At 71.5% G+C, this 57,671-nt stretch carries 50 protein-coding genes and 2 tRNA genes (2 of these 52 cut by a window edge); 22 read left to right on the top strand and 30 right to left on the bottom strand.

Going from position 1 to position 57,671, the window contains the following annotated elements:
• On the top strand, positions 1-570 hold the 3' end of the coding sequence (pknB, locus tag Sfr03f_RS25585; protein WP_108956514.1) for a Stk1 family PASTA domain-containing Ser/Thr kinase. Its footprint begins 1,377 nt before the window's first position; only the last 570 of its 1,947 coding nucleotides appear in the window; the start codon falls outside the window, past its left edge; the stop codon is at positions 568-570.
• A 74-nt stretch (positions 571-644) separates the two neighbouring features.
• Here the strand turns inward: pknB and Sfr03f_RS25580 are convergent, their stop codons facing one another.
• From Sfr03f_RS25580 to Sfr03f_RS25570, 3 genes are all read right to left on the bottom strand, one after another.
• Positions 645-1,859, bottom strand: coding sequence for an MATE family efflux transporter (locus Sfr03f_RS25580; RefSeq protein WP_108956655.1), 1,215 nt, complete (start codon positions 1,857-1,859; stop codon positions 645-647).
• 152 nt (positions 1,860-2,011) lie between these two features.
• Positions 2,012-3,730, bottom strand: a complete 1,719-nt coding sequence (locus Sfr03f_RS25575) for a P-loop NTPase family protein (RefSeq protein ID WP_108956512.1) — start codon at positions 3,728-3,730, stop codon at positions 2,012-2,014.
• Positions 3,727-5,022 (bottom strand): glycosyltransferase family 4 protein, encoded by a 1,296-nt coding sequence (locus Sfr03f_RS25570; RefSeq protein WP_245967751.1) that lies wholly within the window; start codon positions 5,020-5,022, stop codon positions 3,727-3,729. The genes Sfr03f_RS25575 and Sfr03f_RS25570 overlap by 4 nt, the downstream gene beginning before the upstream one ends.
• A 140-nt stretch (positions 5,023-5,162) precedes the next feature.
• Between Sfr03f_RS25570 and Sfr03f_RS25565 the strand changes: the two genes are divergently transcribed.
• Entirely contained in the window at positions 5,163-5,630 is a 468-nt protein-coding gene (locus Sfr03f_RS25565) for an FAD synthase family protein (protein WP_108956511.1), read from the top strand.
• Here Sfr03f_RS25565 and Sfr03f_RS25560 read toward each other — a convergent pair.
• From Sfr03f_RS25560 to Sfr03f_RS25550, 3 genes are all read right to left on the bottom strand, one after another.
• Positions 5,617-6,369, bottom strand: coding sequence for a CDP-alcohol phosphatidyltransferase family protein (locus tag Sfr03f_RS25560; protein ID WP_108956509.1), 753 nt, complete (start codon positions 6,367-6,369; stop codon positions 5,617-5,619). The genes Sfr03f_RS25565 and Sfr03f_RS25560 overlap by 14 nt on opposite strands.
• A 13-nt stretch (positions 6,370-6,382) precedes the next feature.
• On the bottom strand, positions 6,383-7,486 hold the full coding sequence (locus Sfr03f_RS25555; RefSeq protein WP_108956507.1) for an LCP family protein: 1,104 nt from the start codon (positions 7,484-7,486) through the stop codon (positions 6,383-6,385).
• A gap of 232 nt (positions 7,487-7,718) precedes the next feature.
• The gene (locus Sfr03f_RS25550; RefSeq protein WP_108956506.1) at positions 7,719-8,456 is read right to left on the bottom strand and encodes a DUF5324 family protein; all 738 of its coding nucleotides are present in this window, start codon (positions 8,454-8,456) and stop codon (positions 7,719-7,721) included.
• A gap of 270 nt (positions 8,457-8,726) precedes the next feature.
• On the opposite strand from Sfr03f_RS25550, the gene Sfr03f_RS25545 reads away from it, so the two are divergent.
• Complete coding sequence (locus Sfr03f_RS25545; protein WP_108956504.1) at positions 8,727-9,254, top strand: peptidylprolyl isomerase; 528 nt, start codon at positions 8,727-8,729, stop codon at positions 9,252-9,254.
• 163 nt (positions 9,255-9,417) lie between these two features.
• Positions 9,418-10,266 carry a rhomboid family intramembrane serine protease gene (locus Sfr03f_RS25540; RefSeq protein ID WP_170145154.1) on the top strand — a complete coding sequence of 283 codons (849 nt, stop codon included), beginning with the start codon at positions 9,418-9,420 and terminating at the stop codon, positions 10,264-10,266.
• Positions 10,267-10,521: 255 nt separating this feature from the next.
• Here Sfr03f_RS25540 and crgA read toward each other — a convergent pair whose 3' ends face one another.
• Positions 10,522-10,779 carry a cell division protein CrgA gene (crgA, locus tag Sfr03f_RS25535; RefSeq protein ID WP_108956502.1) on the bottom strand — a complete coding sequence of 86 codons (258 nt, stop codon included), beginning with the start codon at positions 10,777-10,779 and terminating at the stop codon, positions 10,522-10,524.
• Between the two features lie 163 nt (positions 10,780-10,942).
• Here crgA and Sfr03f_RS25530 point away from each other — a divergent pair, with 163 nt between their 5' ends.
• The 5 genes from Sfr03f_RS25530 (at position 10,943) to Sfr03f_RS25510 (ending at position 14,597) form a co-directional block, all read left to right on the top strand.
• Positions 10,943-11,737, top strand: coding sequence for a DUF881 domain-containing protein (locus tag Sfr03f_RS25530; protein WP_108956500.1), 795 nt, complete (start codon positions 10,943-10,945; stop codon positions 11,735-11,737).
• Positions 11,738-11,821: 84 nt separating this feature from the next.
• Positions 11,822-11,983, top strand: coding sequence for a hypothetical protein (locus tag Sfr03f_RS25525; RefSeq protein ID WP_108956498.1), 162 nt, complete (start codon positions 11,822-11,824; stop codon positions 11,981-11,983).
• Complete coding sequence (locus Sfr03f_RS25520) at positions 11,980-12,618, top strand: aminodeoxychorismate/anthranilate synthase component II (protein WP_108956496.1); 639 nt, start codon at positions 11,980-11,982, stop codon at positions 12,616-12,618. The genes Sfr03f_RS25525 and Sfr03f_RS25520 overlap by 4 nt, the downstream gene beginning before the upstream one ends.
• The gene (locus Sfr03f_RS25515; RefSeq protein ID WP_245967750.1) at positions 12,615-13,796 is read left to right on the top strand and encodes a class E sortase; all 1,182 of its coding nucleotides are present in this window, start codon (positions 12,615-12,617) and stop codon (positions 13,794-13,796) included. The genes Sfr03f_RS25520 and Sfr03f_RS25515 overlap by 4 nt, the downstream gene beginning before the upstream one ends.
• Before the next feature lie 36 nt (positions 13,797-13,832).
• On the top strand, positions 13,833-14,597 hold the full coding sequence (locus tag Sfr03f_RS25510) for a class E sortase (RefSeq protein ID WP_372514200.1): 765 nt from the start codon (positions 13,833-13,835) through the stop codon (positions 14,595-14,597).
• A gap of 85 nt (positions 14,598-14,682) precedes the next feature.
• Here the strand turns inward: Sfr03f_RS25510 and Sfr03f_RS25500 are convergent, their stop codons facing one another.
• Positions 14,683-16,347 (bottom strand): hypothetical protein, encoded by a 1,665-nt coding sequence (locus Sfr03f_RS25500; protein WP_372514199.1) that lies wholly within the window; start codon positions 16,345-16,347, stop codon positions 14,683-14,685.
• A 217-nt stretch (positions 16,348-16,564) separates the two neighbouring features.
• Between Sfr03f_RS25500 and Sfr03f_RS25495 the strand changes: the two genes are divergently transcribed.
• Together Sfr03f_RS25495 and Sfr03f_RS25490 are read left to right on the top strand one after the other, a co-directional pair.
• A complete protein-coding gene (locus Sfr03f_RS25495) occupies positions 16,565-17,104 on the top strand; it encodes a WcaF family extracellular polysaccharide biosynthesis acetyltransferase (RefSeq protein WP_108956494.1) in 540 nt (179 codons plus the stop codon).
• A gap of 17 nt (positions 17,105-17,121) precedes the next feature.
• Positions 17,122-18,258, top strand: coding sequence for a glycosyltransferase (locus tag Sfr03f_RS25490; protein WP_108956649.1), 1,137 nt, complete (start codon positions 17,122-17,124; stop codon positions 18,256-18,258).
• Here Sfr03f_RS25490 and Sfr03f_RS25485 read toward each other — a convergent pair.
• The 3 genes from Sfr03f_RS25485 to gmd form a co-directional block, all read right to left on the bottom strand.
• The gene (locus tag Sfr03f_RS25485) at positions 18,237-18,917 is read right to left on the bottom strand and encodes a hypothetical protein (protein WP_108956492.1); all 681 of its coding nucleotides are present in this window, start codon (positions 18,915-18,917) and stop codon (positions 18,237-18,239) included. The genes Sfr03f_RS25490 and Sfr03f_RS25485 overlap by 22 nt on opposite strands.
• A gap of 134 nt (positions 18,918-19,051) precedes the next feature.
• The gene (locus tag Sfr03f_RS25480; protein WP_108956490.1) at positions 19,052-21,775 is read right to left on the bottom strand and encodes a DNRLRE domain-containing protein; all 2,724 of its coding nucleotides are present in this window, start codon (positions 21,773-21,775) and stop codon (positions 19,052-19,054) included.
• 159 nt (positions 21,776-21,934) lie between these two features.
• On the bottom strand, positions 21,935-22,948 hold the full coding sequence (gene gmd, locus Sfr03f_RS25475) for a GDP-mannose 4,6-dehydratase (protein WP_108956488.1): 1,014 nt from the start codon (positions 22,946-22,948) through the stop codon (positions 21,935-21,937).
• Positions 22,949-23,085: 137 nt separating this feature from the next.
• Here gmd and Sfr03f_RS25470 point away from each other — a divergent pair, with 137 nt between their 5' ends.
• Positions 23,086-24,036, top strand: coding sequence for a GDP-L-fucose synthase family protein (locus Sfr03f_RS25470; RefSeq protein ID WP_245967749.1), 951 nt, complete (start codon positions 23,086-23,088; stop codon positions 24,034-24,036).
• Positions 24,037-24,068: 32 nt separating this feature from the next.
• Here the strand turns inward: Sfr03f_RS25470 and Sfr03f_RS25465 are convergent, their stop codons facing one another.
• Entirely contained in the window at positions 24,069-25,562 is a 1,494-nt protein-coding gene (locus Sfr03f_RS25465) for a sugar transferase (RefSeq protein WP_108956648.1), read from the bottom strand.
• A 360-nt stretch (positions 25,563-25,922) separates the two neighbouring features.
• A tRNA-Ala gene (locus Sfr03f_RS25460) sits at positions 25,923-25,995 on the bottom strand.
• A gap of 197 nt (positions 25,996-26,192) precedes the next feature.
• Between Sfr03f_RS25460 and Sfr03f_RS25455 the strand changes: the two genes are divergently transcribed.
• Positions 26,193-26,747, top strand: a complete 555-nt coding sequence (locus Sfr03f_RS25455; RefSeq protein ID WP_108956485.1) for a helix-turn-helix domain-containing protein — start codon at positions 26,193-26,195, stop codon at positions 26,745-26,747.
• A gap of 93 nt (positions 26,748-26,840) precedes the next feature.
• Here the strand turns inward: Sfr03f_RS25455 and Sfr03f_RS30960 are convergent, their stop codons facing one another.
• The 10 genes from Sfr03f_RS30960 to dnaA all read right to left on the bottom strand — a co-directional run bounded on the left by Sfr03f_RS30960 (position 26,841) and on the right by dnaA (position 42,181).
• A complete protein-coding gene (locus Sfr03f_RS30960; protein ID WP_007824483.1) occupies positions 26,841-26,969 on the bottom strand; it encodes a DLW-39 family protein in 129 nt (42 codons plus the stop codon).
• Positions 26,970-28,562: 1,593 nt separating this feature from the next.
• Positions 28,563-28,639, bottom strand: a tRNA-Ile gene (locus Sfr03f_RS25440).
• Between the two features lie 111 nt (positions 28,640-28,750).
• Positions 28,751-29,485, bottom strand: coding sequence for a DUF3566 domain-containing protein (locus tag Sfr03f_RS25435; RefSeq protein ID WP_108956481.1), 735 nt, complete (start codon positions 29,483-29,485; stop codon positions 28,751-28,753).
• Between the two features lie 20 nt (positions 29,486-29,505).
• Complete coding sequence (gene gyrA / locus Sfr03f_RS25430; RefSeq protein ID WP_108956479.1) at positions 29,506-32,190, bottom strand: DNA gyrase subunit A; 2,685 nt, start codon at positions 32,188-32,190, stop codon at positions 29,506-29,508.
• 66 nt (positions 32,191-32,256) lie between these two features.
• Positions 32,257-34,320 carry a DNA topoisomerase (ATP-hydrolyzing) subunit B gene (gene gyrB / locus Sfr03f_RS25425; protein WP_108956478.1) on the bottom strand — a complete coding sequence of 688 codons (2,064 nt, stop codon included), beginning with the start codon at positions 34,318-34,320 and terminating at the stop codon, positions 32,257-32,259.
• A 643-nt stretch (positions 34,321-34,963) separates the two neighbouring features.
• Positions 34,964-35,452, bottom strand: coding sequence for a DciA family protein (locus Sfr03f_RS25420; RefSeq protein ID WP_245967766.1), 489 nt, complete (start codon positions 35,450-35,452; stop codon positions 34,964-34,966).
• Positions 35,453-35,556: 104 nt separating this feature from the next.
• Entirely contained in the window at positions 35,557-36,678 is a 1,122-nt protein-coding gene (recF, locus tag Sfr03f_RS25415; protein WP_108956474.1) for a DNA replication/repair protein RecF, read from the bottom strand.
• A gap of 99 nt (positions 36,679-36,777) precedes the next feature.
• Entirely contained in the window at positions 36,778-37,731 is a 954-nt protein-coding gene (gene gnd, locus Sfr03f_RS25410) for a phosphogluconate dehydrogenase (NAD(+)-dependent, decarboxylating) (RefSeq protein WP_108956647.1), read from the bottom strand.
• Between the two features lie 163 nt (positions 37,732-37,894).
• Positions 37,895-39,025 (bottom strand): DNA polymerase III subunit beta, encoded by a 1,131-nt coding sequence (dnaN, locus tag Sfr03f_RS25405; protein WP_108956472.1) that lies wholly within the window; start codon positions 39,023-39,025, stop codon positions 37,895-37,897.
• 1,038 nt (positions 39,026-40,063) lie between these two features.
• Positions 40,064-42,181, bottom strand: coding sequence for a chromosomal replication initiator protein DnaA (gene dnaA / locus Sfr03f_RS25395; protein ID WP_108956468.1), 2,118 nt, complete (start codon positions 42,179-42,181; stop codon positions 40,064-40,066).
• Between the two features lie 509 nt (positions 42,182-42,690).
• Between dnaA and rpmH the strand changes: the two genes are divergently transcribed.
• From rpmH to Sfr03f_RS25350, 9 genes are all read left to right on the top strand, one after another.
• Positions 42,691-42,828, top strand: a complete 138-nt coding sequence (gene rpmH, locus Sfr03f_RS25390; protein ID WP_003975051.1) for a 50S ribosomal protein L34 — start codon at positions 42,691-42,693, stop codon at positions 42,826-42,828.
• 21 nt (positions 42,829-42,849) lie between these two features.
• Positions 42,850-43,221, top strand: coding sequence for a ribonuclease P protein component (gene rnpA / locus Sfr03f_RS25385; protein ID WP_108956466.1), 372 nt, complete (start codon positions 42,850-42,852; stop codon positions 43,219-43,221).
• On the top strand, positions 43,218-43,592 hold the full coding sequence (gene yidD / locus Sfr03f_RS25380) for a membrane protein insertion efficiency factor YidD (protein ID WP_108956464.1): 375 nt from the start codon (positions 43,218-43,220) through the stop codon (positions 43,590-43,592). The genes rnpA and yidD overlap by 4 nt, the downstream gene beginning before the upstream one ends.
• Positions 43,593-43,595: 3 nt before the next feature.
• The gene (yidC, locus tag Sfr03f_RS25375) at positions 43,596-44,894 is read left to right on the top strand and encodes a membrane protein insertase YidC (protein ID WP_108956463.1); all 1,299 of its coding nucleotides are present in this window, start codon (positions 43,596-43,598) and stop codon (positions 44,892-44,894) included.
• Positions 44,895-44,913: 19 nt separating this feature from the next.
• The gene (locus Sfr03f_RS25370) at positions 44,914-45,426 is read left to right on the top strand and encodes a Jag family protein (RefSeq protein WP_108956461.1); all 513 of its coding nucleotides are present in this window, start codon (positions 44,914-44,916) and stop codon (positions 45,424-45,426) included.
• A 121-nt stretch (positions 45,427-45,547) separates the two neighbouring features.
• Entirely contained in the window at positions 45,548-46,267 is a 720-nt protein-coding gene (gene rsmG, locus Sfr03f_RS25365; protein WP_108956459.1) for a 16S rRNA (guanine(527)-N(7))-methyltransferase RsmG, read from the top strand.
• A gap of 451 nt (positions 46,268-46,718) precedes the next feature.
• On the top strand, positions 46,719-47,855 hold the full coding sequence (locus Sfr03f_RS25360) for a ParA family protein (RefSeq protein ID WP_245967764.1): 1,137 nt from the start codon (positions 46,719-46,721) through the stop codon (positions 47,853-47,855).
• Positions 47,852-48,982 (top strand): ParB/RepB/Spo0J family partition protein, encoded by a 1,131-nt coding sequence (locus Sfr03f_RS25355; RefSeq protein ID WP_108956457.1) that lies wholly within the window; start codon positions 47,852-47,854, stop codon positions 48,980-48,982. The genes Sfr03f_RS25360 and Sfr03f_RS25355 overlap by 4 nt, the downstream gene beginning before the upstream one ends.
• Before the next feature lie 138 nt (positions 48,983-49,120).
• Positions 49,121-49,738 carry a GNAT family N-acetyltransferase gene (locus Sfr03f_RS25350; RefSeq protein WP_108956455.1) on the top strand — a complete coding sequence of 206 codons (618 nt, stop codon included), beginning with the start codon at positions 49,121-49,123 and terminating at the stop codon, positions 49,736-49,738.
• Positions 49,739-49,850: 112 nt separating this feature from the next.
• Here Sfr03f_RS25350 and trxA read toward each other — a convergent pair whose 3' ends face one another.
• The 7 genes from trxA to Sfr03f_RS25315 all read right to left on the bottom strand — a co-directional run.
• On the bottom strand, positions 49,851-50,183 hold the full coding sequence (gene trxA / locus Sfr03f_RS25345; RefSeq protein ID WP_108956453.1) for a thioredoxin: 333 nt from the start codon (positions 50,181-50,183) through the stop codon (positions 49,851-49,853).
• Between the two features lie 35 nt (positions 50,184-50,218).
• Complete coding sequence (gene trxB, locus Sfr03f_RS25340; protein ID WP_108956451.1) at positions 50,219-51,190, bottom strand: thioredoxin-disulfide reductase; 972 nt, start codon at positions 51,188-51,190, stop codon at positions 50,219-50,221.
• Between the two features lie 161 nt (positions 51,191-51,351).
• Positions 51,352-51,780, bottom strand: a complete 429-nt coding sequence (locus Sfr03f_RS31740; RefSeq protein ID WP_308216728.1) for an RsmA family anti-sigma factor — start codon at positions 51,778-51,780, stop codon at positions 51,352-51,354.
• Between the two features lie 473 nt (positions 51,781-52,253).
• The gene (sigM, locus tag Sfr03f_RS25330; protein ID WP_108956448.1) at positions 52,254-52,967 is read right to left on the bottom strand and encodes an RNA polymerase sigma factor SigM; all 714 of its coding nucleotides are present in this window, start codon (positions 52,965-52,967) and stop codon (positions 52,254-52,256) included.
• 81 nt (positions 52,968-53,048) lie between these two features.
• Positions 53,049-54,725 carry a protein kinase family protein gene (locus Sfr03f_RS25325; protein ID WP_108956446.1) on the bottom strand — a complete coding sequence of 559 codons (1,677 nt, stop codon included), beginning with the start codon at positions 54,723-54,725 and terminating at the stop codon, positions 53,049-53,051.
• Between the two features lie 117 nt (positions 54,726-54,842).
• A complete protein-coding gene (gene murJ, locus Sfr03f_RS25320; RefSeq protein WP_108956444.1) occupies positions 54,843-57,107 on the bottom strand; it encodes a murein biosynthesis integral membrane protein MurJ in 2,265 nt (754 codons plus the stop codon).
• A 47-nt stretch (positions 57,108-57,154) separates the two neighbouring features.
• On the bottom strand, positions 57,155-57,671 hold the end of the coding sequence (locus Sfr03f_RS25315) for a DUF6049 family protein (protein WP_108956443.1). 1,826 nt of this gene lie beyond the right edge of the window; only the last 517 of its 2,343 coding nucleotides appear in the window; its start codon lies beyond the right edge, outside the window; its stop codon occupies positions 57,155-57,157.

Here is a 57,671-nt window from a genome sequence, read left to right as displayed (position 1 = left end):
GAGGACGCGACGGACGCGCTGGAGAAGGCGGGCTTCGAGGTCACCGTCGAGCCCAAGGTCAACGCCCAGGAGAAGGAGGGCACGGTCCTCGACCAGGATCCGGGCGACGGCGCCAAGCGCGAGCGGGGCACCGAGGTGACCATCACGGTCGCCAGGCCCCCGCAGCAGGTGAACGTTCCGGCGGTCATCGGCAGGACCTGCGACGAGGCCCGGGTGAAGCTGCAGGAGGACGGCCTGATCGGCCAGTGCGACAGCCAGACCGTCGAGGTCACGGACCCGAACCAGGACGGCAAGGTCGTGCAGGCGCTCCCCGTCGGCCCGGGCGAGAAGGCCGACGTGGGCTCCACCATCACCCTGAAGATCGGCAAGCTCAAGGAAGGCCCGAAGGCCGTCCCGGACGTGACCGGCCAGTCCCGGAAGGACGCCGAGAAGGCGCTCAAGGAAGCCGGCTACAACAACGTCAAGTCGGAGGGCAATCCCGACCCGAACGGGAAGGTGCTCTTCCAGAACCCTCCCGGCGGCCAGCCGCTGGCTGACCCCAACCAGCAGATCACCCTGATCGTCGGCTGACCGGCCGGCCGATCGACACGCGGAAGGGCCCGCTCACCTCGGGGTGAGCGGGCCCTTCCGCGTGTCCATGGAACCTACGCCGCGCGCCGCACCCGCACCACCCGCAGCCAGGACGCCGCCGCCTTGAGCGCCGACCCCGCAGCCAGCCCCCAGGCCGCGCCCGCCGCGCCGGCGAGGGCGAAGCCGGTGAAGAGCAGGGCCACCGAGAGCAGCGAGAAGACGACCTGCACCGGCAGCGTCTCGCGAGGGCTCAGGACCCGCAGGGTGAGCAGGGCGCTGACGCCGAACCCCATGAGCAGGTACTGCGTCCCGGTGGCCGGCAGCAGCGCGGCGACCGCCGGCCAGGTGGCGCCGAGGACCTGGCGGCCCCAGTCGGCGGGGAGCAGCAGCCACAGGCCCGCCCACGTGCCGCCGGTGGCGGCGAGGGCGACGCCGAGCAGCAGGGTGGCGCGGGCGACCGCGCGTCCGCCGCCGCCGAGGCGGGCCAGCAGCGGGGGACCGAAGGCGTTGGCGGCCCCGAAGAACACGTTGAGCGGGCCGAACAGCGCCGACGCGCCGCGCAGCGCGCCCACCGCCAGGGGGGTGCCGACGACTCCGAGCGCGAGCACCGCCAGCTGGCTGGAGCCGTTGCCGACGGCGTACTCGACCACGAACCGCCGGCCGAGGTGCCCGCGGCGCAGGTACGCGCCGAGCCCGGGACCGCCCGCCCCCGCGGCTGCCTCCGCGGCCGCCCGCAGCGGCCTGGCGAGGAGCGCGCCGGCGACGGCCAGGGAGGGCAGCGCGGCGCATCCCCAGGCGAGGACCAGGCGGGCGGAGCCGGCACCGTCGGGCTGGACGGCGAGGAGGCCCACGGTGGCCAGCAGCCGCAGCCCGTCCGAGGCCAGCGCGTGGTGGGGGCGCTGGAGGAGGGAGAAGCAGTACCGGGCGCCGTCCTGGAGCAGCACCACGGGGAGCACGGCGCCCAGTGCCGCGAGCGCCCGGCCCGTGCCGCCGCCGACGGCCCATCCGGTCGCCGCCAGCAGGGCCGCGCAGACCAGGGAGGCGAGCGTGGTGAAGGCGAGCGCCGGCCGGCAGGCGGCCTCGCGGCCCTCCCGCACCAGGACCAGCGCCTGGCCGACGTAGCTCATGAAGAGTCCGAGGGCCACGGTGAAGACCAGGTAGACCATGGAGAACTCGGCGAACCCGGCCGCCGTGGAGACCCTCGCGGCCAGGATCAGCACCAGGATGTTGGTCAGCCCGGAGGCGGCCTGGTCGAGGATCGACGCGACGACGGCCGCCGGACCGCGCAGTCCCTTCCCGTCGCCGGGGGACGCGGGCGCCGCCCCGTCCTCCACGCCGGCTCCGGACCCGGTCCCCGAACCGGCTCCGGACCCCGGCCCGCCTCCGCTCCCGGACCCCGGCCCGCCCCCCGCCGTCCCGGACCCGGTGACGGGTGACCCCGTCACTGGCGGTCCGGAGGGAGGGACACCGTCTGCAGGCCGAGCGTCGGCTGGTCGTCGTGCTCGTGGCGGATGTAGGTGGGCTCCTCCCGCCGACGGGGCGCGGGCTCGGCGGCCCGGGGCTCCTGACGGGCGCCCTTCTTCTGCTTGCGGCCCCGGCCGCGGTTGTCCCGCACCGGCATGGCGTCCTGCCCGCGGTGCATCACCGCGCCCAGCACGGTGCCGCCCGCGCCGACGATCAGGTCCCGCAGCCGGGCCAGCTGCGCGCGGTGCACGCCGCGCGGGTCGCAGACCACCAGCACGCCGTCGACGCGGTCCACCAGGGCGAGCGCGTCGGCGTAGGCGAACACCGGGGGAGTCAGGACGATCACCGTGGCGTGCACGTCGTCCGCCTCGGCGACCAGGCGTGAGGTCTCCGGGGAGGTCAGCGAGCGGGCCACGTTGCGCACCCGGGCGCCGGGGACCAGCTCGAAGCCTCCGGACTCGCCCGCGTCGACCAGCAGGCGACGGCGGCCCGGCCACTCCTCGTCGGCCGCACCGCCCGGGTTCTCGTCCGTCCACGACGGGCGGGACAGTTCGCGGGCGTCCAGCTCCTGGGTGAGGAACGGGCGGCGCAGGTCCGCCTCGACGACCAGGACGCGCTTGCCGGTCTCCGAGAAGGTCGCCGCCAGGTTGACCGCCACGGCGGCCGCCGTCCGGCTGGAGCCGCGGGGCGCCGCCACCAGCAGCCGCCGGCGGTCGGCGAACCGCCGGTCGTAGGCGAGCCGGTAGGCGATCGACCGGTACTCCTCGGCCAGCGGCGAGTCGTCGCGGTCGTCCGCCAGCAGCGGGTCGTCGGGGTCGGTGCGCGGGAGCGAGCCGAGGACCGGGGCGCGCAGCGCGCGGGCCACGTCGCCCTCGGACCGGGCAGCCGGGTCGAAGACCAGCCGGACCCAGGCGAAGAGCAGGCCCAGCGCGAGGCCGCCGGTGCCGCCGAGGATCAGCGAGAGCGTCCAGCCGGGGCCGTCGGAGGCGGTCGGCGGGGTCGCCTTGCGGATCACCTTGCCCGGCGTCATGTCGAGCGAGTCCAGCTTGCTGATCCGGTCGTTCAGCTCGGTGATCTTGTTGAGCAGGTTGGCCTTGACGCTGAAGTCCGACTCCGGACTGGTGCTGGTGAGGGTCTTGGCCAGTTCCTCGTGCTGCTTGGCGATCGGGTTCAGCTGGTTCTTCAGGCCCTTGATCATCGAGTCCCGGGTGGCCTCGGTGTCCTGGCGGCGTACCGCCAGGTAGGCGGCGACCGCCGCGTTGGCGCGGCGCGCCGCGTCCTGCGGGTCGGCCGCGGTGTAGCTGAACCGGAGCACCTGCGACTGCGGCGGGTTGGTGACCTGCAGGCCCGACAGGAAGGCCTCCTCCTGGCCGCCGATGCCCAGCTTCTCCGCCGCGCGCTCGGCCGTGCGGCGGCTGCCCGCGTCCTGCCGCTCGGTGTTCATGTCGAGCTTGGAGGCCGACTGGGTGGCGCTGAACGGGTCGTCGGTGGCGACCCGCAGCCGCACGTCGCTGGTGGCCACGTAGGTGTCGGCCGTGCTCAGCCCCAGCCAGGCGCCGCCCAGCAGGCCCAGCAGGACGCCGCCCGCGATCAGCCGCGGATAGCGCATCAGTTGCAGGAACTGGTCCCGCAGCAGATCGGGCTCGTCCTCCGGCACCGGCACCAGTCCGGCCGGTGTGCCGTTGGCCTCGGTCATGCTCCCGCCCCTCTCACGTTCTCCTGCTCCCCCGCCGCCGTACCGGCCCGGCCCACCAGGACCTCGTCCAGCAGGGCGTCGTAGCGGGCCAGGCCGGCCTCCCGGCCCAGGTGCGCCGCCACGTGACGCGGACCTCGCGCGCCCAACGCGTCGGCCGCGGCCCGGTCGGCGTCCAGTTTCCGTACCGCCGCCAGCAGCGCGGCCGGGTCCTCCGGCGGCACCAGCACGCCCGCGCCGGAGCGCCGCACCTCCTCGGCGGTGCCGCCGCCGTCCGCGACCGAGGCCACCACCGGCCGTCCGGCCGCGAAGTAGGAGGTCAGCTTGGAGGGCACGCTCATGTCCAGCACGGACGCCCGCTGGGTCACCGCCAGCACGTCCGCGGCCGCCAGCACGTCGGGGAACTCGTCGTTGCCCACCGACGGCAGGAACTCCACGTTGGGCACCCCCGCGGCCAGCTCCCGCAGCGCGGCGCGCTGGTTGCCGTCGCCCATCAGCACCCAGCGGACCCCCGGGTCGAGGCGGGCGGCGCCCACCAGGACCTCCAGGCCCTGCTTGAGGCCCATGTTCCCGGAGTGCAGCACCACCGGGGCGGCGCCCCAGCCCAGGCGGGCCCGGGTCTTCCCGCGGTCGCCCGACGGGGCCGCGACGTGCGACCAGTTGGGCACCACGCGGATCCTGCCGCGCTCCACGCCCAGCGCCTCGACCCGCTCGACGAAGGTCTCGTGGATGACGCCGACCAGCGTGGCGCCGCGCAGCACCCGCCCCTCCACCGCGGCCGCGGCGCTCGCCGCCCGGTCGCCGCCGGAGATGCCGCTCTGCTCGGCCGCCGCCCCCATCAGGTCCTGCACCACGGGAACGAAGGGGACCTTCCAGCGGGCGGCCAGCCGGGACGCCACGACGCCGCCGGCCAGGCTCGGCAGCTGGGCGAGGACGGCGTCCGGACGCCCCATGCGGGGCGGGGCGACCAGCTGGTGGCCCAGCACGGTCGCCTCGAACAGGGCACGCCGCACGGCGGTCTGCCGGGACGGCACCAGGTGGCGCCGCCGGTGCACGCTCACCCCGCCGCGCTCCTCGGTCATCCGCCACAGACCCTGGTAGTCGGGGTCCACCGACCACGACGGGTAGTGCGGCATGCCCGCGAGGACGTGCGTCTCGTGCCCCCGTGCCGCCCAGTGCTCGGCGATCTGGGTCGCGTACGGACCGATGCCGGTGTGTTCCGGCGCGTAGTTGGTGGAGACGAGCAGCAGACGACGCCGGGGTATTCGGTCCTCCCCGATCTGATGCTCAGTCACGTTGCGCGTCACAGGCCCCCCTTGCGGCGAACGAACTGTTTGTCACCCTAATCGTTCACCTGTCCCACCCGAAGGGTGCACGGTACTGTCAATTCAGACGCAGGGGGGTAGAACGCGTTCTCATAGGGGGGAAACGCAAGGTGTCGAATCGCAGACCGTACCGCGTGGGGTACGCGCCTGGTGCCTACGACCTTTTTCACATAGGGCACTTGAACATCCTTCGGCATGCCCGGCAGCAGTGCGACTACCTGGTCGCCGGGGTGGTGTCGGACGAGATGGCCGAGCGGGCCAAGGGGCGCCGGCCGGTCATCCCGCTCATCGAGCGGCTGGAGATCGTGCGGAACATCAAGTACGTGGACGCCGCCTTCGTGGAGACCGTCGCGGACAAGGTGGAGACCTGGAAGCAGGTCCGCTTCGACGTGCTCTTCAAGGGCGACGACTGGCGGGGGACCCCCAAGGGGGACAAGCTCGAGCAGGACTTCGCGGCCGTGGGGGTGGACGTCGTCTACTTCCCGTACACCGTCCACACGTCCAGCACCCAGCTCCGCCGGGCGCTGGACGCGCTCGCACCGCCGCTCCCGGAGGCGGGGGAGCTCAGCCGCGGCTGAGCTCCCTGAACCACTTCACCAGGAACATCGGCAGGTACAGCGCCGCGGCCGCGCCCAGCAGGGCGTAGCCCCACAGGAAGACCTGACCGGCCCCGAGCAGCAGGAAGACCAGGCAGAACACGCCGTGGTCGACCGGCAGCAGCGCCACCGCCCGCACCAGGGACGGCGGCGCGGCGGGGCCGGCCGGTCCGCCGGACCCGGCCTTCCGCTTGAGCTGCTCGGTGAGCAGCCCGCCGAAGAAGGTCACGATCGCCGCGAACAGGAAGCCCAGCGGCAGCAGCAGCCAGGCGTCCCACCGCGTCCCGAACTCCTCGGGGCGCAGGAAGAAGGCCAGCAGCACCGCCGTGTGCAGCGCCGTGGTCTTGGCGCAGTCCACGACGTGGTCCAGCCATTCGCCCGCCGGGCTGCCGCCACCGCGCAGGCGCGCCAGCTGGCCGTCGGCCGAGTCGAAGGCGAAGCCGGTCGCCAGCGCGAGCCAGACCACCGGTCCGGTCCACCAGGCCGGGTCGGCCAGGGCGGTCACGGCGATGCCGCCGAAGCTGAACAGCGCGCTGACGAGGGTGACCTGGTTGGGGGTGAGCCCGGCGCGGTAGGACCCGGCCGCCAGCACGCGGCCCACCGGGCGGTTGACGTACCGGGAGTAGAGGGAGACGCCCTTGGCGCTCTTCTGCGCCCCGGACAGCCGCTCCAGCGCCTCCCGGAAGGTGAGACGCCCCGAGGCGGCCTCTGCGGTGGTCATCCGCGGCCCCCGCTCAGTTGCCGCCGCCGGCCGGGGACCTCCGGGCCGACTCGGGTATCGGACGGTCGGTGCGCAGCGCCTCCCAGACCTTGTCGGCCAGGGGCTGCGCGGGCACCACACGGTTGGGGTCGGCGACGTCGTACTTCACCGGCAGCATGACGGTGTCCATGGCCGCCGGGTCGATGCCCTGCAGCGACTGCCCGAAGTCGGCCAGCGAGGTCAGCGAGGCCAGGTCGGAGTCGGTGGTCAGGGCGCCGGTGAGCGAGTCGGCGATCTTGTAGGTCTTCACCGGGTCGCCCAGCAGGTCCTGCCGCTTGACCTCGCCCATCAGCGCCACCAGGAACTGCTGCTGCAGGCCGATGCGCCCCAGGTCGCTGCCGTCCCGGTAGCCGTAACGGGTGCGGACGAACTTCAGCGACTCGGTGCCGTCCAGGCGGTGCTGCCCCGGCTCCAGGGTGAAGCCCCCCTTGGTGTCGCGGATGGGCTCCTTGACGTCGACCGTCACCCCGCCCAGTTCGTCCACCAGCGACTTGAAGCCCGCGAAGTCGATCTCCATCAGGTGGTCGATCCGGACCCCGGACATGGCCTCGACGGTCTTCAGGGTGCAGGCGGAACCCACCTGCGAGTAGACCGAGTTGAACATCACCCGCTTCGCCGGGCCCACCTCGTCGCCGTTGGCGCGGGTGCAGGCCGGACGGTCGACGAGGGTGTCGCGCGGGATGGAGACGGCCACCGCCTCGGTGCGGCCCTCCGCGACGTGCACCACCAGGGCGGTGTCGGAGCGGGCTCCGCCCACGTGTCCCTTGTCCAGCGCGGCGTTGGCGCCGGCCCGGGAGTCGGAGCCCAGCACCAGGATGTTCAGCGCCTCACCGGCGGCCGGTTCCTTGGTGGGCCTGTCGTCCCCCAGCGCCTCGTCGAGGTCGACGGCCTTGATGTTGCCGTCCAGGTCGTCGTAGAGCCACCAGGCCGTGCCGCCCGCGGCCAGCGCCAGCACGGCGCAGCCGATCATCACCTTGCGCAGGATCCTGCGGCGTGGCCGGCGGCGGTCGCGGCGGCCTTCACCGGCGTTCGGGCCGTCGTCGGACCGCGCGGGTCCCTCGTTCACGGCGTGTGTCATCGCCGAGCCCCTCCCCTGTTCCCCTACCCCCTGGCCGAGCGCGCGGCAGCGAGGTGCATAGGAGGCGGCGCTCGGCGAAATGCTCCGGCCGGAGCCGTCTTCGAACTATAGAGGCAAGTTCGTTCGAGTAGGGAGTGACACCGGGCCCCGGCCGCCTCAGGGGAACGAGGCGGCCGGGGCCCGGTGTTCGGGGGATGTTCCACGTGAAACATCACCCGGCGCGACGCTTGGATCAGCGACGCTCTTCGTCCTCCGACGAGGCCGGCGTGTTCTGTTCACCGACCGTTGAGGGGCCGGTGTTCTCGTCGGTACGGGCGTTCTCCGGGGTGGGGGCGACCGGAGGAGCACTGTCCTCCGGGGTCAGGCTGCTCGCGTCGTCGGGGACCTCGGTGGCCTCCGGCGGTTCGACCAGCCAGTCCGGGTTGGCCTGCTTGTCCCACCACTGCCAGGCGGCGTAGGCGGCGGCGCCCAGCAGGCTGAGCATCACCGTCTTCTTGGCGAACCCGCCGACGGCGGACCGCCGACGACGCTTCTTCACCAGGCGCTGGATGTCCTTGGGGGACACCTGCCCCTTCAGTGCCGCCAGGGCGGCCGCACTGCGTGCGGCGGCCTCGTCCTTCACCGGGCCGGCGTTGGCCTTGGCCTGCTCGATCACCGGCCGGGAGTAGTCGACGGCCTGCTGGGCCGCCAGTCGGGTCTTCAACGCCGCCTCACGGGCGGCGGAGTCGACCTTGGCCGGCACGTAGGCGGACGCCTGGGCCAGGCGCGGTGCCACATGGGCGCCGTACTGGGCACGGGCCTGCCCTGCGGCCTGAGTCACCACGGGCGCGAGCCGTACGCGCGCCTCGTTCGCGTACTGCGCGGCCCGGACCCTGGCCGTGTCGGCGTAGGGCGCCAGCGCCTGACCGGCGTGCAACACGCTGTCCTTCGCCGAACCGGACCGGGCGCGCGCGCGATTCTTGCGGGTCACGGGTTCCTCCTCCTCGGTGGCGTACGGTTTCCATCGGCTTTCCACCCTTTGTCGGATCATGCCTCCGGAAGCGGTATCGGGCATGCCGCAGCGGGCATCCGGGTCACGATCCAGGTCCATGGACGGCCGAAAGAGACCGCTCGGTAAACGAGTCGGTCGAGGACGCGCAACCGAAACCACTCGATCCGCTCCGCACGACGGCCAGTGCCCGACTCCAGGTGCGGGGCGTGCGAGGATCGAGGGGTCACAGACGACAACGGAAGGCAGATCGTGGCCGAGCAGCTCTACGCCACCCTGAAGACCAACCACGGCGACATCGAGGTCCGGCTCTTCCCGGACCACGCGCCCAAGACGGTCAAGAACTTCGTCGAGCTCGCCCAGGGCGAGCGCGAGTGGGTCAACCCCGCCACCGGCCAGAAGACGACCGCCCGGCTTTACGACGGCACCGTCTTCCACCGGGTCATCAGCGGTTTCATGCTCCAGGGCGGTGACCCGCTCGGTAACGGCACCGGCGGTCCCGGCTACCAGTTCGAGGACGAGTTCCACCCGGAGCTCTCCTTCAACAAGCCGTACCTGCTGGCCATGGCCAACGCCGGCCCGGGGACCAACGGCTCGCAGTTCTTCATCACGGTCGCCCCGACGACCTGGCTGAACCGCAAGCACACCATCTTCGGCGAGGTCACCAACGAGGCGGGCCAGAAGGTCGTGGACGCCATCGCGGCGACGCAGACCAACCCGCGCACCGACCGCCCCGTCAACGACGTGGTCATCGAGTCGGTCGTCGTCGAGTCCCGCTGAGGCAGGGACCGCCGAGGGAACCTTTCGCCCCGCCCGCCCGTACGTAGGGCGGGCGGGGCGCATCCTTTCGCGACCACGCCCATGGCGGCTTGATCGCGTCCATGGCCGCCGGAACCGCCGCCGCGGCGGCGCGGGCGACGTCGAGTGAGGGGAACTGCAGGACGTGGCGGACGACCAGGGGAACCAGGAGCAGGCGCACGCCCTGCCCACGTGCTATCGCCACCCGGACCGCGAGACGGGCATACGGTGCACCCGCTGCGAACGGCCCATCTGCACGGACTGCATGATCAGCGCCTCCGTCGGCTTCCAGTGCCCCGGGTGTGTGCGCGGCGGATCCACCGCCGGGTCCTCCCGGCCCCGGACGCTGACCGGGGCGCCCGTGGTCTCCGACACCCGGCTGGTCACCAAGATCCTCATCGGCGTCAACGTCGCCGTCTTCCTCGCCCTCCAGGCCCTGCCCGGCCTCGCGGACGAGCTGGTGCTGTGGCCGGTGGGCGTCGCCTTCCTCGGCGAGTGGTACCGCATGGTCACCTCGGTGTTCAGCCACCTCGAGGTGTGGCACATCGCGTTGAACGCGCTGGCCCTGTGGATGGTCGGAGGGCCGCTGGAGGAGGCGCTGGGGCGCCTGCGCTACCTGGCGCTCTACCTGGTGTCCGGGCTGGCGGGCAGCGCGCTCGGCTACCTCCTGATGGACCCGAACAGCGGTGCCCTGGGCGCCTCGGGCGCGGTCTTCGGAGTCTTCGGCGCCACGCTGGTGCTGCATCGGCGACTCCAGCGCGACCTGCGGCCCATGCTGGTGCTGCTGGCGCTCAACCTGGCGTTGCCCCTGTTGCCCGGTACGAGCATCGGCTGGCAGGCCCACGTGGGCGGCCTGGTCGCCGGCGGCCTGATCGGCTACGCCATGCTGCACGCCCGGGGCTCCCGGCGGACGCTGCTCCAGTACGGCTCCTGTGTGCTGGTACTGGCCGTGGTCGTCGCCCTCACTCTGTTGAGAACTGCTCAGCTCACCTGAGTCATCGCCCAGAGTCACAGCTCTGTCCACAGGTTCGGCACAGATCGGGGCCCACCTGGGGAAACGCCGAACCCCCTGCAACTGACAGCTATTTCCGCAGGTCAGATGCAGGGGGAACAGGTATTCGAGTGGTGAGGGATCGATCACATCCGGACCGCTCCCCAACGGTTATCCACAGATCTTCTTTTCTTTTCCACCTGTGGATAACTGCTGTGGATAACTAGCGGCCGCGGTGGCCCGTGGAGGGCCGGGCCGCTACTTCCACTGGGTGGAGACGGCGAATCCGGCGGCGATGAAACCGAAGCCCACCACGATGTTCCAGTTGCCGAGCGCCTCGAGGGGCAGCGAGCCCTCCGTCACGTAGAAGATGACGATCCAGGCCAGGCCGACCAGGAACAGCGCCAGCATCACCGGAGCCACCCAGGCGCGGTTGGTCAGCTTGATCGCCGCCGGCTGCGTCTTGGCCGCGGGCGGCGTGTAATCGGCCTTCTTGCGGATACGTGACTTCGGCACGAGGGACTCTCCTGTCGATGCGCTGCGTGGCCGCGCTGGAACGGGGCACGCTCCGGGGCAGCTGCAAAGGGATGTTCAGATGTACGGCAAAGGGACGACTGAGCACTCCCCCGGGCGTCCGTTAGCGTAGTGCTTCCGCGGCGCCGAAGGAGACAAGGGTACGTTGAGCAATTCTGCCGACTTCCCCGGGACGGGCACCAGCCCCGGCCGCTCCCGGTTCCGACCCGTGAGGGTCCTCACGCTGGCCGTGTTCGCCCTGGCCGGTCTGCTCTTCGCGACCAGCTTCCACACGGCCAAGGGCACCAACATCCGCACCGACGACTCCCTGCTGCGCCTGTCCGACCTGATCCACGAGCGCAGCCGGGAGAACGCCGGCCTGGAGGAGTCCAACGCCGCCCTGCGCGACGACGTCGAGGAACTGGCCGCCCGCGAGCAGGGCCTAACCGACGCCGAGGACGCCGAGCTCAAGGAGCTCGAGCAGGCGGCGGGCACCGACCCGGTCAAGGGCGAGGCGGTCACCGTCACGCTCAACGACGCCCCGCCGGACGCCACCGCGAAGCTGCCCGGCTACCCCGAGCCGGAGCCCGACTACCTGGTCATCCACCAGCAGGACCTGCAGGCCGTGGTGAACGCGCTCTGGAAGGGCGGCGCCGAGGGGATCCAGGTCATGGACCAGCGGCTGATCTCCACCAGCGCGGTGCGCTGCGTGGGCAACACCCTGATCCTCCAGGGCCGGGTCTACTCCCCTCCCTACAAGGTCACCGCCGTCGGCGACCCGGAGCGGCTGCAGAAGTCGCTCGCCGAGTCCCCGGCCATCCAGAACTACATGGTCTACGTGAACGTCTACGGCCTCGGCTGGAAGGTCGAGGAGGACGGCGTGCGCACCCTGCCCGGCTACACCGGCACGGTGGACCTCCAGTACGCCAGGCCCGCCGGAAACGCCTCGGAGAGGCCCTAGTCTGGTTGCCGTACGCCTCCGTGGTGCACGACGGCGTACGGCGGCATCGCGACCGAAGGTGACGAAGGGGAGGGGTAGGTACCCGTGTACGGCTGGATCTGGCGGCATCTGCCGGGCAACACCTGGGTGAAGGCCCTGCTCTCGCTGCTTCTCGCGCTGGCCGCGGTCTACGTGCTGTTCCAGTACGTGTTCCCGTGGGCCGAGCCGCTTCTTCCCTTCGGCGATGCGACGGTGGACGAACAGTGAGCGCGCGGATCCTCGTTGTCGACAACTACGACAGCTTTGTCTTCAACCTCGTCCAGTACCTCTACCAGCTCGGCGCCGAGTGCGAGGTGCTGCGCAACGACGAGGTGACCCTCGGCCACGCCGAGCAGGGTTTCGACGGCGTGCTGCTGTCCCCCGGCCCCGGCTCGCCGGAGGAGGCCGGCGTCTGCGTCGACATGGTGCGGCACTGCTCGGCGGCCGGCGTGCCGGTCTTCGGCGTCTGCCTCGGCATGCAGTCGATGCAGGTGGCCTACGGCGGCGTGGTGAACCGCGCGCCGCAGCTGCTGCACGGGAAGACCTCCCTGGTCGAGCACGAGGGACGGGGCGTCTTCGCCGGGCTGCCCTCCCCGTTCACCGCCACCCGCTACCACTCGCTGGCCGCCGACCCGGTGACGGTGCCCGCGGAGCTCGAGGTGACCGCGCGGACCGCCGACGGCATCGTCATGGGGCTGCGCCACCGGGAACTCGCCGTCGAAGGCGTGCAGTTCCACCCGGAGTCGGTGCTGACCGAGCACGGCCACCGGATGCTGGCCAACTGGCTGGCCGAGTGCGGCGACCCGGACGCGGTGGCGCGGTCCGCCGGGCTGGCCCCGGTCGTCGGCAGGTCCACGGCGTGACCGGGTGGCGCCCCGAGGACGACGAGACGGTGGCGCTGCGCATACCCCCGGCCTCCCCGGGGGGCCCCGCCGACCCGCTCGGGCACGTCGATCCCTTCCTGCCCGGAGACCTGTACCAGGGCGCGGAGAACCCCTTCGGCACCACGGCCGCCCACACGGCCGGCGGCGCCGTGGACCCGTCGAGCACCATGCGCCTCACCGTCGTACCCCCGCCCGACCCCACGCACTCCGGCGGCCCGGCGTCCGACGGCCCCGCGGGCACGGACGGCTCGGACGACGCCCCGTCCACCTCCTCGGCCGCCGCCGCGCCCCCGGAGGGCGGCCGGGCCGCGCGCAGACGGGCGGCGGCCGCGGCCGCCAAGGGCCGCCGCGGCCGCCGGGCCGCCCCCCGGGGCGCCGACGACGACGCGGCACGCTCCGGTGACGGCGACGGGGCGCGCTCCGGCAAGGGCCGCGCCGCGCTGTCGCGGGTGGAGCGCCGCCGCGCCGAGCGGGCCCGCCGCCCCGGTCCCGGCGTGCTGATCAGCCGCGCCGTGGGGGAGCTGTTCATCACCACCGGCGTGCTGATGATCCTGTTCGTCGCCTACCAGCTGTGGTGGACCAACGTCCTCGCGGCCGCCGACGTGGACCGGGAGACCGTCCAGCTCCAGGACGACTGGGACAAGGGCGCCCGGGACCCCGGCACCTTCGAGGCCGGACAGGGCTTCGCCCTCCTGCACATCCCCACCCTGGACGTGGTGGTGCCCATCGCCGAGGGCATCGACAAGGAGCGGGTGCTGGACCGCGGCATGGTCGGGCACTACGACAAGGAGAGCATCCCCACCGCCATGCCCGGCGACAAGACCGGCAACTTCGGGCTCGCCGGCCACCGCAACACCCACGGCGAGCCGTTCCGCTACATCAACCGCCTGAAGCCGGGTGACCCGATCGTGGTGGAGACCAGCAAGGCGTACTACGTGTACCGGATGACCTCGATCCTTCCGTCCACGTCACCGGGCAACGTCTCCGTCCTGGAGCCCGTGCCGCCCGGGTCGGGTTTCACCGGACCGGGTCGTTACATCACACTGACCACCTGCACCCCGGAGTTCACCAGCACCTACCGGATGATCGTCTGGGGCAAGATGGACGAGGAACGCCCGCGCGCCAAGGGAAAGCCCGACGTGCTGGTGGACCCGTGACAGGGTGAGTTCGGCACACGACGGGGGACGGCCGCAGTGGCAGTGGTAGAGCACGACCGGCGCGGCGGGGACACCGGCGCGCACCGGCCGGACGGCCGTCGCCGCCCCACCCGGGGACCGGTGGCCTCCCTGGTCAGCTTCCTGGGCGAGCTGCTGATGACCGCCGGCGTGGTCCTCGGCCTCTTCGTCGTCTACTCGCTGTGGTGGACCAACCTGCTCGCCGACCGCGCGGCGGACCGGGAGAGCGACCGGGTCCGCGAGCAGTGGGAGCAGGAGATCGAGGGCGCCGGCGTCCCCGGGAAGCTGGACACCAAGGACGGCATCGGCTTCCTCCACGTCCCGGCGATGGACGACGACCAGATCCTGGTGAAGAAGGGCACCGACCCCAAGGTGCTCGACGACGGCGCGGCCGGCTACTACACCGACCCGGTCAGGGCGACCCTGCCGACCAGCGGGAAGAACGGCAACTTCTCCCTGGCCGCGCACCGCGACGGCCACGGGGCCAAGTTCCACAACATCCACAAGATCCACGAGGGCGACCCGGTCGTCTTCGAGTCCAAGGACAGGTGGTACGTCTACAAGGTCTTCGAGATCCTGCCGAGCACCTCGAAGTTCGACGTCGGCGTGCTGGAGAAGGTGCCGGAGAAGTCCGGGCGGAAGAAGCCCGGGAAATACATCACCCTGACCACCTGCACCCCGATGTACACCTCCGAGCACCGCTACATCGTCTGGGGCGAACTGGTCCGGGTGGAGCCGGTCGACGACCGGCGCACCCCGCCCGCGGAGATCCGCGGCTCCTAGGCCCCGGGGAGGAGCGCCACGCCCCGTGGCCGTCCGAGCGCCACGGCCCTGCGGCCGTCCGAGCGCCACGGCCCTGCGGCCCCGCCTAGTTCCCCGGCACCGCCCGGTCCGCGCGGCGGGTGGTGATGAACAGCAGGCACAGGGCGGCGATCGCGACCCTGCCGGTCGCCTGGAGCAGCGGCCCGCGCAGCAGGATGAACGAGTAGCCGGCGATCAGCGGGGCGGTGATCAGCAGCAGCCGCCCCGGATGGCTCCGCCGGCCGGGCGCCGCCCTCGCCACCCTCCGGTCGAACCGGGCGGCCGCGTACCCGATCAGGCCCAGCCCCGCCGTCATCCCCACCGCGCCGAAGTCGATGTACAGCTCCGCCCACACGGGGGAGGACAGGTTGGTGTTCCGGGTGCCCATCCACTGGCCCACCATCACGCCGGTGTCCACCGGCTTGCCCTCCCACACCGACCGCGGCACCGCGAACAGCACGCAGCCCGCCAGCTGGTTGCCGTAGGTGTGGCCGGTGGACTCCACGTAGGTGATCGTGTTGGCGAACATCCCGATCTGGTCGTAGTCCTTCAGCGCCAGCGGCTCCAGGAACGACGTGGTCTCGATGGGCCGGGTGTTGTTCTCGTCGTAGCGGAAGGCGTCCGCGAAGGGGAACAGCAGCAGCGCCACCACCACGCCCAGCGTCAGCGACATCCGGTACAGCGCCGCGCTCACCGGGAAGGCCGTGAACAGCAGCGCGAACATCACCGTGAGGAACCAGTAACGCGGGTTCGATATCGGGTTGTTGACGACGGCGTTCAGGCAGAGCAGCGCCCCGAAGACGGCCACCGTGGACCAGCTGCGCCGCGCGCGCCGGGAGGTCGCCAGCCGCCGGACGTAGACCAGCAGCGCGATCAGCGGCAGTACCGTGCCGAAGCCGCGGACGAAGGCCTGGCCCGCCTCGGAGCCGTTGCCGGACAGCCCCGCGTCCTCCAGGCCGGCGGTGATCTCCTGACGGCTGGAGAAGAAGACCGCCGGACCGCCCAGCCGCACCACCAGCAGCGCCGCCGCGGCGAAGGCCGCCAGCGTGAGCAGATGGACGCGGCGCCGGTGCACCAGGCGCGGACGGTCGCCCTCGCGGCCCTGCCGCCGCTCCCCCGCCGACCCGTCGTCCGGCCCACCCGCCCCGGCCGCCCGGGCCCCCCCGAAGTTCCGCTCCTCCTCGGCCTCCCTGCGCCGCCACGGCGGCCGGAACCGCGCCAGCAGCGCCCCGAGGTCGAAGGCGCAGCACCCGAAGAGCACCAGCGCGATCGCCAGCACCAGGTCCTCGCGCGGGCCCACCACGGGCGTCGGCACCCGGCCCAGCACCGCCTGCGCCAGCGGGGCCACACCCATCGCCATGTAGCAGAACATCCAGAACGTGGCCTGCAGCAGCTTGCGGCGGCGGGCCAGGATCATGGCGCACAGCCGCGCCCCGCAGTACGCCGTCAGACCCGCCTGCAGCCAGTACGCGGTGTCCCGCGCTCCGCTCCCCGGCTGGTTCATCACCACCAGCGGCAGCAGCAGCGGAAGGCCCAGCACCAGGGGCACCGACATCGCCGTGGTCAGCAGCGTGCTCGGCGCGAAGGGGCGGAACCGGATGCCCGGGCGCCGCACGGCGGGCCCCTGGCCGGCGCTCCCGCGCGCCTCGGCGCCCTCCTTCGGGACGCCCGCGCCGCGCGGCCCGCCCGCCGGGGCCCCCGGCGGCCCGCCGGCCGTTCGCTCGGTGGTCATCGCATTCCCCCACACCCCTCCGGCCCCCCGGCCGGGTCCTTGGCAGTCTACGAGCGATCATCGGACACGCGTCCGCCCTGTGGACGATGCGACGGGGGTTGTCCACAGGCCCTGCCGTGACCTCCGGCGACCCACTAGCCTGTGATCACCGCGCTGGGGAGCGCGGACGACCGGTGGGGCGTCGCCTCCCGGTGACGCGTGGGGGAAGGGGGCCGGCATGCGTGATCTCTCGTCGTTCACCCTGGCCGGATACGACAAGGGGCGGGGCAAGCTGGTCCAGGCCCTGTGGTTCGCGGTGATGAACCTGGTCTTCACGGCCTGGTGGTGCCCGCCGCGGCTGCGGGTCGCGCTGCTGCGCGCCTTCGGCGCGACCGTGGGCGAGCGGGTGCTGATCCGCCACCGGGTGCGCGTGCTGTGGCCGTGGAAGCTGACCGTCGGCGACCACACCTGGATAGGCGAGGGCGCCTGGCTGCTCAACCTGGAGCCCGTCACCCTCGGCCGCCACGTGTGCGTCTCCCAGGAGGCCCTGCTCTGCACCGGCTCGCACGACCACCGGGCCGCCGACTTCCGCTACCGCAACGCCCCGATCACCGTCGAGGACGGCGCCTGGATAGCCGCCCGCGCCACCGTCCTGGCCGGCGCGACGGTCGGCCGGCACGCCGTGGTCGGCGCGGGCGCGGTGCTCCACCAGGACCTGCCCGAGCTGACCCTGCACACCGCCGACGGTGCCCGCCGCCCCGTGAAGGAGCCCTCGTGAGCGCCCCGGACGGACCGCTGCGCGTCCTGCACGCGGTCACCCTGCACTCGCCCACCGGCGCCTTCGGCGGACCGGTCAGGGTCGCGCTCAACCTCGCGCACGGCCTGGCGGCCCGCGGCCACCGGCCCGAACTTCTCGCCCTGGCCGAGGGGTTCGCCGGCGGCCCGCCGCGCGACGTGGAAGGGGTGCCCGCCCGGCTCTACCCGGCCCGCCGTCTGCTGCCGCTCGGCTTCAGCGGCATCACCTCACCCGCCCTGCTGGCCCGCGCCGGCCGCCTGGTGCGCGAGGCGGACGTGGTCCACGTCCACCTGGCCCGCGACCTGGTCACCCTCCCGGTGGCGCTGGCCGCGCTGCGCGCCCGCGTCCCGCTGGTGCTGCAGACGCACGGCATGGTCGACCCCAGCGGCAAGGCGCTCGCCAAGGTCCTCGACGCCCTGGCCGTCCGCCGGGTGCTGCGCGGCGCGGCAGCGGTGCTCCACCTCACCGGCCACGAGCGGCGGGACCTGGACGCGGTGCTCGGCGCCCCGCTGGCCACCGCCGTGCACCTGGTGAACGGCGTGCCCGCCCAGGACCCCCGCCCGCAGCCCGCCGGGCCGCCGCGGATCCTCTACGCCGCCCGCCTGCAGGCCCGCAAGCGCCCCGTGGACTTCGTCGACGCCGCGCCCGCGGTCCTGCGCCGCCACCCGGACGCCGAATTCGTGGTCGCCGGCCCCGACGAGGGCGAGCTCGCGACCGTGCGGCGCCGGATCGAGGAACTACGGCTGGCCGACCGGGTGTTCTGCGTGGGCGCGCTGACCTCCGCCCGGGTGCTGGAGGAGCTGCGCCGGGCCCACGTCTACGTGCTGCCCTCGGTGGACGAGCCGTTCCCGATGTCGGTCCTGGAGTCCCTCTCGGTCGGCACGCCCGCCGTGGTGACGCGCTCCAACGGCCTCGCGCCGGCGATCGGCGAGGCCGGCGCCGGCCGGGTGGTCGAGGGCGCCGACGCCCTGGCGGGAGCGGTGCTGGAGCTGCTGGAGCCCGAGAACGCCGAGAAGGCCTCGGCGGCGGCCCACAGGCTGGCCGGCGAGGCCTTCTCGATCGACGCGGTGGTCGGGAAGCTGCTGGAGGTGTACGGCGGGGCGGTCGGAGCCGGTCAGGCCCGCACCCAGGCGTAACACCCGGAGGACACCAGCCGGGCGGCCCCGGACGGCACGGTCATGGTGTACGTGCCGTCCTTCCTGGCGCCCCCGGTGCCCGGTCCGGAGGCCAGCACCTTCCCGCCGGACCCGGTGACCGTCCAGGCGCAGGCCGGTCCCGCGGACACGGTCCGGTACCGCCCCGCCGCGGGCTTCGGGTGCTGCCCGTCCGGGTAGCCGCCCTTCGCGGCCTCGAGCAGCGGCTCGTGCTCCGGGCACAGGTGGGTGACGGCCGGCTCGGCGTCCGGGATCTCCCCGGCCACCAGCGCGCCGATCACCGCGTCCTTGTCGTGCCGCGCGGTGCGGTCGATCCGCTGGCAGGCCTCCTTGCCGAGGTCCAGGACGGCGGCCGGCTCCATCCGCTCGGGCACCCGGCCGCTGAGGTACTCCTTCTCCTTCTTCGTGAACTTCCCGGACCCCTTCGGGGCCTCGATCTCCGAGTCCGGCAGCACCGGCCCCGGGGACGACGCCCCCGCACCGGCCGACGGGCCGCCGGAGGCGGGGGAGGAGGCCGAGGAGTGGCCCGCGGCCCGGTCGCCGCCGGCCCGATCGCCGGAGGAGGACGAGCAGCCGGAGAGCGCGGGCAGCACGCCCAGGGCGATCAGGGCGGCGATCGCCGCCAGCGGGTGGTTGCGCATGGGACTCCTGCTCTCTGCTCCGCACGCGCGCGTGCGGGACGTGCTGGTGGTGCCGTCACGCCGGATCTGTGCCGCGGCCCGGTGGCCCCCGCGGTCGTGCGACCGACGGGAGGCCACCGGGCCGGCGGTCCGCCCTACTGGGGCGAGAAGGTGAGGATCAGCCGCGGCGTGCCCGCCGCGGACGGGGCCTCGCTGGACCACAGCCACAGCGCGTCCGTCCCGGTCCCCGTCAGCGCCACGCCGTAGTCGCCGCCCAGCGCCGCGCGCACCGCGGCGACGTCCAGCTCCGCGGTGGCGCCGGAGTTCGAGGCGGCCGGCGGGGTGAGGGTGCCCAGCGTGGACGGGCCCAGGGCGGGCTTGGTGTTCCACGTGGTGCCCGCCTCGGTCCACTCGCCGGTGACCGGCCGCAGCGTGACGGCGTCGGCCGACCCGGCGGTGGCGGAGGAGTCCGTGCGGACCTCCAGCGCCGCACCGGTCAGCGTGGTGCCGGCCGGAGCCGCGGGCAGCGCGAAGCGCAGGTACGCCTCGTACCCGGAGCTGCCGCGGACCGCCAGCGAGGTGGCGGAGCCGTACGCGGTGCTCTTGGACCCCTCGTTCACGTAGGTGTCCTCGGACGCCTGCACGGAGGTGACGGTGTCGCCCTGCTTGGTGGCCTGCTGGTGGTGCGCGGCCACCCGGTCGGCGCCGAGGACGGTCGGGTAGACCGCGACCTCGTCGATCTGACCGGCGAAGTTGTCGCTGCTCGGACGCGACGGCCAGCCGCTCAGGGCGTCGCCGCCCACCCGCCAGTAGCCGGCGTAGCTCTGGTGCGTGGTGTACGCGGTGTTGCGCGCGACCCGGACCCCGTCGACGTACAGCGCCATGCCGCCCGCGCCCTGCGTGCCGACGACGTGGTGCCACTTGCCGTCGTTGTAGCGGGTGAGGGAGTTCACCGTCCGCGTGGCCCCGCTGTAGGCGCCGAAGAACAGGCGCCCGTCGTTGGCCATGTAGATGTGCTTGTCGTAGCTGCCGCTGTTCCTGGTGGTGTTGTTGCCGAAGCCCACCAGCTTGCCGCCGCTCGTGGTGGTGGTGCGGAACCAGGTCTCCAGCGAGTAGGACGTGCCGACGGTGGTGCGACGGTCGCTGTACAGGCGGTCGTCGGAGCCGTCGAAGCGGAACGAGGTACCGCCGCTGGTGAGCGCGCCCGCCTCACCGAGGGCCGGACCGCCGCTCATCACACCGCTCTGGTCACCGGCCGAGGAGTCGCCGACGTACGGCGTGGTCTTCTCGTCGTGACGCCAGTACAGGTTCGGGCCGTCCGCCAGCACCGACGAGGCGTACGGCTCGGCCGTCTTCGGCACGGTCACGCTCGCGGTCGCCGACAGGGCGCTGGTGTTGCCCGCCGGGTCCGAGGCCGTCACCCGGTAGCTGTAGCTCGAGCCGGGGGTGACACCGGTGTCGGTGAAGGAGGCCTGCGGGCGCTCCCAGTAGACGGAGTCCGCCTCGACGGTGCCGATCGGCGTGCTGGAGCCGTTGCGGTAGATCTTGTAGATCAGCCGGCTGTCGTCGTCGTCCATGCTGGTGCGCCAGCGGACCTTGACCTTGCCGGGCTCCACCGCGTCCGCGCCGATCACCGGCACGGTGGGCGCGCCGACGTCACCGGTGGAGGCGAACCGGGTGAGTCCCTGCGCCGCGGCGCCGTTGACGGTGGTGAACTCGCCGCCGGACCAGAGGTAGTCGACGCCGTTCTTCGACGAGATGGTGATGGCGCGCGGCCCGATGCCCTCGCCGAGACCGTCGTTGGTGTCCGGGAACCAGCCCAGCTTGGCCGTGGAGGTGGTCGGCTGGGCCAGGAAGTGCTGGCGCCGTCCGTCCGGGAACTCGCCGACGCTGGAGCAGTCGTGGGCGTGCGAGGCGCTGTAGAGGACGTCCTGGTAGGACTCCACGGCCTGGGTGGCGCCCAGGCAGGTGTCGCGCCAGCGCTGGTCGAAGGTGCCGTAGTCCAGCGCGATGCGGCCGTCGAAGACGCCGCCGCCGGTGCCCTCGTTGCCGGTGTAGAAGCCGGTTCCGTCGGTGTCGATGTCCTTGACCACCGAGGTGTTCGGGATGAACCCGGCCGGGTAGGCCTTCTCGACGTCGCCCCTGACGGCGTCCACCACGGCCAGCGCGTGCGAGTTCTGCCCGTTGACGGTGAAGAAGTCGCCGCCGATCAGGGCGTGCTGCCCGTCGGGGGTGACCTCGATCGCCCGGCCCGGCTCGTCCACGTCGGCGGTGAACGGGCGCAGCGCGCCGTTGCCGGCGGCCACCGCGGCGAAGCGCTCGCGCGGCTGGCCGTTGACGCTGGTGAAGTCACCGCCCGCGTACACCGTGTCACCGGTGACGGCCAGCGCCCGCACGGTCGCCGGGAAGGCGGCGTTGAAGCCGGTCCGCGGCGTGCAGGTGTCGATGTCGATCGCGGCGACGCTGGAGACGGCGGTGCCGTTGACCGCGCCGAAGTAGCCGCCCACGTACAGCGTCTGCTGATCCGGGGAGACGGCCATCGCGCGGACGGTGGCGGTGCCGGAGCCCACCGTGAAGGACAGGTCGCAGTCGGTGGGCGCGCCGGTCGCGGCGTCCAGCGCCACGAAGTTCGCCACCTGCTGCTCGCTGCCGGTTTCCCCCTCGGGGGGACGCACCGCGGAGAAGGTGCCGCCGGCGAAGACCACGCCGTCCGCCTGGGCGAGCGCCCAGACGATGCCGTTGGTCTGCCAGGTGGGCAGATCGTCCGCGGTGAAGGCGACCGACTCGCTGATCGCGCCGGCCTGCGGCGCCACGGCGGCCGCAAGGCCCGCCGCGAGCGCCGTCGCGAGGGCCACGCTCAGCCCTCTGGTTCTTCTCATCGAACCCCCAAACAAACGGCCCTGAAGCCGCCCCTGACGCGTCCGGCGGGCCGCCGGACGCGTTCCTCTCCCTGCTCCCGGCCGATCCCCGTCCCCCCGGGCTTCGGCCGGAGCCTGTGTGCCGTACCGTGCCGGTCCCGTCCCGGACCGGCGGCCGGCTCAGCGGTCGACGCGCACCGCGGTGCCCGCCAGCTCGGCGTCCACCTGACGGACGTCGGCGTCGACCATGATCCGGGCGAGCTCCTCCACCCTGACCTCGGGCTTCCAGCCGAGGATCTCCTCGGCCTTGGAGGCGTCGCCGATCAGCGCGTCCACCTCGCTCGGACGCTCGTACTTGGCGTCGTACCGGACGTGCTCGCGCCAGTCCAGCCCCGCGTGACCGAACGCCGTCTCCAGGAACTCGCGCACCGTGGCCGCGACCCCGGTGGCCACCACGTAGTCGGTCGGCTCGTCCTGCTGGAGCATCCGCCACATGGCGTCCACGTACTCGGGCGCGTAGCCCCAGTCGCGGACGGCGTCGAGGTTCCCCAGGTAGAGCTCCTGCTGCAGCCCCGCCTTGATGCGGGCCACCGCGCGGGTGATCTTCCGGGTCACGAAGGTCTCGCCGCGGCGCGGGGACTCGTGGTTGAAGAGGATCCCGTTGACCGCGTACATACCGTAGGCCTCACGGTAGTTGACGGTGGACCAGTACGCGTAGACCTTGGCGGCACCGTACGGGCTGCGCGGGTGGAAAGGCGTCGCCTCGTTCTGCGGGGGCGGCGTCGCGCCGAACATCTCCGAGGAGGAAGCCTGGTAGAAGCGGGTCTCGATGCCCGCGGCGCGGACCGCCTCCAGCAGCCGCAGCGAACCGAGCCCGGTGGCGTCGCCGGTGTACAGCGGGGCGTCGAAGGACACCCGCACATGCGACTGGGCACCCAGGTTGTAGACCTCGTGGGGCTGTATCTCACGCAGCAGGTTGACCAGGGCGACGCCGTCGGTGAGGTCGGCGTGGTGCAGCACGAAGCGGCGGCCGGGCTCCTGCGGGCCCTGGTAGATGTGGTCGATCCGCTCGGTGTTGAAGCTGGACGACCGGCGCACCAGGCCGTGCACCGTGTAGCCCTTCTCCAGCAGCAGCTCCGCCAGGTACGACCCGTCCTGGCCGGTGACACCGGTGATCAGCGCGGTCTTGCTCATGAGTGGTTTTCCTCCCCGACGGGCCGGTGGACCGGCCGCGCCCCGTACTCGGTCACACGCCCCGTACGCGAACCATCCGTACGGAAATCTTCTGAATTGCGCGGGATCATCCGCGCACTGCTGGCATGATCCGGTCCATGACACTTCTTGCGCCGCAGTCCCGGATATTCGTGGCGGGCCACCGCGGGCTGGTCGGTTCCGCGGTCGTCCGCCGGCTCACCGCCGACGGCCACCAGGTCCTCACCCGGGGCCGCGCCGACCTGGACCTGCGGGACGCCGCGGCCACCGCCGCGTACCTTGCCGAGACCCGCCCGGACGCGGTGGTCCTGGCCGCCGCCAAGGTGGGCGGGATCATGGCGAACAGCACGCGTCCGGTGGAGTTCCTCGAGGACAACCTGCGGATCCAGCTGAGCGTGATCTCCGGCTCGCACGCCGCCGGGGTGGGCCGCCTGCTCTTCCTGGGCTCCTCGTGCATCTATCCGAAGTTCGCCCCGCAGCCCATCCGCGAGGACGCGCTGCTGACCGGCCCGCTGGAGCCCACCAACGAGCCGTACGCCCTCGCCAAGATCGCCGGCATCTGCCAGGTCCAGTCCTACCGCCGCCAGTTCGGGGCCTCCTGGATCAGCGCCATGCCCACCAACCTCTACGGCCCCGGCGACAACTTCGACCTGGAGACCTCGCACGTCCTGCCCGCGCTGATCCGCCGCTTCCACGAGGCGCGCGAGTCCGGCGCCGGCCACGTCACCCTGTGGGGCTCCGGCTCCCCGCGCCGCGAGTTCCTGCACGTCGACGACCTGGCCTCGGCCTGCGTCCGGCTGCTGGAGACCTACGACGGCGACGAGCCGGTCAACGTCGGCTGCGGCGAGGACCTGACCATCCGCGCGCTCGCCGGGACGGTCGCCGAGGTCACCGGCTTCTCGGGCGAGATCCGCTGGGACACCACCAAGCCGGACGGCACGCCCCGCAAGCTGCTGGACGTGTCGCGGCTGACCGGTCTGGGCTGGAAGCCGTCGATCGCGCTGCGCGACGGCATCGCCGGCACCTACCAGTGGTGGCTGTCCGAGGGCGCGGGCTCCTCCCGCGCCTGAGCGGGGCCGCATCCCCCGCACCCCTGGGTCCCTCAGTACGCTCCGCGGCCGTCGGCGACGGCGCGGAGCGTACGGCTGAGCACGTCGAGGTCGCTGACGAACGACCAGTTGTCCACGTAGTGCAGATCCAGCTGAACCGTTTCCTCCCAGGAGAGGTCCGACCGGCCGCTGACCTGCCACAACCCCGTCATGCCGGGCTTGACCCGCAGCCGGCGCAGCGCGGTCGCGTCGTAGCCGGCCACCTCCTCGGGCAGCGGCGGACGCGGACCCACCAGGGACATGTCACCGATGAGGACGTTGAACAGCTGCGGCAGCTCGTCCAGCGAGGTACGGCGCAGCAGCCGCCCGACCCGGGTCACCCGCGGGTCTCGGCGCATCTTGAACATCAGCCCGTCGTTCTCGTTGCGCTCCGCCAGCTCGTCCTTGAGGGCGTCCGCGTCGACGACCATGGTGCGGAACTTCCACATCACGAAGACGTCCTGGTCCCGGCCGATCCGCTGCTGCCGGTAGAACGCGGGACCGCGCGAGTCCAGCTTCACCGCCAGCGCGACCAGCGCGAAGAACGGGGCGAGCACCAGCAGTCCGAGCGCGGCCCCGCAGCGGTCCAGGGCCTCCTTCAGCGTCTGCTGCACACCGCCGGGCCCCTGCGGGGGAGCCACCTTGAGCACCGTCAGGCCGGCCACCGAGCCGACCTCCAGCCGCTTGTGGGAGACCTCCACCAGACCGGGCGCCAGCGCGATCTCGACCTCGGCGTCGTGCAGCGCCCAGACCAGGTGCCGCAGCGCCGGCCCGGAGAGCCGCGCCCCCGGCGCCAGCAGCACCACGTCCGCGCGGTGGCGGCGCACCGTGTCCACCAGCACCCGCCCGGCCCGCGCGCCGGACTCCGGGTCGGCGGGCACGTCGAGCCGCTCGGCGCCCGGCGCCGCGCCGCCCACGGCGACGCTGCCCACCACCGCGTAGGGGTGGTCCGTACGCGAGTCGAGCCGCCCCATCACCACCGGAAACGCCTCGGGCTCACCGACGACCAGCACCCGCAGCACCGCCTGCGCCGCGCGCCGCTCCCGGGCCAGGTGCGCGAAGACCACGCGCCGGGCGAACACCGCGAGCAGCAGGGCGGGCGTCAGGGCCCCGAGGACGACGAAGGGGTCGACGACCGTCCGGACGCCGACCCCGATCACCGCGAGGACCCCGAGCGTCATGAGCCAGTCGTGCAGCACCGGGACGGCGCCGCGGGACTCGCCCACCTCGGCACGGGTGTACCGGCGTCTGGCTCCGCGCACGCCGAGCCAGGTCAGGGTCGAGGTGACGGTCACCAGCCCGGGGGCCGGCTGCCCGGACTGCTCCAGCACGGGCGCCAGCGTGACGGTCGGAACCAGGGAGTCCACGCAGAGCAGCGTGGTCACGTACCAACCGGGCTTGTCCCGCAGGCCGATGCCGCGGGGCCGGAACGTTTCCTCACGATGCCGGCGCGTGCGGGTCCCGCCCGCGTCCCGTATGTCCGCAGACGTCCGAGCGTCCTGTGCCATCCACACGCCCCCCCAGGCCGCGCGGCCCCTGGTCGAGGGCCGCGGTGTGCGTGCGGACCCATCCCCATGACGACCGCACAGAAAGGCACCGTACTGCACAGGGAAACACCACAGTGCGTTTTTACCCTGATTTCACAAGCATGCCCACGTCAAACAGGACGAACCGGTCGGGACCGGACGTCCCTGGCGAAGCACAGGGGGCGCACGCGGGCGACCGGAAGCACGGGGTGTCCGCGAGTCGGCAGGCAGTTGACGGTCCGTCGGCGCCCAGGTGAACGGGACGGCCAGGCACGACGAAGGCCCTCCCGCGGGAGGGCCTCGAAGAAGGTGCCGCGGCACGAAGAGGCGCGTGACACCGAGTGGAGCCTAGGGGAGTCGAACCCCTGACATCTGCCATGCAAAGACAGCGCTCTACCAACTGAGCTAAGGCCCCTCAACGACGGCATGAGCCCCGGAGGTGCGACCACCGGTGCGAGCCGACGACCAGACTACCCGGTGACCCCCCGTATCCCGCAAAAGGATTGGTCAACCACGACGGCGGCGGCTCCCCGCCGCCGTCCGCCCTCCGTAAGATTCGGTACGTGGTTCGCTCGAGCGAACCCTGTACATGGGGAAGCGATGGGGAGACGCATGGACGCCGCACAGCAGGAAGCCACCGCGAGGGCGCGCGAGCTGCAGCGGAACTGGTACGGAGAGCCTCTGGGGGAGCTCTTCCGGCGGCTGATCGACGACCTGGGGCTCAACCAGGCGCGGCTCGCGGGAGTTCTCGGGCTGTCGGCGCCGATGCTGTCGCAGCTGATGAGCGGGCAGCGGGCGAAGATCGGCAATCCCGCGGTGGTGCAGCGGGTCCGGCTGCTGCAGGACCTGGCGGCGCAGGTCGCCGACGGCAGCGTGAGCGCGGCCGAGGCGGCCGAACGCATGGAGGAGATCAAGAAGTCGCAGGGCGGTTCGATGCTGAGCGTGGCCACCCAGCAGACGGGGGCGACGCCGGTGGGCGCCCCGACGGTGAAGCGGGTGGTGCGGGAGATACAGAGTCTCCTGCGCTCACTGGCCGCGGCCGGCGACATCATCGAGGCCGCCGAGCAGATCGGGCAGACGCACCCCGAACTCGCCGAGTTCCTGCGGGTGTACGGGGCCGGACGCACCGCCGACGCGGTCGCGCACTACCAGGTCCACCAGAGCTGAGGGCGGAGCCGGCCGAGGCCGGTCCCGACAGCACGAAACCCCGGTCGCCTTCGGGCGGCCGGGGTTTTCGCGTGGTTTCGGCGACTGCCGTCCTCAGGAACCGCTGGGCACGGAGTCGGTGGCCTCCGTCCACAGGTCCTGCTCGGCGCGGTCCGCCTGGATCTGGCGGTACACGAGGAGACCGCCGATGGCGGCCAGGGCGACCAGGAGGAGCTTCTTCACCGCGCGACCTCGTCTTTCGTTGACGTAGGAGACCTCTAGGCGCCCGACTATACACACCGGCCGAGACCGAACGGTGACCTAGGGGTGGGGCTCCCCACCGCCCCGCGGGGCGCTTCGGATCACCAGGTGATCGCACCGGTGCGACCGCACGCCGGGAGGTTCCTCCCCGGCCTTGCGTCCGTCCGAGTGGTGTTCATCCGACCATCGACGCGCCACGGGCGAAGGTCCCCCACATCGGGAGGCGCATACACATCATGAGGAAAGTACGCAAATCGCCCCACCCGAAAGTGAGGTCATCCATGACCGGAACCCAGGTCAGGAAGATGTGGCAGGTGCTGGTGTCCGCGTTCCTCGCGCTGTTCACGGCGCTGGGACTGGTCTCCACGACGTCCGCGGCGGCGGTACCGCAGAGCGGGCCGGCGCGCAACGGCGGACGCCGCGACGGCCACGGCGGCCGGACGGACGCCGCGGCGCTCCGCGCGGCGGCCACGGCGGAGGCGACGCGGGCCGGAGTGCGGGCCACGGCGGGGGCGAACGCCACCGCGGTGATCCCCCGGCAGGCCGCCCGGAGCGGGCTCTGGCCGGCGGACCGCGCCCTCCCGCCCACGATGAAGCAGCGCATCCTCGCGGAGGCGCACGGCGGCTCCCCGCACAGCCGCGCACGCTCCACCGCGGGCGTCGGCCTGCTGGTCCCCGCCGCGCTCCCCACGGCCCCCTCAGCCGCCTCGGACACCGCCTCGCGCCGCGACTCCGCCGACCGCCCGGCCGACCCCCTCGAGCAGGAGCCGGCCATACACCTCCCCCTCCGCGCCGCAACCGCCGCCCAGCCTCCGCGCCACCCCGGCCCTTTGCCCAGCGACCTCCCCACGGCACCCCACGGCCGGCACGGTGCGCCCTGCGGCCCGCACGGTGCACCGCCCCACGGCCCGCACGGCATGCACAGCTCGTCCAGCCCGCACAGCTCGTCCAGCCCGCACAGCTCGTCCAGCGTGGCACGGCCCGCGCACGCACCGCCCACGCGGATCGCTGAGCACCTACCGCCCGCACCGCCCGCCCAGCTCACTCAGCCGCGGCCACCGCTCGCTCGTCGGGCAACGCCCGTGCCACGGGACCGACCTGGCGCCCACCACCCGCACCACCGGTCCACCACACCGGCACCGTCACCCCACCCGCACGGCCGCCCTCCGCACAGGCCCCGCAGGCCCGCTCCAGGCACTCCGCGGCCTCCCCCGGCCCGATCGCCCCCAGTCACCGCCCACGGCCGCGCCGAGCCGCGAGAGACCCCGCCACACCACCGGCCCGCCCCACACGTCCCCGGTCAGCGCCTGTCACGCCCCCGCAGGTCCCGCGCGTCACCCACGTCCCGCGCGTCACCCACGTCCCGGACGTCACCCACGTCCCGGACGTCACCCACGTCCCGGACGTCACCCGCGTCGCGGTGGCGCCCCCGCATCACGCCGTCTCGAGCCCGCCCTCACCAGGCGGGCCGGCGGCGTTTCCCCGTGCCCGCCCGCCGCTGTGCCACCCGTCGACATCGGCACGCCCCGGAATCGCAGAAGACCCCCGGCCCAAGTGGACCGGGGGTCTTCGTGCTGGTGGGGCTAACAGGATTTGAACCTGTGGCCTCATCCTTATCAGGGATGCGCTCTAACCAACTGAGCTATAGCCCCGCCGCGCTGTGCGGTGTGTGTCCCGCGCGCTGACTCCTGAAGATTAGCGCACGACATGCGAACTCCCAAAATCGGTATCCGCAGCCCGGAGCGCCCGATCTCCCGGAGGCCCTACTCGTCCTCGGCGAGCGTCAGCTCGACGCCGCCGACGAAGCCGGCGGAGAGGTTGTAGATGAAGGCGCCCAGCGTCGCCAGCGCCGTCATCAGCACCACGTCGACCACCGCGATCACCGCGGTGAACATCAGCACGTTCGGCAGCGACAGGAAGCCCTGCAGGTCGAAGCCGTTGGACCCCTCGGAGCCCGTGGCCTCCGCGATGGTCCCGCCGACCGTGGCGAAGACGCCCATCGTGTCCATGACCAGCCACAGCACCGCCGCCGCGACCACCGTGCAGATGCCCAGGGCGATCGACAGCAGGAAGCTGACCTTCATCACCGACCACGGGTCGGTCTTCGCGACCCGCAGCCGCGCCTTGCGGGTCCGCGGCACCGGCTTGGCACCGGTGCGCGGCCTGCGCACCGCGCCGGCCGGAGGGGCCGACACCGCGTCCGCCTCGTAGGCGTGCGGCGGGTGGTACGGGCCGACGGAGCCCTGCTGCCCCTGCCGCTCCCCGGGCAGCGGCGACGTCGGCAGCGGCGTCACCTCGGGACGCCCCTGCGCCTGGGCCTGGCCGGGCTGCTCGTAGGGCTGGGTGGGCTGGGTCACGGTTCCCCCCTGGGATCCATGGGTCTGATAGGACTCCGCCGCCTTCTGCGACGGGGCCTGGGCCTGCTGCTGCGCGAAGGAGCCACGGCCGCCGCCGTCGGTCTCCCCACCGGTCGGTCCGGCGCCCGTGGCTCCGTTCACGCTCGTCTCACTCCTCGTGCCTACTCGGCCGAGGGCGACTCACCCTCGTCCGTGCCGGTCGTCCCGGTCTCGGCGTCCGTAGCGTCGAACACCGTGGATCCGGTGCTCTCCATGGTCCCGGCGGCCTCGTCGACGACGATGTCGCCGTCGACCTCCTCCGCCTCGCGGCCCGCCTCGGCGTTGCGCGCGATGCCGACCACCGCGTCACGCTTGCCCAGGTTGATCAGCTGGACGCCCATGGTGTCACGGCCGGTTTCCCTGACCTCGCTCACCCGGGTGCGGATCACGCCGCCGGCCTGCGTGATGGCGAGGATCTCGTCGCTCTCCTCCACCACCAGCGCGCCGACGAGCGACCCGCGGTCCTCGACGATCTTGGCAGCCTTGATGCCCAGACCGCCACGACCCTGAACCCGGTATTCGTCGACGGCGGTGCGCTTCGCGTATCCGCCGTCCGTCGCGGTGAACACGAACGTACCCGGTCGCACGACGTTCATCGAGAGCAGCTCGTCGCCCTCGCGGAAGCTCATGCCCTTCACGCCGGAGGTCGCGCGGCCCATCGGGCGCAGCGAGTCGTCCGTCGCGGTGAACCGCAGGGACTGGGCCTTCCTGCTGATGAGCAGCAGGTCGTCGTCGGGCGAGACCAGCTCGGCGCCGATCAGCTCGTCGTCGCTGCCGTCCTCCAGCTGACGGAGGTTGATCGCGATGACGCCGCCGGAGCGCGGGGAGTCGTAGTCCTTCAGCGAGGTCTTCTTCACCAGGCCGCTCTTGGTGGCGAGCACCAGGTACGGGGCGACCTCGTAGTCGCGGATCGCGCGGATGCCGGCGATCTGCTCGTCCGGCTGGAAGGCCAGCAGGTTGGCCACGTGCTGGCCGCGGGCGTCCCGGCCCGCGTCCGGCAGCTCGTACCCCTTGACCCGGTAGACCCGGCCCTTGGTGGTGAAGAACAGCAGCCAGTGGTGGGTGGTGGAGACGAAGAAGTGGTCGACGATGTCGTCTTCCTTGAGCTTCGTGCCCCGCACGCCCTTGCCGCCGCGCTTCTGGGCGCGGTAGTCCACCGTCTTGGTGCGCTTGATGTAACCGCCGCGGGTGACCGTGACGACGATGTCCTCCTCGGCGATCAGGTCCTCGATGGACATGTCGCCGTCGTAGGGCACCAGCTCGCTCTTGCGGTCGTCGCCGAACTTCTCGACGATCGCGGCCAGTTCCTCGCTGACGATGCCGCGCTGGCGGACCGGCGAGGCGAGGATCTCGTTGTACTCGTTGATCTTCGCCTGGAGCTCGTCGTGCTCCTGGATGATCTTCTGGCGCTCCAGGGCGGCGAGCCGGCGGAGCTGCATCTCCAGGATCGCGTTGGCCTGGATCTCGTCGATCTCCAGCAGGCTCATCAGGCCACCGCGGGCCACCTCCACCGTGTCGCTGCGGCGGATCAGGGCGATGACCTCGTCGATCGCGTCCAGGGCCTTGAGCAGGCCGCGCAGGATGTGGGCGCGCTCCTCGGCCTTGCGCAGCCGGAAACGCGTCCGGCGGACGATGACCTCGATCTGGTGCGTCACCCAGTGCCGGATGAAGGCGTCCAGCGAGAGGGTGCGCGGCACGCCGTCGACCAGGGCCAGCATGTTGGCGCCGAAGTTGGTCTGCAGGTCGGTGTGCTTGTACAGGTTGTTGAGAACGACCTTGGCGACCGCGTCCCGCTTGAGCACGATGACCAGGCGCTGACCGGTGCGCGAGGAGGTCTCGTCACGGACGTCGGCGATGCCGCCGATCTTGCCGTCCTTGACCAGGTCGGCGATCCGCTGGGCCAGGTTGTCCGGGTTGACCTGGTAGGGCAGCTCGGTGACCACCAGGCACTGGCGGTTCTGGATCTCCTCGACCTCGACCACCGCGCGCATGGTGATCGAGCCGCGGCCGGTCCGGTAGGCCTCCTCGATGCCCTTGCGGCCCACCACCAGGGCGCCGGTCGGGAAGTCGGGGCCCTTGATGCGCTCCATCAGCGCGTCCAGCAGGTCCTCCTGGGAGGCCTCCGGGTTCTCCAGGTACCACTGGGCGCCGGCCGCGACCTCGCGCAGGTTGTGCGGCGGGATGTTGGTCGCCATGCCGACCGCGATGCCGGCCGAGCCGTTGATCAGCAGGTTCGGGAAGCGGGACGGCAGGACGGTCGGCTCCTGGGAGCGGCCGTCGTAGTTGTCCGTGAAGTCGACGGTCTCCTCGTCGATGTCGCGGACCATCTCCATGGACAGCGGCGCCATCTTGCACTCGGTGTACCGCATGGCCGCGGCCGGGTCGTTGCCCGGGGAACCGAAGTTGCCGTTGGAGTCGACCAGCGGCATCCGCATCGACCACGGCTGGGCCAGGCGCACCAGGGCGTCGTAGATGGAGGAGTCGCCGTGCGGGTGGTAGTTGCCCATCACGTCGCCGACGACGCGGGCGCACTTGTAGAAGCCCTTCTCGGGCCGGTAGCCGCCGTCGTACATGGCGTACAGCACACGCCGGTGGACGGGCTTGAGACCGTCCCGGACGTCCGGCAGCGCACGCGAGACGATGACGGACATCGCGTAGTCGAGGTACGAGCGCTGCATCTCCGTCTCGAGCCCGACCGGCTCGATGCGCATCGCGATGTCGTCCCCGTCCGTGGGGTCGACGGCGACCGCCTCGGGAGCGCTGTCGTCGGCGGGGTCGGGAGTGACGGGAGTGTTCTCGTCGGCCATTGCTGGTGAAGATCCTTCCTGGTGCGGTCAGCGATTGCTCGGCTGCTCGGGGCAGCAGTGACCGACTCAGATGTCGAGGAAGCGGACGTCCTTGGCGTTGCGCTGGATGAAGGCGCGGCGGGCCTCGACGTCCTCGCCCATGAGGACCGAGAACAGGTCGTCGGCCTGGGCGGCGTCGTCGAGGGTGACCTGGCCGAGGACCCGGTGCTCCTGGTCCATGGTCGTGATCCGCAGCTCCTCGGCGTTCATCTCGCCGAGACCCTTGAAGCGCTGCACCGAGTCGTCCTTGATCCGCTTGCCGTTGCCGCGGCCGAGCTCGATCAGGGCGTCGCGCTCACGGTCGGAGTAGGCGTACTCGAAGTCGTCGCGGCCCCACTTGATCTTGTAGAGCGGCGGACGGGAGAGGAAGACGTGCCCGGCCTCCACCAGCGGCCGCATGAAGCGGAACAGGAAGGTCAGCAGCAGCGTGTTGATGTGCTGGCCGTCGACGTCGGCGTCCGCCATCAGGATGATCTTGTGATAGCGGAGCTTGGAGATGTCGAAGTCCTCGTGCACGCCGGTGCCGAAGGCGGAGATCAGCGCCTGGATCTCCTGGTTCTGCAGGATCTTGTCGATCCGCGCCTTCTCGACGTTGAGGATCTTGCCGCGGATCGGGAGGATCGCCTGGTACTGCGGGTTCCGGCCGGACTTGGCGGAGCCGCCGGCGGAGTCGCCCTCGACGATGAAGATCTCGCACTTGGCCGGGTCGTTGGACTGGCAGTCGGCCAGCTTGCCCGGCAGCGAGGCGGACTCCAGCAGGCCCTTGCGGCGGGTCAGGTCGCGCGCCTTGCGGGCGGCGACGCGGGCCGTGGCGGCCTGGATGCCCTTGCGGATGATGTCCGCGGCCTCGTTGGGGTTGCGGTCCAGCCAGTCGGTGAGGTGCTCGTGCACCACGCGCTGCACGAAGGTCTTGACCTCGGTGTTGCCCAGCTTGGTCTTGGTCTGGCCCTCGAACTGCGGCTCGCCCAGCTTGACCGAGATGATCGCGGTCAGACCCTCGCGGATGTCGTCGCCCGTGAGGTTGTCGTCCTTCTCGCGGAGCAGCTTCTTGTCGCGCGCGTACTTGTTGATCAGCGTGGTCAGCGCGGCGCGGAAGCCCTCCTCGTGGGTACCGCCCTCATGGGTGTGGATGACGTTGGCGAAGGAGTAGACGCCCTCGCTGTAGCCGCTGTTCCACTGCATCGCGACCTCGACGGAGAGCTGACGCTCCTTGTCCTCGGCCTCGATGTCGATGACGGTCGGGTGGACCATCTCGCCCTTGCGGGAGTTGAGGTACTTCACGAAGTCGACGATGCCGCCGTCGTACTTGTACGTGACGGTCTTGACCTCGGGCTTGTCGTCCGCGCCCGCCTCGTCCGCGCCGGCCGTGGCCTTCGCGGTCTCCCGCTCGTCGGTCAGGCTGATGGAGATCCCCTTGTTGAGGAACGCCATCTCCTGGAACCGGCGGGAGAGGGTCTCGAACGAGTACTCCGTGGTCTCGAAGATGTCCGGGTCCGCCCAGAAGGTGACCGAGGTGCCCGTCTCCTCGGTCGGCTCGCCCTGGGCCAGCGGCGCCGTCGGCACGCCCGCCTTGTAGTCCTGCGTCCACACGTACCCGTCGGTCTTCACCTCGACGGACACCCGGGTGGACAGGGCGTTGACGACGGAGACGCCGACGCCGTGCAGACCACCGGAGACGGCGTAGCCGCCGCCTCCGAACTTTCCGCCCGCGTGCAGGACGGTGAGCACGACCTCGACGGCCGGCTTCCCCTGGCCGGGCACGATGCCGACGGGGATGCCACGGCCGTTGTCGACGCAGCGGACGCCGCCGTCGGCGAGGATCGTCACCTCGATGGTGTCCGCGTGGCCGGCCAGCGCCTCGTCGACGGAGTTGTCCACGACCTCCTGCACCATGTGGTGCAGGCCACGCTCACCGGTCGAGCCGATGTACATGCCGGGCCGCTTGCGGACCGCGTCCAGCCCTTCGAGCACGGAGATGGCGCTCGCGTCGTAGGAAGGCGAGTCGCCCCCTGCGGCGGCGGCGTCGTTGGACGGGATGTTCTCGTTGGGGTTGCCGGAATCGGCCACGAAGCGCCCTTTCTGGCACAGCACAAGCCGTACTCGCGGCCGATGACCTGACGACCGGAGCGGCTGCGGCATGTAGCGGTTTTCAACCTGGATCAGCGTTGCTCGGTGTGTGTCCCACAAGTGGGGCGGGATTGCGCTCCAGTCTACCGCTAGCGCCGACACTGATGGGCCGTTGCGGGCACCTCAGTTCGCATGTGCCGCCCTGAACCGGACCGGACCGACTCCCCATATACGGGGCGGGGCTCCAAGAGCCTCACAGCGGCACTCAGCGCTTTGCCTTGTCAACCCATGGCTACCGGCGGGTCACCTTCGGCGCCCCACCCTCCGAACACCTGCTCCAGCCCTGTTTTCCCGGGCCGAGCGGGGCATGCCTCACCGCGGAGCGGGGGGCCACTCCGCTTCCGGGGCCTCGGCTCCCTGCGGGCAGTGGTGCCGCTCGGGCGATGGGGGGTCCCCCCCCCTGCTCGAGCGAGCCGAGAGCTTGGGGGAGGGCGGGCGCAGGTCCTCACGTCCTCACGGGACGGCGCGCTCCACGTGACGTGAGCCCTGCCGGGGAAGGGGGCGGGTCAGGGGACGAAACAGTGCTGCCCACCTGGGCCGACCTGCTGGTGCCGCGGCTGGAGGCACGCGCGGACGGCGCCGGCCTGGCCAGGTGGACAGGGACGCGTCACCAGTCGTGGGAGCCGCGCGAACCGGACGCCCGCAGCGGACCGTAACGGGGACGCGCCGCCCCCGCGGGGCCCAGCACCTTGATCACCCGCACCGCCCCGTGCCCGAGGTCCGCGTTCAGCCGCGCCACCAACTGCGGCGCCAGCAACCGCAGGTTCGCCGCCCACGCCGACGAGTCGCACCGCACGACCAGCTCACGCCCGTCCTCGTCGTACCGCTCCGGCGAACAGTGGTTGGCCACGTCGTCGCCGACGATCTGCGGCCACCGCCCCATGACCCCGCCGACCGCCGCCGGCCGTTCCCAGCCCCGCTCGGTCACCAGCCGGTTGATCGCCGCGCCCAGCGCCATCGGATCGCGGCCGTCGCCCCGGGAACCGGACCGCGCTCCCCGCCGCCCCGCGCCCGCGCCCTTGGTCTGCCGCGTCGCCTCGCCCCGGGCGCGCGCCTGCTCCCGGGCGGCCCGCAGCGCCACCCGGGCGAGGTCCACCCCGGACGGCTGCCCGGCGCCCGCGGCCCCGCCGCCACCGGCGGCCGCCGCGCCCGCGCCGGACCCCCCGGTCCCGCCGGTTCCTCCCGTGCCCGCACCCGTCGTCACGCCCGCTCCACCGTCCCCTCGGCGACCCGGAACCGCGCCCCGGTCAACGCGGACGGCACGTCCTCGTCCACCGCCGCCGTCACCATCACCTGCTCCGCCGGAGCCACCAGCTCCGCCAGCCGGTCCCGCCGCCGCGCGTCCAGTTCGGCGAAGACGTCGTCCAGGATCAGCACCGGCTCGTTGCCCTCCGCCCGCAGCAGCTCGTACGAGGCCAGCCGCAGCGCCAGCGCGTACGACCAGGACTCCCCGTGCGACGCGTACCCCTTCGCCGGCAGCCGGCCCAGCCGCAGCACGAGGTCGTCCCGGTGCGGTCCGGCCAGCGTCACGCCGCGCTCGATCTCCTGCTTGCGGACGCCCTCCAGCGCCGCGAGCAGCTGCGGGTACAGCTCCTCGCGGGTGTGCCCCTCGCCCGGGGCGGACGCCTTGTACTCGAGGGCGACCGGGCCCCCGCCGGGCGCCAGCTGCTCGTACGCCTTGTCGGCCAGCGGCTGCAGCACGGCGATCAGGTCCAGCCGCTGCGCCAGCAGCTCGGCGCCGACCTGGGCCAGGTGCTGGTCCCAGATGTCCAGCGTCGACATGTCCATGTTGCGCCCGCCGTGGCGGCGGGCCAGCGCGGCCGACTTCAGCAGGGTGTTGCGCTGCTTCAGCACCCGCTCGTAGTCGGAGCGGACGCCCGCCATCCGCGGGGAGCGCGCGGTGACCAGCTCGTCCAGGAACCGCCGCCGCTCCCCGGGGTCGCCCTTGACCAGCGCGAGATCCTCGGGCGCGAACAGCACCGTGCGCAGGATCCCCAGCACGTCACGGGGCCTGACCTGCGAGGACCGGTTGATGCGGGCCCTGTTGGCACGGCCCGGGTTCAGCTCCAGCTCGACCAGCTGCTGCCGGTCGCCCTGCCGCACCTGGGCCCGCACGATCGCCCGCTCGGCGCCCATCCGCACCAGCGGGGCGTCCGAGGAGACCCGGTGGCTGCCCAGCGTCGCCAGGTAGCCGACCGCCTCGACCAGGTTCGTCTTGCCCTGCCCGTTGGGACCCACGAACGCCGTGACGCCCGGGCCGAGAGCGACCTCGGCCCGGGCGTACGAGCGGAAGTCGGCCAGCGAGAGATGCGTGACATGCATGGACGGGCGCCGACCTCCCCGGCGTGGAACTGCTAGGCGGTGCCGGGGCCATGCCCCGCTGCGGGCGGGGCCCCGTCGTGCTTCTCGTGCGGCCGCCGGTTACTTCTGCGTGACCGCGTGGCCGCCGAACTGGTTGCGCAGGGCGGCGATCATCTTCATCTGCGGGGAGTCCTCCTGGCGGGAGGCGAAGCGGGCGAAGAGGGAGGCGGTGATGGCGGGCAGCGGGACGGCGTTGTCGATGGCCGCCTCGACCGTCCAGCGGCCCTCGCCGGAGTCCTGGGCGAAGCCGCGGAGCTTGTCCAGGTGCTCGTCCTCGTCGAGGGCGTTGACGGCCAGGTCCAGGAGCCAGGAGCGGATGACGGTGCCCTCGCGCCAGGAGCGGAAGATCTCCCGGACGTCGGTGACGGAGTCGACGGCCTCCAGCAGCTCCCAGCCCTCGGCGTAGGCCTGCATCATGGCGTACTCGATGCCGTTGTGGACCATCTTCGCGAAGTGACCGGCGCCGACCTTGCCGGCGTGCACGGAACCGAAGTCGCCCTCCGGCTTCAGCGCGTCCAGCACCGGCTGCACCTTGGCCACGTGCTCGGGCTCGCCGCCGTACATCAGCGCGTAACCGTTCGCCAGGCCGTGCACACCGCCGGAGACGCCGCAGTCCACGAAGCCGATGCCCTTCTCGGCCAGCTCCGCGGCGTGCTTCTCGTCGTCCGTCCACCGCGAGTTACCGCCGTCGACCACCACGTCACCGGGCTCGAGCAGCTCGCCCAGCTCGTCGACGGTGGACTGCGTCGCGGCGCCGGCCGGGACCATCACCCACACCACGCGCGGCGCCTGCAGGCTGTCCACCAGCTCACGCAGGCTGCTGACGTCCGAGACGTCCGGGTTGCGGTCGTATCCCACGACGGTGTGGCCTGCGCGGCGGATCCGCTCGCGCATGTTGCCGCCCATCTTGCCGAGGCCGATGAGACCGAGCTCCATCAGTTGTTCCCTTTGGTTGCGAGGTGGGGTGTGGGCGCGTTCCGGCACCCACGTCCGAGCGTAAACCCGGCTCCGCACCGCCACCCGATGGGCGGCCCCTTGACCTAGTGCTTCGACCGGTGGCGGGCGACGCCGCGTGCGGCGCCACCCGTCCGGGGCGGTTCCACGGGGCGCGGAACCGTCCGGAAAACGGCTCCGCGGTGCGCGGGGCTCACCCCTGGCACCGCGGAGGAACAGCGGGTCAGCCGCTGAGGCGGACCGGCATGATCAGGTACTTGTAGGCCTCGTCGGCCTCCGCGTCCGCGGCGGGCTTGCCGCTGAGCAGCGCCGGCTTGGTGGACGTGGTGAAGGACAGCTGGGCGACCGGGGAGTCGATGGCGCTCAGACCGTCCAGCAGGAAGGTCGGGTTGAAGGCGATCGAGATGTCGTCGCCCTCCAGGTTGGCGTCGACCTTTTCCACAGCCTGTGCGTCGTCGCTGGAGCCTGCCTCCAGGATCAGCACGCCCTGCTCGAAGGTCAGCCGTACCGGGGTGTTCCGCTCGGCGACCAGGGCCACGCGCTTGACGGCCTCGACGAACGGGGCCGTCTCGATGGTGGCCACGCTGTTGAACTCGGTCGGGAAGAGCGTGCGGTACTTGGGGAGGTCGCCCTCCAGCAGCCGCGTGGTGGTGCGGCGCCCGGCACCCTCGAAGCCGATCAGGCCCTCGCCCTTGCCGGAGCCGGAGAGCGCCAGGATGACGCTGTCACCGCTGGTCAGCGCCTTGGCGGTGTCCAGCAGCGTCTTGGCGGGCACCAGCGCGACCGCGGAGGCGTCCGGGTTCTCCGGCTTCCACAGGAACTCCCGGACCGCGAAGCGGTAGCGGTCGGTCGAGGCCAGCGTGACCGTGTCGCCCTCGATCTCGATGCGCACACCGGTGAGCACCGGGAGGGTGTCGTCGCGGCCCGCGGCGATCGCGACCTGGGCGGCGGCCGCGGCGAAGACCTCGCCGGGAACCGTGCCGGTGGCGTTCGGCATCTGCGGGAGCGCGGGGTACTCCTCCACGGGCAGGGTGTGGAGGGTGAACCGGGACGAGCCGCAGACCACCGTCGCCCGCACGCCGTCGGTGGAGATCTCCACCGGGCGGTTGGGGAGGGCGCGGCAGATGTCCGCGAGGAGGCGGCCGGAGACGAGCACCGTGCCCTCCTCCTCGACCTCGGCCTCCACCGAGACGCGGGCCGAGACCTCGTAGTCGAAGCTGGAGAGGCTCAGCTGCCCGTCCTCGGCCTTTAGCAGCAGGCCCGCGAGGACCGGGGCCGGCGGACGGGCGGGCAGGCTGCGCGCAGCCCAGGCCACCGCCTCCGCGAGTACGTCGCGTTCCACCCGGATCTTCACCGTTGCCGCCTCCTGCTGTTGCCGGCGTCCCTCGCCCTGCTGGCCTTCGTCGGTGGTGTAGCCGGCTCCCCGGGAGGGGAGAACCACCGGGGACCAGTCTGACGCATCCCGCTGACAGCTGTTGCCGCTCGGGTCAAGTCGCACCGAGGCCCGTCAGGGCCGCCCGAGCCGAGTTGTGCACAGGACCCACTTCGAAACGAATTCCCGGCTCTCTCAAGTTGGGAGTAGTAGTAGGGGCTGTGGATACCGTGGATAACCCCGTTTTCGCAGGTCAGCGCCTGTTTTTTATCCACCGGGCCTGTGGGTGGAGCCGGTGGACAACCTGGTGGTTCTGTGGACGGCGGAAAGTTCTGCACAGCCCATGCACAGGGAGGGGCGACTTCTCCCCAGCTGCGTCCCCAGCTTTTCCCAGGTTTCCCACACCCCACTCCCGCCGCCTGATGTGACGCGCTTCACTCAGGGCAGTGATCCGGCCCCTGACGTTGTCGAACAGTGGACAGTGATGTGGAGAACCGCCGGTTCGCTGGGGACAACGAGCCACAACCTGTGGGTGGCCGGTGGACAACTGCATCGGGCTCCTGTGGGCCACGGAACTGTCCACAGGCTGTGGAAACTCTTCGTCCACGAATCCACATGGCGCTGACCTGTTCTGATGGCCGGTCACCGGGGTTACCTGTGGACACATTCTGGACAACTTCGGCCTCCCCAGGCTGTGGACGCCAGAAAGTCACCGAATCTGTGGAGGAAGACCGTAACCCCGGCTCCGCTCGAACGGAGTAGTCGGGTGTTCCCGTGCCGACGGCGGCGTCGAAGACGGCCGGTGGGCCTCCCGGGACGACGAAAAGCGCCCCGGAGACGAACTCCGGGGCGCTCTGCACGCCTTCGGGGCGGGGCGACGTGGGCGGGGTGGGCTGGGGCAGGCTGACCGCGGGTGCGGGTGCGGGTGCGGGTGCGGGTGCGGGTGCGGGTGCGGGTGCGGGCAGGCTGACCGCGGTCCGGGCCGCCACCTGCCCTTGCTTGCCGGCGGCCCGGACCGAGTCAGCCGTTCTTGATGCGGTTGGTGAGCTCGGTGACCTGGTTGTAGATGGAGCGCCGCTCGGCCATCAGGGCCCGGATCTTCCGGTCGGCGTGCATCACCGTCGTGTGGTCGCGGCCGCCGAACTGCGCGCCGATCTTCGGCAGCGACAGGTCCGTGAGCTCACGGCACAGGTACATGGCGATCTGCCGCGCCGTCACCAGCGCACGGCCACGGGAGGTGCCGCACAGGTCCTCGACGGTCAGCCCGAAGTAGTCGGCGGTGGCCGCCATGATGGCCGAGGCGGTGATCTCCGGCGCCGAGTCCTCACCGCCGGGGATCAGGTCCTTGAGGACGATCTCGGTGAGCCCCAGGTCCACCGGCTGCCGGTTGAGCGAGGCGAACGCCGTCACCCGGATCAGCGCGCCCTCCAGCTCACGGATGTTCCGCGAGATCCGCGAGGCGATGAACTCCAGCACCTCCGGCGGAGCGTTCAGCTGCTCCTGCACCGCCTTCTTGCGGAGGATCGCGATCCGGGTCTCCAGCTCGGGAGGCTGGACGTCGGTGATCAGGCCCCACTCGAACCGGTTGCGCAGCCGGTCCTCGAGCGTCACCAGCTGCTTGGGCGGCCGGTCGCTGGAGAGCACGATCTGCTTGTTCGCGTTGTGCAGGGTGTTGAAGGTGTGGAAGAACTCCTCCTGCGTCGACTCCTTGTCCGCGAGGAACTGGATGTCGTCGACCAGCAGGATGTCCATCTCCCGGTAGCGCTTGCGGAAGCTGTCGCCCTTGCCGTCACGGATCGAGTTGATGAACTCGTTGGTGAACTCCTCCGAGCTCACGTACCGCACCCGGGTGCCCGGGTAGAGGCTCCGCGCGTAATGCCCGATGGCGTGCAGCAGATGGGTCTTGCCGAGCCCGGACTCCCCGTAGATGAACAGGGGGTTGTACGCCTTGGCGGGCGCCTCGGCGACGGCCACCGCGGCGGCGTGCGCGAAGCGGTTCGAGGCGCCGATGACGAACGTCTCGAAGAGGTACTTGGGGTTCAGGCGCGCCGCGGGCTCGCCCACACCCGGGGTCCCCGTCCCGCCGCCCGTGCCGGGGCCGCCCGGAGAAGAAGGGGAGGAGCCCGGGGAGGGGGAGGAGACGGAGGAGGGCGCCGGCGCATAGCTGTCGTAGCCGCCCCGGTCGAAGCCGGGCCGCTCGTAGCCGCCGTCGCCGCGCTGCGGACGCTCGTAGTCACCGCGGTCCTGGCGGTCCTGCCGGGGGTCCCGGTCGGCGTGGTCACCCCGGTCGCCACGGGGGTCGGGGGAACGCTCGTACCCGGGCCGGCCGTAATCGGGGCGGTCGAAGTCCTTGCGCTCGGGGCGCTCGTACTCGGGCCGCTCGGAGCGCTCCGGCCGCTCGGGTCGCTCGTAGTCGTTCCGGTCGTACTCGGGGCGCTCGGCGGGGGAACGGTCGTACTCGCCCCGCTCGTAGTCGCGGCGGTCGTGGTCACGCCGTTCGTACTCGGGGCGGGAGTAGTCCTGACGGTCGTAGTCGCCGGACCGGCCGTAGGGGGCGCGGTGCCGCCCGTAGTCCTGGGTGCCGTACTCCTGGCCGCCGTACTCCTGGGAGGAGGAAGGCGTGGCGTACGGGTCGCGCTCCGGGAAGCCGAGCGGCTGCTGCTGCCAGCCGAAGTCCTGCTGCCCCGGACGGGGCCACGCCCCGGGCTCGGGCCGCTGGTGGTCCGGGTAGGCCGGACGCGCGGTGGGCAGCTGCTCCTGCCGGGAATCCGGCGCCGGCTCGCGCGACGGCGCGGCCGCGGGCCCCTCGAGCTCGTCCTGACCGCCGCCCGACGGCGAGGCGGACGGAGCCGGCGGCTCACCCATGGAGGTGTCGACGGTGATGGCGATACGGATGGGGCGCCCGCACTCACGGCTCAGCGTGTCGCTGACCACCGGGGCGAGCCGGCCCTCCAGCACCGTCTTGGCGAACTCGTTGGGGACCGCGAGGAGCGCCGTGTCGGCGACCAGGGCCAGCGGCTGGCAGCTGCGCAGCCACCTCTCGTCCTTGGCCTCCACTCCCTGCCCACGACCCTCGCCGAGGAGCCCGTCCAGCACCCGGGGCCACACTGCGGCAAGATCGGCGGGTACGTCAGCCACAGTGCACGCTCTCTCACAGGTCCCACGTCGGTGTGGTGCGCGGGACGATCGGTCGACCGTCCGGCGGACGGCAGGTAACGAATCAGTCGGGGCCGGGGGGAACCGAACGAATCGGGAGTCCACCCACGGTAGTCAGGGCAACGGCTGTGCATCAAGTCGTTGTCCCCAGCCTGTGGACAGTGTGCCGCCGCCCCACGTCGGGCCGGAAATCGAGAGCGAGGGCGCCCCTTCCGGTCGCCCCCGAAACCTCTGTCGCACCCCTGGTGAACTGCGGACACGAGGTAGGCTGCCGGTGTCACACGACCGTCGGGTTTGACCGCATGGCGCAGCCGCGCGTACCGTAACCAGGTCGAGTTGTCGATGGCTGCTGCCGCCTGCCTCCGATGGGCAAAGATCACGCACCAGTGATCGAGAAGCGGTGCACTCGGGCGTAAGCGAGCTACTCGTGGGCGCACGGTGACAGCCACACGACACCCCGCCACCCACCGATTCATTTCTGGAGCCCCCGAGTGAGCAAGCGCACCTTCCAGCCGAACAACCGTCGTCGCGCGAAGACCCACGGCTTCCGGCTGCGTATGCGGACCCGTGCCGGTCGCGCGATCCTGGCGACCCGCCGCAGCAAGGGTCGCGCCCGTCTGTCCGCCTGATTCCGGTCAGGTCATGACGTCGTGCTGCCCACCGACAACCGGCTGAGGCGGCGCGAGGACTTCGCGACCGCTGTACGACGAGGGCGCCGGGCAGGCCGCCCGTCCCTCGTCGTCCACTTTCGTAGCGGTGCCACGGACCCGCACGCGCCTGGGGAGAGCGTTTCCCAGCCGCGTGCGGGTTTCGTCGTGAGCAAAGCCGTGGGTGGAGCAGTGGTGCGCAACAAGGTGAAGCGTCGTCTTCGTCACCTCATGCGCGAGCGGGTCGCTCAGCTGCCCCCCGGTAGCCTGGTAGTCGTACGAGCGCTGCCCCCCGCGGGCGGCGCGGCCAACGAAGAACTGGCCCGAGACCTGGACGCCGCCCTCCAGCGGCTGCTGGGAGGGGGCGCGCGATGAAGTACCCGCTGCTGGCTCTGATCAAGCTCTACCAGTGGACGATCAGTCCGCTGCTCGGGCCGGTGTGCAAGTACTACCCGTCGTGCTCCCACTACGGCTACCAGGCCATCGACCGGCACGGTGCGATCAAGGGATCGGCGCTCACCGCGTGGCGCATCCTGCGCTGCAACCCGTGGTCGCTCGGCGGCGTGGACCATGTGCCCGAGCGGAAACGTCCGCGCTGGCACGAGATGCTGCGGGCCTTCTGGCACGCACGCAAGGGCGGGACCTCCGCCGATTCCGCCACCGTGGAGCGTGGAGAGACGGGCAGCCGGCCCGACCTTCCCCCGAACCCGGCCGCAGAGACCCCGTCCCATGCCCAAGGAGCATGATTAGTGGACACGATTGCCAGCTTCTTCAGCTTCATCACCACACCGGTTTCCTGGATCATCGTCCAGTTCCACTCGCTGTACGGCGCCGTCTTCGGTGAGTCCAGCGGCTGGGCCTGGGGCCTGTCGATCGTGTCCCTGGTGATCCTGATCCGCATCGCCCTGATCCCGCTCTTCGTGAAGCAGATCAAGGCGACCCGGGCCATGCAGACGCTGCAGCCCGAGATGAAGAAGATCCAGGAGCGCTACAAGAACGACAAGCAGCGCCAGTCCGAAGAGATGATGAAGCTGTACAAGGAGTCGGGTACCAACCCGCTCTCCTCGTGCCTTCCCATCCTGGCGCAGTCGCCGTTCTTCTTCGCGCTGTACCACGTCCTGAACTCCATCGCGCAGGGCAAGGAGATCGGCGTCCTCAACCAGGGCCTGGTCGACAGCGCTCGTGAAGCGCACATCTTCGGCGCCCCTCTCGCGGCCAAGTTCACCGACACCGCCAGCGACCTCGCCCCGCTGTCGGCCAACGTCACCGACGTCCGCATCGTGACGGTCATCATGATCGTCCTGATGTCGCTGTCGCAGTTCTTCACGCAGCGCCAGCTGATGACGAAGAACGTCGACACCTCGGTGAAGACGCCGTTCATGCAGCAGCAGAAGATGCTGATGTACGTCTTCCCGGTCATCTTCGCGGTCTTCGGCATCAACTTCCCGGTCGGTGTCCTCGTCTACTGGCTGACCACCAACGTGTGGACCATGGGCCAGCAGATGTACGTGATCCACAACAACCCGACCCCGGGTTCCACGGCCCAGGCCTCCTACCTCGAGCGTCTCGCCAAGAAGATCGAGCACAGCGGATCCATCCGCGGCCGTGGGCGTCGCGCCATCGTCAAGGCCATCGTCGCCAAGGGCCGTGACCGCAACCCCGCCGAGCGGAAGTTCATCAACGGTCTCAACAAGATGGGCTTCGCCGCCCAGCCCGACGGCACCGTGGTGAAGAGCGAGAAGCTCGCCGCCGACCAGGCCGTCGACGGCCCCGGGGCCACTCCGGGCGGGACCGCCAAGCGCCAGCAGCCGAAGCGCCAGACCAAGGCCCAGCGCCAGGCCGCCGTCAAGGCGGCCGCCGACGCCGCCGAGGACGAGGCGGAAGCCGCCGAGGGCGGCCACCCGAGCCCTGAGCCCCAGGACACCAAGCCGCAGGGCGCCAAGCCCCAGGGTGGTGCCACCAGGGCCGGCGGGGCCGGCAACGGCCGCAGCCGGGCCCAGTCGGGCCGCAAGGGTCCCCAGCGCTCCAAGTCCTCGTCCAAGAAGTAAGCAAGAAGGAGCCCATCCCGTGACGGAAGGCACCATCCCCTCCGCGGCCGACGGCGCGGACGCCTTGACCCGCCTGGAGCAGGAGGGTGAGATCGCGGCGGACTACCTGGAAGGTCTGCTGGACATCGCCGACCTCGACGGTGACATCGACATGGACGTCGAGGCCGACCGGGCGTCCGTGTCGATCATCAGCGACTCGGACGGCCGCGACCTGCAGAAGCTGGTCGGCCGTGACGGTGAGGTGCTCGAGGCCCTCCAGGAGCTCACCCGCCTTGCCGTGCACCGGGAGACCGGTGACCGAAGCCGCCTGATGCTGGACATCGCCGGCTTCCGGGCCCGCAAGCGTGAGGAGCTCTCCGAGATCGGCGCCCAGGCCGCGGCCGACGCTCGCAGCAGTGGTGAGCCGGTGCGGCTGCGCCCGATGTCGCCGTTCGAGCGCAAGGTCGTGCACGACGCGGTCAAGGCCGCGGGTCTGCGGAGTGAGTCCGAGGGCGAGGAGCCGCAGCGCTTCGTCGTCGTACTGCCGGCCTGATCGGCACGCGTACGTCCCACGGCCCCGTCTGTTCAGCAGACGGGGCCGTGACCTTGTCAGCCTGGTAGTTCTGGTGGTCAGCGCTCAGTGCGCTTTTTTGCGGTACGGAAGGACGGTCCTCGTGACGGAGGCAGCAGAGCTTCCCCCTGCGCCCGAGCAGGCGCGTGAAGTGTTCGGCGATCGTTTCGACGACGCGGTGCGGTACGCCGAGCTGCTGGCGGACGCCGGTGTGCAGCGCGGGCTCATCGGCCCGCGGGAGGTCCCCCGGCTCTGGGAGCGACACCTGCTGAACTGCGCGGTGCTCTCCGAGGCCGTGCCCGAGGGCGTGACCGTGTGCGACGTCGGCTCCGGCGCCGGGCTCCCGGGCATTCCACTGGCCCTGGTCCGTGGTGACCTGAAGATCACGCTGCTCGAACCGCTGCTGCGGCGCACCAACTTCCTCACCGAGGTGGTGGAGCTGCTCGGACTGGACCACGTGACGGTGGTGCGTGGCCGTGCCGAGGAGGTCCTCGGGAAGCTGCCTCCGGTCCATGTGGTCACCGCGCGGGCCGTGGCGCCGCTGGACCGTCTGGCGACCTGGGGCATCCCGCTGCTGCGGCCCTACGGCGAGATGCTGGCGCTGAAGGGCGACACCGCCGAGGAGGAGCTGAAGGCCGCGGCCTCTGCACTCAGCAAGCTGGGAGCCGTCGAGACCGACGTCCTCCAGGTCGGCGACGGCGTGGTGGATCCCCTGTCGACCGTGGTGCAGGTAAAGGTCGGCGAAAGCCCGGGAGGCGTCCGGTTCGCCGCCAAGCGCGCCAAGGCTGCCCGTCCGGCCCGCGCGTCCCGACGCCGACGCTGACACCCGTTGTGGGCGGGAGCGTCCGCTCCCGCCCACAACGACCCTCCCGCAGCGTCCGCTACCGCCCCCCGCGACTTCCCGCCCATGGCGTCCGCTCCCCGCCCGCCGCGACCTTCCCGCCCACAGTGACTGAGCTGCGAAGCCGCGTTCATCCCGCCGGGTCTTCGGGCGGTACTCCACCACGGTTCACCCCGGTCCCACGTTTCTGTCGCCCGGAGTGTCGGAGAGCCCGTCGGCCCCCACCTCGGCATCGTTGTTTCACGTGAAACGTCGCTCACTCCTGCAAGGCGTCATCGGCCGCAACCACGCCGCCGCCGAACCGCGCGACCGCAAACCGGCCACCCCCCTTCGGAAGCCCTCCAGTGGTTCACCTGCCCGGGGCGACAAGTTGTCCACAGAGGCCGATTTCTCCACAGAACGACCGGCCTCACTGGTTCGCACCCCCAAAGGCATGGGACGCTCTGTGTATAGAGAGCCTGAAGTCGAGGAGAGTGAATCCTTGCGGTCCGACGCCAACATCGCGGGACCGATGACCGATCCGGTCCCCGGTCCCCGCACCGAGTCGCAGGGGGACGATGTTTCACGTGAAACGCCGCCCCCCATGGACGACACCCCCATGGGACACACAAGCCAGCAGGCAGTGGACGCCATGGGCCGCGCTGCCGGGGAAGGTCTGCCCCGTCCGGAGCAGACCCGGATCATCGTGGTCGCCAATCAGAAGGGCGGCGTCGGCAAGACCACTACGACGGTCAACGTCGCTGCCTCGTTGGCGCTGCACGGCAACCGTGTCCTGGTGGTCGACCTCGATCCCCAGGGCAACGCTTCGACCGCGCTGGGGATCGACCACCACGCCGAGGTCCCCTCGATCTATGACGTCCTGGTGGACAGCCGCCCTCTCTCCGAAGTGGTGCAGCCGGTCCCGGACGTCGAAGGGCTCTTCTGCGCGCCCGCCACGATCGACCTTGCCGGCGCCGAGATCGAACTGGTCTCTCTGGTGGCTCGTGAGAGCCGGCTGCAGCGTGCCCTCCAGGCCTACGAGCAGCCGCTGGACTACGTCCTCATCGATTGCCCGCCGTCCTTGGGCCTGCTGACCGTCAATGCGATGGTCGCCGGCGCAGAGGTGCTGATTCCGATCCAGTGCGAGTACTACGCGCTGGAAGGTCTCGGGCAGCTACTGCGGAACGTCGAGTTGATCCGGGGCCACCTGAACCCGCATCTGCACGTCTCGACGATCCTGCTGACCATGTACGACGGCCGGACGCGGCTGGCGTCCCAGGTCGCCGAAGAGGTCCGTAGCCACTTCGGCGAGGAGGTGTTGCGGACCAGCATCCCGCGGTCGGTGCGCATCTCCGAGGCCCCCAGCTACGGGCAGACGGTTCTGACTTACGATCCAGGTTCGAGTGGTGCCCTCTCCTACTTGGAGGCGGCCCGGGAACTCGCCCTCCGGGGCGTGGGCATCCGTTACGACGGCTCGCAGGCCCACACGGGTGCTGCGGCGGGGCAGCTGTCCGGTGGGCAACCGCAGGGCGCTCAGGTCGCGGACGGTCAGATGATGAGCGGACAGAGCATGGTGGAGGGGATCCAGTGAGTGAACGACGCAGAGGGCTGGGCCGCGGGCTGGGCGCACTGATCCCTGCGGCGCCGACGGGGGACAGGCCGGTCGGTGGACCCGGGACGGCCGCTCCGGCCTCTGCGGGCACGGTGACCCAGACGGCGCCGACCGTCCCGGGCTCCGTGGGAGAGCGTGGCGTCCCTGCGGCCAAGCTGGCGTCCCTGCCGTCGGCGCTCCGCGAGGAGGACCGACCTGCGGGTACGGCCACCGACCTGCCGGCTCCCCCGGTGGGCGCGTACTTCGCCGAACTTCCGCTGGACGCCATCACCCCCAACCCACGGCAGCCCCGCAAGGAGTTCGACGAGGACGCACTGGCGGAGCTGGTCACCTCCATCAAGGAAGTCGGCCTGCTGCAGCCGGTGGTGGTCCGGCAGACGGGGCCGGGGCGCTATGAGCTCATCATGGGCGAGCGCCGTCTGCGGGCCAGCCGCAAGGCCGGCCTGGAGGCGATCCCCGCGATCGTCCGGGGGACCGAGGACGAGAAGCTCCTCCTCGACGCCCTGCTGGAGAACCTTCACCGTGCGCAGCTGAACCCGCTGGAGGAGGCCTTCGCCTACGACCAGCTCCTCAAGGACTTCGAGTGCACCCATGACCAGCTGGCGGACCGGATCGGCCGGTCCCGGCCCCAGGTGTCCAACACGCTGCGACTGCTGAAGCTGTCTACTGCCGTGCAGCGGCGGGTGGCGGCCGGTGTGCTCTCGGCCGGTCATGCCCGTGCGCTCCTCTCCATCGAGGACGCGGAGGAGCAGGACCGGATGGCCAAGCGGATCGTCGCCGAGGGGCTGTCGGTCCGTGCCGTCGAGGAGATCGTCCAGCTGATGGGCACCGGCCCGGAGAAGCCCGCCCGGGCCAAGGGGCCGCGTGCCGGTTCCAAGGTGTCGCCGGCTCTCTCCGAACTGGCCACCCGTCTGTCGGACCGCTTCGAGACCCGGGTCAAGGTCGACCTGGGGAAGACCAAGGGCAAGATCACGGTCGAGTTCGCCTCCGTGGAGGACCTGGAGCGCATCCTGGCGACACTGGCACCCGACGAGGCGCCCATGCTGCAGGACATCTCGGCGCCCCAGGCCGAGGAAGACGGGCTGGTCGGCGACAGGAGCGAGTAGGCGGCGGCCGCTCCCACTGATGGCAGCGCGCGGGTCATGTTCGGCTAGTTCCGGACACGACCCGCGCTTTGCTTTGTGGAGAGGGCATCAGGGCCTCATGGTGGAGGGTGGGACCACAGGAAGCGAGGAAGAGCGTTCATGGGGCGTCGGCTTGTTCCGCTCACACTGGACAATCTCCAGGACCTACCGCAGCGCTGCCGGGGGTGCGTCTTCTGGGAGCTTGACCCCTTCAGCGGGGAGACGGCTCTCAAGGACGGCACCGCCGAGGTGGAGAAGGAGTCCTGGATTTCCGCCGTGCTGTTGGACTGGGGCTCGTGTGGCCGCATCGTCTATGTGGACGACGTACCGGCGGGGTTCGTGCTCTACGCGCCACCGGCTTACGTGCCTCGCTCCACGGCCTTCCCGACCAGTCCAGTCTCCCCGGACGCAGTCCAACTGATCACTTCCTTCATCCTCCCTGAGTACCAAGGACAAGGACTGGGCCGCGTCCTGGTTCAGACGGTGGCCAAGGACCTGCTACGGCGAGGCTTCAGAGCGGTGGAAGCCTTCGGCGACGCCCGCTGGAAGGAACCTGCCTGTCTGCTCCCTGCGGATCACCTCCTGGCGGTCGGCTTCAAAACCGTCCGCTCCCACCCGACCTACCCGCGACTTCGCCTGGAACTGCGCTCGACGCTCTCCTGGAAGGAAGACGTCGAGATGGCCCTGGACCGGTTGCTGGGCGCCGTGCAGAAGGAACCTGCTCTCCGCCCACTGTGAAGCGCCATAGGCCGGGAGAACGGCGGAGGGCCGATCCCTGATGGGATCGGCCCTCGCTCGTGCTGCTGCTCCGATGTTTCACGTGAAACCACGTTTCACGTGAAACAAGCCCTCATTCGGAGATGAACTCCTCAAGGTCCCGCACGATCATCGCCTTCGGCTTGGCGCCGACGATGGTCTTGGCGACCTCGCCACCCTGGTAGACGTTCAGCGTCGGGATCGACATGACGCCGTACTTCGCCGCGGTCGCGGGGTTCTCGTCGATGTTGAGCTTGACGACCTCGATCTTGTCGGCGTGCTCGGAGGCGATCGCCTCCAACGACGGGGCGATCTGGCGGCACGGGCCGCACCAAGCGGCCCAGAAGTCCACGAGGACGGGCTTGTCGCTCTTCAGGACCTCTTCCTCGAAGGTCTCGTCGGTGACGTTCTTCAGGCTGCCAGCCACTGAGGGCTCCTCACTACGAATCGGGGGGAAGGAAATCAGGCCGAGGTCTTCTCCGGCTCCGCCTGCTGCTCGGAGTCGGAGAGAGAGGCCAGGTAGCGCTCGGCATCCAGGGCGGCGGAACAGCCGGTGCCGGCCGCGGTGATCGCCTGGCGGTAGGTGTGGTCCACCACGTCACCGGCGGCAAAGACGCCCGTCACGTTGGTGCGGGTCGAAGGCGCGTCGACTTTGAGGTAACCCTCGTCGTCGAGCTCCAGCTGGCCCTTGAAGAGCTCGGTACGCGGGTCGTGACCGATGGCAATGAACAGACCCGTGACCGCCAGGTCCGAGAGCTCGCCGGTCTTCACGTTGCGCAGCTTCAGGCCCGAGAGCTTGGCGTCGCCCTGCACCTCGGCGACCTCGCTGTCCCAGATGAAGCGGATCTTCGGGTCGGCGAAGGCGCGCTCCTGCATCGCCTTGGAGGCGCGCAGGGTGTCCCGGCGGTGGACGATGGTGACCGACTTGGCGAACCGGGAGAGGAAGGTCGCTTCCTCCATCGCGGTGTCGCCGCCGCCGATCACGGCGATGTCGTGCTCCCGGAAGAAGAAGCCGTCACAGGTGGCGCACCAGGAGACGCCTCGGCCGGAGAGGGCGTCCTCGTTGGGCAGACCCAGCTTGCGGTGCTGGGAGCCGGTGGTGACGATGACGGCCTTGGCGCGGTGCACCGTGCCCGCGGTGTCGGTGACGGTCTTGATCTCACCGGCCAGGTCGACGGAGACGACGTCGTCCGGGATCAGCTCGGCACCGAAGCGCTCCGCCTGGGCGCGCATGTTGTCCATGAGCTCCGGGCCCATGATGCCGGTCTGGAAGCCGGGGAAGTTCTCGACCTCGGTGGTGTTCATCAGGGCGCCACCGGCGGTGACGGCCCCCTCGAACACCAGCGGCTTCAGCGACGCGCGCGCGGTGTAGAGCGCCGCCGTGTAGCCGGCGGGCCCTGAGCCGATGATGATCACGTTACGGACGTCGCTCACGGCGGGTTTCCTCGTCTCTGGACTACGTCTTCAGGGGGCTCTGCTGGTGCGGTGAGCCTGGTTCGGTGGTCTCACCTCACCCCAACGGATCCTAGAGGCCGGGCATTCCCCACTGTGCGCGGGCACGCGAGTGTCTCAAGGCGGGCGTCGAGCGGCCGCCGTCAGTTCGAGGTTCGGGCGTACGAGCGCTGGAGGAGAACGTCTCCCTTGGTCTCCTTGCCCGAGGAAGCCTGGGTGATGCACGAAGCGTCCACCACATAGGCGGTCACCCGAGCGTCCTTCGTGGCGTGGGGCAGGACCACCAGGTAGGCGTCCTTGTCCTGGAACCTGCCGCGCTGCGCGGCGAGTGCCTCCGCATCGCCGGCGATTCCGGCCCGGATGCAGGCGGGGACCTCGACAGCCGGACGGACCAGCGTTCTGGGCTGGGGGGAGGACGACTGCGTGGACATGTCGGTCTCGTCGAGGAGGCCGGCCACACGCTGCTGGAGCGGCTGCCCGGAGAAGGTGGCCGCGGCGGGGGAAGGGGTGTCCGTCTGGAAGGGCTGGGTCACCCAGACACCGATGCCGAGCGCTGCGACGGCGAGAACCACGCCGAGCGTCAGAGAGCGGCGACGGGTGGCGCGCGTCCGGGGCCGCGCTGCGACGGGTCGGCCCGGGCTGACGGCTGCCGCGGCGGGCTTCCGGCCCGAAGGGCGCGATCCGGCGCGGCCTGCGGGCCGCGTGGCGTCCCCCTGTGTTTCACGTGAAACATGTGTCGCGCGAGCAGCGTCAGCGTCCAGCTCACCCGGAGATGTGGCAGCAGCGGTGCCGGAGGAGCTCAGCAGCGCTTCGGCAGCGAGGGCGGCGTCGATCCGTCCGGAGACATCGGCGGGCATCCGCACCGGTCCCGGGAGGGTTCCGAGCGCGCAGCGGATCTCCTCCAGTGCCGAGAGGACGTCGGCACAGAGGACGCAGTCGTCGAGGTGACCGCGCACCGACGCCGCGCGGTCGGGTGTGAGGGCGCCCTCCGCCAGGTCGGAGATTTCGGTGACGTCCGGGTGCCCGGCCGTGTCCTTCCTCGCGGTCACGTGCGTTCACCTCCGCCCTTCGCGGTAGCAGAATCGGGGGGTCCGGTGGGAAGCCTCTCGGGCGCCCCAGGTGGGACGGATGCGCGGGGCGGGTGGTTCCGTCCTTCACCCGAAGGGTGTCGTGCTCGTTCACGTGACGGCCGCAGATGGGTCAGCAGGGGCAGCAACCGGGCTCTCCCCCGGGCGCAGCGGCTCTTCACGGTACCGACGGGGACGTCGAGGATTCCGGCTGCCTCCGCGACGGGATACCCCTGCATGTCCACCAGGACCAGGGCCGCGCGCTGGTCGGCCGGCAGGGTGGCGAGAGCCGCGACCAATTCCCGCTGCAGGGCGTTGCGCTCGGCGGGGGCGGAGGCCGCCTCGTGCGGCTCCAGCAGTTGCTCCATGCGCTCCGGGTCGTCCACCGGGGAGGTCCTGCGGGTGGCTGCTTTGCGGAGACGGTCCAGGCAGGCATTCACCGTGATGCGGTGCAGCCAGGTGGTGACGGCCGAATGGCCGCGAAAGGTGTGTGCGGACCGGTAGGCGGACACCAGGGCGTCCTGCACGGCGTCGGCCGCCTCCTCCCGGTCGCCGAGGGTGCGCAGTGCCACCGCCCAGAGACGGTCGCGATGGCGGCGGACCAGTTCACCGAAGGCGTCGGGGTCGCCCCGGAGGTGGAGGTCCAGCAGTTCCTGGTCGCTCGTTGCGTCGTACCCGCCGGCGTCCGCCATCCGCCCCTCCCCCTGTGGTTCCTTCCCCCGGGTGGGCCGCTACCCCCGTGGCATCCGGAGCGGCGGCCCGTCCCCGACGTGTCAGCTGGTCACCTTGACGTCGACCACCCGGCCGCGGAAGGTGCCGGCGCTCTCCGGCGGAAGCTTGGTCAGCCAGACCAGAAGGTAGCGGGACTCGAGGTCCTTGCCCGGCGTGAGCGTGACCTTCGTGCCGGAGCCATTGGCCACCTTCTCGTATGCGTCGAAGGTGGTGGGCTGGGCATCGGCCGTGCCGGACGCCGCGCGCAGCTCGACCGAGGTCTCGCCCACGAAGGTGACGGTGACCTTGCCGACCGGCTGCTTCTTGCCGAGGTCGAGGATCACTCCGACGCCCGACTTCAGGTTGCCGAACTTGGCGTCACCCGAGTAGTAGTCCGTCTGCCAGTAGGTGCCGGACTCGGCGTCGTAGACCTTCCCTATGTCCGCGGGCTTCTCGCGGCCGTCCTTGCCGAACGGGTCGAAGTCGGTGGCGCCCTTGATGGTTATCGGCTGGGGCGCTTTCGGCTTCTCGTCCTGGGGCGCGTTCTGCGGCACCGTCTTGAGCGGCTCGTTCCTCTTGCCCAGCAAGGTGTCCGCGAGCTGCCAGCTGCCGAGGCCGAGGGCGGCGATCAGGAGCGCCGAGACGGCCCACTTGAGCGCCTTGCCCGTCTTGGTGTCCAGCGGGGCGGGCGGAGTGGGCACGGGCGGCTGCACGGGGCCCGCCGCCGTGTAGCCGGGCGGGGCGTAGGGAGGCCGCACGTACTCCGACGGCGGGGTGAAGGACGGCTCGGGACGCCGGACGCGCGGCATCTCCATGACCGCCTTGGCCAGTTCCTCCGGCGTGGTGCAGGCGGAGTCGTGGCGGGAGGCGGTGGCGCCGTTGTTGGCGAGCGCGCGCATCGCCAGTTCCGACAGGCCGAGGTGGACCCCGGCCCGGACCTGGTCCGGAGGAATCAGCCCGAGGTCCTTGGGCAGGCCGGCGAGACCGTGGGCATCCGTCTCGTAGGGCCAGCGGTGGGTGAGGGCCGCGTAGAGGAGAGCGCCGACGGCTTCGGTGTCGGCGCGCTGCGGGGTGTCGGAGCTGATGCCGCGCAGGGCGGAGCTCACGGCGAGGCCGCGGATCCGCCACTGTCCCGCGGAGGTGCGCAGGACGGTGCTCGGGGTGAGGCAGAGGTGGGCGAGGCCTTCGCGGTGGGCCGCCGCCATGGCCTGGGAGACCTGCAGCACCATCTGGTAGGCCTCGTGCGCCTCCAGCGGCCCGGAGGCCAGCAGGCCGGTGAGTTCGGTGGCGTCGGGGAGCCACTCGTGGACCACGTAGACCAGGTCGTCGTCCTCGACGGCGTCGAGGACCTGGACGAACCGGGGGTCACCGAGGAGCGCCGCGGCGCGGGCCGCGGACAGGACCGAGCGGGCGCGCGGGTGGTCGGTCGGCAGGATGTGCACGCCGACGGCACGGCGCAGCATCTCGTCCATCGCCCGCCAGCTGCTGAACCCGTCCAGACGGGTGACGCATTCCTCCAGGCGGTACCGCTTGGCCAGCTTGTGGCCGCTGTGCAGCTCGAGCGCCCGGGCCGGGACCTGGTCCGTCACCACCGCGTCGGCCTGCGCCTGGTCGTGCTCCGTGTCCGGTCGCCGCTTCTGGGCCACCCCGTCGGCCGTGGACTGGTCCGCCTCGGCGGTCGACGACTCGTCGCCGCCGGTGCCTGCCACGTCGACGGCAGCTGTGCTTCGTTCCGCCACCGTCGTTCCTGCCTCCCCATTCATTGCGTGCCCACCACGCCGAAACCCATTGTGCCCACAGTCCATCACTCCGCACGACACGCGGTGGCGGCCGATGGTTGTGCGCCTACCCCGGACTCATCGCCCGAGGCGTCCACGGACCATGCCGACCAGAGAGTTCAGCTCCTCCACCCTCATCCGCCGGGCGGCGAGGAAGAAGACTCCGAGAAGAACGATCCCGCCCAGGACCAGCGCGCTCAGCGAGCCGAGGAGACCCCAGCCCAGGGTCCGGCCGATGCCGTAGCAGACGGCCCCGCTGAGTGCGGCGGCCGGAACGGACGCGATGCAGAGCCTGGCATACGTCCGCAGGACGCGGGCGCCGTCCAGGTCACCGCCGAGCTTCCTGCGCAGGCGCCGCCAGGCGACACCCACACCGATGCCGTACGCCAGGCCGTACGAGGCGGCCATGCCGACGACGGCCCAGCGGGCGGGCAGCAGCAGGAAGCAGAGGAACGACGCGCCGGCGTTGCCCGCAGCGACGATCACCGTGTTGTAGAAGGGGGTCCGGGTGTCCTCGTAGGCGTAGAAGGCGCGCAGCACCACGTACTGGACCGAATAGGGGATCAGGCCGAGACCGAAGGCCATCAGCATGTAGCCCATGTTGGTCGCCGCGGCGGTGCCGGAACCACCGAACATCAGGTTGCACATGGGGACGCCGAGGGCGATGAACCCGAAGGCGATCGGGACGATCGCGACGGCCGTGGTCCGCAGGCCCTGCGAGATGTCGTCCCGGACCGCGCCGGTGTCGTCCTCCGCCGCGGAGCGGGCCAACCGGGGCAGCAGCGCGGCCATCAGTGACACGGTGATGATGGCCTGCGGCAGGCCCCAGATCAGCTGGGCGTTGGCGTAGGCGCTGAAACCGGTACCGACTTCATTCTGGCCGTCCACGAGCGCCCGGGTGGCCAGCTGGGAGACCACCACGGCGCCGAGCTGGTTGGCCAGGACGAAGAGGATGGTCCACTTCGCCAGCTTCGCTGCCTTGCCCAGGCCGTGCCCTCGCCAGTCGAAGCGCAGCCGCAGCCGGAAGCCGCTCTCCTTGAGATACGGGATCATCGCCAGCGCCTGCACCACCAGGCCCAGCAGCACGCCGATGCCGACGAGACGGACGCCTTCCGGAGGAATGCTCTCCACGCTCATCTTCGAGTCGGCGGACGTGCCGTAGACCCACAGGAACATGCCGAGCGTCACGATGATGACGATGTTGTTGAGGACCGGGGTCCACATCATCGCGCCGAACCGGTTCCTCGCATTGAGGATCTGGCCCATCACCACGTGGATGCCCATGAAGAAGATCGTGGGCAGGAAGTACAGGCTGAGGGTGACGGCGACGTCGTTGGCAGCGGGGTCTTCGGCGAGGGAGTCCGACAGCGCCCGGACCAGGAGCGGTGCGCCCAGCATGGCGAGGCCGGTGAGGACGGCCAGTGACACCATCACCAAGGTGAGGAGGCGGTTGGCGTACGCCTCGCCGCCGTCCTCGTCGTTCTTCATGGCGCGTACCAGCTGAGGCACGAAGACCGAGTTCAGGCCACCACCCACGGTGAGGATGTAGATCATCGTCGGCAGCTGGTAGGAGACCTGGAACGCCTCGCCGAGCAGACCGAGGCCCAAGGCGGCGACGATCATCATCGAGCGGACGAACCCGGTGAGCCGTGACACCAGGGTGCCCGCGGCCATCACGGCGCTCGACTTGAGGAGACCGGAGGCCCGGCCGCCCTTCTTGGGCGCCGCCACAGGCTGCTCCGGTCCGCCGGCTGCGGGGCCGGACGGCTCAGGGTGGGCCTGCGGCGGTCCGGCGGGCCCGGGAGGCACGCCGGGGACCGTCGGGGGCTGCGCGGGGCCAGGCACGCCCATCGGGGGCACGCCAGGACCCGCCGCGGCGCCGGCCGGAGGCCTGGCACCGCTCGGCTGCTGGTCGCGGTAGAGGTTGGCGAAGGCGTCCGGGTGCTGTTCCGCCGAGGCGGCACCGCTCACCAGTTCGTCGACGCCGACGTAGTGGGAGCGGTCGTCCGCGGACGACCGGGCACCCGTCGGCGCCTGGCCGGGCGCCGGGGCCCAGACCCGCGGGTCCGGAGCCCGGGGCGGCTCGGGTGCCTGCGGGCCCTCCTGCGCGGCGTGCGCTTCCGGCGTCACCGGCGGCCGCGCGGAACGGTCGTAGTGCGCCTCACCGGCCGGATGCTGCGCGGACAGGTCCTGCCCCCGGTAGGGGTCCTGGTCGTAGGCGTCCTGGAAGTACGTGTCCGCGGGCGGCTGCGGAGGCACCTGCCCGTGCTCGGTCGGCGGCACCCCGGGGTGGCCCGGCCCGCTCGCGGACCGGCCGCGGTCACCGTCGTACGGCGCGTTCATGGTTACCCCACCTCATGGTTTCCCGGGCCGACCGGCCTCGACATCGCTCAACGGTCCACTTTCTCACCCGTGGCGGACGGGTCGGCGTTTTCGGCCGAGGTGTCCGGGGCCGGGTCACTCGCCTGCTCGGAGGCGTCCGGGGCCCGGCCGGCGCCGTCCTCCTGCTCGGCCGCGGCGTCGGCCTCCGCGTCGCGGCGGGCCGCGGCGCGCTTGCGCTGGGTGTACATCCGGAAGCCGGCCAGCACCAGGATCAGCACGCCACCGCCGATCACCAGCATGACCGTCGCCGTCACCTCGGTGGCCCGCACCTTGAACGTCACCGGCCGACCGTAGGCCTGGCCGTCCTCGGTGTAGAGCTGGGCGATGACGGTGGACGGACCGTTGGCGTTCGCCGAGGTGGTGAACTTCGCCGAGTGGCTGCGGCTGCCGGCCACGGTGATGGCTTGCTCGTCGTACCGCTTCCCGTTGATCTCCAGGCGCGTCGGATTGGTGGAGGTCAGCCTGACGACGAGACCCTCGACGTCCTGCAGCAGGTCGTTCTTGACGGTCACCGGGATGGTGGCG

The organism is Streptomyces fragilis (assembly GCF_003112515.1).
Classification (GTDB): domain Bacteria; phylum Actinomycetota; class Actinomycetes; order Streptomycetales; family Streptomycetaceae; genus Streptomyces; species Streptomyces fragilis.
This window is presented reverse-complemented; position numbering and strand designations above follow the sequence as displayed.

Coding starts and splice junctions, on each gene's coding strand:
- yidD (WP_108956464.1), top strand. CDS start 43,218: ATGAAGTACCCGCTGCTGGCTCTGATCAAGCTCTACCAGTGGACGATC.
- gyrA (WP_108956479.1), bottom strand. CDS start 32,190: ATGGCCGACGAGAACACTCCCGTCACTCCCGACCCCGCCGACGACAGC.
- Sfr03f_RS25555 (WP_108956507.1), bottom strand. CDS start 7,486: ATGACACACGCCGTGAACGAGGGACCCGCGCGGTCCGACGACGGCCCG.
- gmd (WP_108956488.1), bottom strand. CDS start 22,948: ATGAGCAAGACCGCGCTGATCACCGGTGTCACCGGCCAGGACGGGTCG.
- Sfr03f_RS25560 (WP_108956509.1), bottom strand. CDS start 6,369: ATGACCACCGCAGAGGCCGCCTCGGGGCGTCTCACCTTCCGGGAGGCG.
- Sfr03f_RS25360 (WP_245967764.1), top strand. CDS start 46,719: ATGGGACGCTCTGTGTATAGAGAGCCTGAAGTCGAGGAGAGTGAATCC.
- Sfr03f_RS25495 (WP_108956494.1), top strand. CDS start 16,565: ATGCGTGATCTCTCGTCGTTCACCCTGGCCGGATACGACAAGGGGCGG.
- sigM (WP_108956448.1), bottom strand. CDS start 52,967: ATGGCGGACGCCGGCGGGTACGACGCAACGAGCGACCAGGAACTGCTG.
- murJ (WP_108956444.1), bottom strand. CDS start 57,107: ATGAACGCGCCGTACGACGGTGACCGCGGCCGGTCCGCGAGCGGGCCG.
- Sfr03f_RS25500 (WP_372514199.1), bottom strand. CDS start 16,347: ATGACCACCGAGCGAACGGCCGGCGGGCCGCCGGGGGCCCCGGCGGGC.
- Sfr03f_RS25465 (WP_108956648.1), bottom strand. CDS start 25,562: ATGGCACAGGACGCTCGGACGTCTGCGGACATACGGGACGCGGGCGGG.
- Sfr03f_RS25485 (WP_108956492.1), bottom strand. CDS start 18,917: ATGCGCAACCACCCGCTGGCGGCGATCGCCGCCCTGATCGCCCTGGGC.
- Sfr03f_RS25350 (WP_108956455.1), top strand. CDS start 49,121: ATGGGGCGTCGGCTTGTTCCGCTCACACTGGACAATCTCCAGGACCTA.
- Sfr03f_RS25480 (WP_108956490.1), bottom strand. CDS start 21,775: ATGAGAAGAACCAGAGGGCTGAGCGTGGCCCTCGCGACGGCGCTCGCG.
- recF (WP_108956474.1), bottom strand. CDS start 36,678: ATGCATGTCACGCATCTCTCGCTGGCCGACTTCCGCTCGTACGCCCGG.
- Sfr03f_RS25470 (WP_245967749.1), top strand. CDS start 23,086: ATGACACTTCTTGCGCCGCAGTCCCGGATATTCGTGGCGGGCCACCGC.
- Sfr03f_RS25575 (WP_108956512.1), bottom strand. CDS start 3,730: ATGACCGAGGCCAACGGCACACCGGCCGGACTGGTGCCGGTGCCGGAG.
- Sfr03f_RS25455 (WP_108956485.1), top strand. CDS start 26,193: ATGGACGCCGCACAGCAGGAAGCCACCGCGAGGGCGCGCGAGCTGCAG.